The organism is Winogradskyella psychrotolerans RS-3, assembly GCF_000427335.1.
GTDB classification, from domain to species: Bacteria; Bacteroidota; Bacteroidia; order Flavobacteriales; family Flavobacteriaceae; genus Winogradskyella; species Winogradskyella psychrotolerans.
Genome location: NZ_ATMR01000164.1, coordinates 1 through 57,671 on the forward strand (window position 1 = coordinate 1; position 57,671 = coordinate 57,671).

The 57,671-nt window shown below is 33.8% G+C and carries 42 protein-coding genes and 2 pseudogenes (1 of these 44 running past the window's edge); 14 read left to right on the forward strand and 30 right to left on the reverse strand.

Annotation, left to right across the window (positions count from 1 at the left end; all coding sequences use genetic code 11):
• Positions 1-32: 32 nt before the first annotated feature.
• The gene (gene cysM, locus ADIWIN_RS15195) at positions 33-911 is read right to left on the reverse strand and encodes a cysteine synthase CysM (RefSeq protein ID WP_020895503.1); all 879 of its coding nucleotides are present in this window, start codon (positions 909-911) and stop codon (positions 33-35) included.
• Position 912: 1 nt separating this feature from the next.
• Positions 913-1,701: a serine O-acetyltransferase EpsC gene (epsC, locus tag ADIWIN_RS15200; protein WP_040757583.1), complete on the reverse strand. Its 789-nt coding sequence runs from the start codon at positions 1,699-1,701 to the stop codon at positions 913-915.
• A 240-nt stretch (positions 1,702-1,941) separates the two neighbouring features.
• Between epsC and ADIWIN_RS15205 the strand changes: the two genes are divergently transcribed.
• Both ADIWIN_RS15205 and ADIWIN_RS15210 read left to right on the forward strand, forming a co-directional pair.
• A complete protein-coding gene (locus ADIWIN_RS15205; protein WP_020895505.1) occupies positions 1,942-2,469 on the forward strand; it encodes an inorganic diphosphatase in 528 nt (175 codons plus the stop codon).
• A 145-nt stretch (positions 2,470-2,614) separates the two neighbouring features.
• Positions 2,615-5,014, forward strand: a complete 2,400-nt coding sequence (locus tag ADIWIN_RS15210; protein ID WP_051155482.1) for a sodium-translocating pyrophosphatase — start codon at positions 2,615-2,617, stop codon at positions 5,012-5,014.
• Between the two features lie 192 nt (positions 5,015-5,206).
• Here the strand turns inward: ADIWIN_RS15210 and ADIWIN_RS15215 are convergent, their stop codons facing one another.
• The 4 genes from ADIWIN_RS15215 to ADIWIN_RS15230 form a co-directional block, all read right to left on the reverse strand.
• Entirely contained in the window at positions 5,207-7,933 is a 2,727-nt protein-coding gene (locus ADIWIN_RS15215; RefSeq protein ID WP_020895507.1) for a TonB-dependent receptor, read from the reverse strand.
• Between the two features lie 75 nt (positions 7,934-8,008).
• Entirely contained in the window at positions 8,009-8,884 is an 876-nt protein-coding gene (locus tag ADIWIN_RS15220; protein WP_040757584.1) for a GLPGLI family protein, read from the reverse strand.
• Positions 8,885-9,059: 175 nt separating this feature from the next.
• Positions 9,060-9,842, reverse strand: coding sequence for a GLPGLI family protein (locus ADIWIN_RS15225; protein WP_020895509.1), 783 nt, complete (start codon positions 9,840-9,842; stop codon positions 9,060-9,062).
• Complete coding sequence (locus ADIWIN_RS15230; RefSeq protein ID WP_040757585.1) at positions 9,842-10,234, reverse strand: hypothetical protein; 393 nt, start codon at positions 10,232-10,234, stop codon at positions 9,842-9,844. The genes ADIWIN_RS15225 and ADIWIN_RS15230 overlap by 1 nt, the downstream gene beginning before the upstream one ends.
• 124 nt (positions 10,235-10,358) lie before the next feature.
• On the opposite strand from ADIWIN_RS15230, the gene ADIWIN_RS15235 reads away from it, so the two are divergent.
• The 6 genes and pseudogenes from ADIWIN_RS15235 to ADIWIN_RS22235 form a co-directional block, all read left to right on the forward strand.
• Positions 10,359-11,381: a sensor histidine kinase family protein gene (locus ADIWIN_RS15235; RefSeq protein WP_020895511.1), complete on the forward strand. Its 1,023-nt coding sequence runs from the start codon at positions 10,359-10,361 to the stop codon at positions 11,379-11,381.
• A complete protein-coding gene (locus tag ADIWIN_RS21500; RefSeq protein WP_020895512.1) occupies positions 11,363-11,899 on the forward strand; it encodes a sensor histidine kinase in 537 nt (178 codons plus the stop codon). The genes ADIWIN_RS15235 and ADIWIN_RS21500 overlap by 19 nt, the downstream gene beginning before the upstream one ends.
• Positions 11,889-12,571 (forward strand): annotated as a pseudogene (locus ADIWIN_RS15240) (response regulator transcription factor). The gene ADIWIN_RS21500 and the pseudogene ADIWIN_RS15240 overlap by 11 nt, the downstream one beginning before the upstream one ends.
• 439 nt (positions 12,572-13,010) lie before the next feature.
• A complete protein-coding gene (locus ADIWIN_RS21505; protein WP_020895515.1) occupies positions 13,011-13,493 on the forward strand; it encodes a hypothetical protein in 483 nt (160 codons plus the stop codon).
• A 3-nt stretch (positions 13,494-13,496) separates the two neighbouring features.
• Complete coding sequence (locus ADIWIN_RS15250; RefSeq protein WP_020895516.1) at positions 13,497-14,111, forward strand: deoxynucleoside kinase; 615 nt, start codon at positions 13,497-13,499, stop codon at positions 14,109-14,111.
• 241 nt (positions 14,112-14,352) lie between these two features.
• Positions 14,353-14,568, forward strand: a pseudogene (locus tag ADIWIN_RS22235) (glycosyl-4,4'-diaponeurosporenoate acyltransferase CrtO family protein); the annotation flags it as partial.
• Here the strand turns inward: ADIWIN_RS22235 and ADIWIN_RS15260 are convergent.
• A complete protein-coding gene (locus ADIWIN_RS15260; protein WP_020895518.1) occupies positions 14,561-15,565 on the reverse strand; it encodes an App1 family protein phosphatidate phosphatase in 1,005 nt (334 codons plus the stop codon). The pseudogene ADIWIN_RS22235 and the gene ADIWIN_RS15260 overlap by 8 nt on opposite strands.
• A gap of 163 nt (positions 15,566-15,728) precedes the next feature.
• On the opposite strand from ADIWIN_RS15260, the gene ADIWIN_RS15265 reads away from it, so the two are divergent.
• The 4 genes from ADIWIN_RS15265 to lspA all read left to right on the forward strand — a co-directional run bounded on the left by ADIWIN_RS15265 (position 15,729) and on the right by lspA (position 21,481).
• Complete coding sequence (locus tag ADIWIN_RS15265) at positions 15,729-18,293, forward strand: S9 family peptidase (protein ID WP_020895519.1); 2,565 nt, start codon at positions 15,729-15,731, stop codon at positions 18,291-18,293.
• A gap of 129 nt (positions 18,294-18,422) precedes the next feature.
• Positions 18,423-19,976 (forward strand): NAD(P)/FAD-dependent oxidoreductase, encoded by a 1,554-nt coding sequence (locus tag ADIWIN_RS15270; protein ID WP_020895520.1) that lies wholly within the window; start codon positions 18,423-18,425, stop codon positions 19,974-19,976.
• Between the two features lie 96 nt (positions 19,977-20,072).
• Entirely contained in the window at positions 20,073-20,966 is an 894-nt protein-coding gene (gene fabD, locus ADIWIN_RS15275; protein ID WP_020895521.1) for an ACP S-malonyltransferase, read from the forward strand.
• Positions 20,967-20,977: 11 nt separating this feature from the next.
• Positions 20,978-21,481, forward strand: a complete 504-nt coding sequence (lspA, locus tag ADIWIN_RS15280; RefSeq protein WP_020895522.1) for a signal peptidase II — start codon at positions 20,978-20,980, stop codon at positions 21,479-21,481.
• A 10-nt stretch (positions 21,482-21,491) separates the two neighbouring features.
• On the opposite strand, the gene ADIWIN_RS15285 is transcribed toward lspA, so the two are convergent.
• The 4 genes from ADIWIN_RS15285 to ADIWIN_RS15300 all read right to left on the reverse strand — a co-directional run bounded on the left by ADIWIN_RS15285 (position 21,492) and on the right by ADIWIN_RS15300 (position 25,438).
• Complete coding sequence (locus tag ADIWIN_RS15285; RefSeq protein WP_020895523.1) at positions 21,492-21,683, reverse strand: hypothetical protein; 192 nt, start codon at positions 21,681-21,683, stop codon at positions 21,492-21,494.
• Between the two features lie 189 nt (positions 21,684-21,872).
• The gene (locus ADIWIN_RS15290; protein ID WP_020895524.1) at positions 21,873-23,150 is read right to left on the reverse strand and encodes a metal-dependent hydrolase family protein; all 1,278 of its coding nucleotides are present in this window, start codon (positions 23,148-23,150) and stop codon (positions 21,873-21,875) included.
• A gap of 15 nt (positions 23,151-23,165) precedes the next feature.
• A complete protein-coding gene (galE, locus tag ADIWIN_RS15295; protein WP_040757586.1) occupies positions 23,166-24,185 on the reverse strand; it encodes a UDP-glucose 4-epimerase GalE in 1,020 nt (339 codons plus the stop codon).
• A 92-nt stretch (positions 24,186-24,277) separates the two neighbouring features.
• Positions 24,278-25,438, reverse strand: a complete 1,161-nt coding sequence (locus ADIWIN_RS15300; protein WP_040757587.1) for a DegT/DnrJ/EryC1/StrS family aminotransferase — start codon at positions 25,436-25,438, stop codon at positions 24,278-24,280.
• A gap of 124 nt (positions 25,439-25,562) precedes the next feature.
• Here ADIWIN_RS15300 and ADIWIN_RS15305 point away from each other — a divergent pair, with 124 nt between their 5' ends.
• On the forward strand, positions 25,563-26,801 hold the full coding sequence (locus ADIWIN_RS15305) for a 3-deoxy-D-manno-octulosonic acid transferase (protein WP_040757588.1): 1,239 nt from the start codon (positions 25,563-25,565) through the stop codon (positions 26,799-26,801).
• Here the strand turns inward: ADIWIN_RS15305 and ADIWIN_RS15310 are convergent, their stop codons facing one another.
• The 10 genes from ADIWIN_RS15310 to ADIWIN_RS15355 form a co-directional block, all read right to left on the reverse strand.
• Positions 26,802-27,404 (reverse strand): alpha-ketoglutarate-dependent dioxygenase AlkB family protein, encoded by a 603-nt coding sequence (locus tag ADIWIN_RS15310; protein ID WP_020895528.1) that lies wholly within the window; start codon positions 27,402-27,404, stop codon positions 26,802-26,804.
• 24 nt (positions 27,405-27,428) lie between these two features.
• On the reverse strand, positions 27,429-28,718 hold the full coding sequence (locus tag ADIWIN_RS15315) for a T9SS type A sorting domain-containing protein (RefSeq protein WP_020895529.1): 1,290 nt from the start codon (positions 28,716-28,718) through the stop codon (positions 27,429-27,431).
• A 63-nt stretch (positions 28,719-28,781) separates the two neighbouring features.
• A complete protein-coding gene (locus ADIWIN_RS15320; protein WP_020895530.1) occupies positions 28,782-30,098 on the reverse strand; it encodes a M20/M25/M40 family metallo-hydrolase in 1,317 nt (438 codons plus the stop codon).
• Positions 30,099-30,319: 221 nt separating this feature from the next.
• Complete coding sequence (locus ADIWIN_RS15325; RefSeq protein ID WP_020895531.1) at positions 30,320-31,165, reverse strand: cyanophycinase; 846 nt, start codon at positions 31,163-31,165, stop codon at positions 30,320-30,322.
• Position 31,166: 1 nt separating this feature from the next.
• On the reverse strand, positions 31,167-32,300 hold the full coding sequence (locus tag ADIWIN_RS15330) for a PKD domain-containing protein (RefSeq protein WP_020895532.1): 1,134 nt from the start codon (positions 32,298-32,300) through the stop codon (positions 31,167-31,169).
• A gap of 244 nt (positions 32,301-32,544) precedes the next feature.
• Positions 32,545-33,891, reverse strand: a complete 1,347-nt coding sequence (locus ADIWIN_RS15335; protein ID WP_020895533.1) for a PKD domain-containing protein — start codon at positions 33,889-33,891, stop codon at positions 32,545-32,547.
• A 30-nt stretch (positions 33,892-33,921) separates the two neighbouring features.
• Positions 33,922-35,250 carry a RagB/SusD family nutrient uptake outer membrane protein gene (locus ADIWIN_RS15340; protein ID WP_020895534.1) on the reverse strand — a complete coding sequence of 443 codons (1,329 nt, stop codon included), beginning with the start codon at positions 35,248-35,250 and terminating at the stop codon, positions 33,922-33,924.
• Between the two features lie 3 nt (positions 35,251-35,253).
• Positions 35,254-38,553: a TonB-dependent receptor gene (locus tag ADIWIN_RS15345; protein WP_020895535.1), complete on the reverse strand. Its 3,300-nt coding sequence runs from the start codon at positions 38,551-38,553 to the stop codon at positions 35,254-35,256.
• A gap of 121 nt (positions 38,554-38,674) precedes the next feature.
• The gene (locus ADIWIN_RS15350; RefSeq protein WP_020895536.1) at positions 38,675-39,736 is read right to left on the reverse strand and encodes a FecR family protein; all 1,062 of its coding nucleotides are present in this window, start codon (positions 39,734-39,736) and stop codon (positions 38,675-38,677) included.
• Positions 39,737-39,846: 110 nt separating this feature from the next.
• A complete protein-coding gene (locus ADIWIN_RS15355; RefSeq protein ID WP_020895537.1) occupies positions 39,847-40,434 on the reverse strand; it encodes an RNA polymerase sigma factor in 588 nt (195 codons plus the stop codon).
• Positions 40,435-40,801: 367 nt separating this feature from the next.
• Between ADIWIN_RS15355 and ADIWIN_RS15360 the strand changes: the two genes are divergently transcribed.
• Positions 40,802-41,218, forward strand: a complete 417-nt coding sequence (locus ADIWIN_RS15360; protein ID WP_020895538.1) for a hypothetical protein — start codon at positions 40,802-40,804, stop codon at positions 41,216-41,218.
• A 62-nt stretch (positions 41,219-41,280) separates the two neighbouring features.
• On the opposite strand, the gene ADIWIN_RS15365 is transcribed toward ADIWIN_RS15360, so the two are convergent.
• The 9 genes from ADIWIN_RS15365 to ADIWIN_RS15405 all read right to left on the reverse strand — a co-directional run.
• The gene (locus tag ADIWIN_RS15365) at positions 41,281-42,294 is read right to left on the reverse strand and encodes a LacI family DNA-binding transcriptional regulator (protein WP_020895539.1); all 1,014 of its coding nucleotides are present in this window, start codon (positions 42,292-42,294) and stop codon (positions 41,281-41,283) included.
• Positions 42,295-42,763: 469 nt separating this feature from the next.
• Positions 42,764-44,332 (reverse strand): T9SS type A sorting domain-containing protein, encoded by a 1,569-nt coding sequence (locus tag ADIWIN_RS15370; protein ID WP_020895541.1) that lies wholly within the window; start codon positions 44,330-44,332, stop codon positions 42,764-42,766.
• Positions 44,333-44,734: 402 nt separating this feature from the next.
• On the reverse strand, positions 44,735-47,089 hold the full coding sequence (locus tag ADIWIN_RS15375) for an MFS transporter (protein ID WP_020895542.1): 2,355 nt from the start codon (positions 47,087-47,089) through the stop codon (positions 44,735-44,737).
• Between the two features lie 38 nt (positions 47,090-47,127).
• Complete coding sequence (locus ADIWIN_RS15380; protein WP_020895543.1) at positions 47,128-48,630, reverse strand: glycoside hydrolase family 30 protein; 1,503 nt, start codon at positions 48,628-48,630, stop codon at positions 47,128-47,130.
• Between the two features lie 192 nt (positions 48,631-48,822).
• Complete coding sequence (locus tag ADIWIN_RS15385) at positions 48,823-50,103, reverse strand: glycosyl hydrolase family 17 protein (RefSeq protein WP_020895544.1); 1,281 nt, start codon at positions 50,101-50,103, stop codon at positions 48,823-48,825.
• A gap of 12 nt (positions 50,104-50,115) precedes the next feature.
• Positions 50,116-53,556: a 1,3-beta-D-glucan phosphorylase, GH149 family gene (locus ADIWIN_RS15390; RefSeq protein WP_020895545.1), complete on the reverse strand. Its 3,441-nt coding sequence runs from the start codon at positions 53,554-53,556 to the stop codon at positions 50,116-50,118.
• An 87-nt stretch (positions 53,557-53,643) separates the two neighbouring features.
• Entirely contained in the window at positions 53,644-54,477 is an 834-nt protein-coding gene (locus tag ADIWIN_RS15395) for a glycoside hydrolase family 16 protein (RefSeq protein ID WP_040757590.1), read from the reverse strand.
• Between the two features lie 35 nt (positions 54,478-54,512).
• Positions 54,513-56,402 (reverse strand): Ig-like domain-containing protein, encoded by a 1,890-nt coding sequence (locus ADIWIN_RS15400; RefSeq protein ID WP_020895547.1) that lies wholly within the window; start codon positions 56,400-56,402, stop codon positions 54,513-54,515.
• Between the two features lie 11 nt (positions 56,403-56,413).
• Positions 56,414-57,671, reverse strand: partial view of a hypothetical protein gene (locus ADIWIN_RS15405; protein ID WP_235047132.1) — the 3' portion only. 1,112 nt of this gene lie beyond the right edge of the window; 1,258 of the gene's 2,370 nt are visible here — the last part of the coding sequence; its start codon lies off the right edge, out of view; the stop codon is at positions 56,414-56,416.

Below are 57,671 nucleotides of genomic sequence, written 5' to 3' on the forward strand. Positions count from 1 at the left end.
CCTTTTGTTTTTTATAAAATGTATTCAAAAATTTACTCAAATAAATCAGAGGATAAATAACGATCTCCTCTATCGCAAATAATACAAACTACAATTCCGCTCTCTAATTCTTTTACCAATTTTAAAGCAGCAGCTGTTGCTCCACCACTACTCATTCCTGCGAGTATGCCTTCTTCTTTTGCTAATCGTCGTGTCATTGCTGTAGCTTCATCTTTGCTGACTTCAATAGTTTGATCTACCTTGGAAGCCTCAAATATTTTAGGTAAATATTCTATGGGCCATTTTCTAATCCCAGGTATTTTAGACCCATCTGTTGGTTGTACACCTACAATTTTCACCTCAGCATTTTGCTCTTTCAAAAACGTAGAGGTTCCCATTATAGTTCCTGTAGTTCCCATTGAAGACACAAAATGCGTAATTGTACCTTCAGTATCTCTCCAAATTTCAGGACCTGTGGTTTTGTAATGTGCTTTCCAGTTATCATCGTTAGCAAATTGATTGAATGAAAAATAACCTTCATTTTCAACTTTATCTATAGCGTAGTCTCTTGCTCCTTCTATGCCATCAGGATGTAATGTAACAGTTGCTCCATAAGCACGCATGGTTTGTACGCGTTCTTTAGTTGCTGTATCAGGCATTACAAGTTCAATATTCAACTTATAAATACTGGCAATCATCGCTAAGGCAATTCCTGTGTTTCCACTTGTAGCTTCAATTAATTTCGAAGACGTATTAATTTTATTCGAGTCTAGAGCACTTTTAATCATATTGTAAGCTGCTCTATCCTTTACGCTACCTCCAGGATTATTTCCTTCAAGTTTAAAATACAAACTCACATTCGGATTGGTATTCAATGCTATTGATTTAACAAGCGGTGTATTTCCTATTTGGTCTATTAATGTCTTGTTCATATTACTTTTTTAATTTAGAGAAAATTTCAACTTGATGATTATGCGTTACAACAGAGTTTTTAGGAACAGATTCTGTCAACCATGTATTACCTCCAATTACCGTGCTTTCTCCAATAATTGTTTGACCACCCAGAATTGTTGCATTCGCATATATGGTAACATTTTGTTCAATAGTAGGATGACGCTTGGTATTTTGATGTATTTTTTTCACCGTTAAAGCACCTAAAGTTACGCCTTGGTATACCTTAACATTGCTGTGTATGTCTGTAGTTTCTCCAATAACCACACCTGTTCCATGATCTATAAAAAAAGACTCACCGATAGTAGCGCCAGGGTGTATATCTATACCAGTAATAGAATGTGCATATTCCGTCATTAACCTTGGTATTAGCGGCAGATTCAATTTAAAAAAGACTCTTGCCATTCTATAAATTGAAATTGCAAAGAATCCTGGATAGGCTAGGTATACTTCTTCAATGGATTGCGATGCTGGGTCATTATTATAAATCGCTTCAGCATCCTTTTTTAAACTGGAATATAAATCAGGAATGTTTTCTTTAAAATCACTCCAAAGCTTACAAGTCTTATTCTTAATCTCTGGACATGCCCTATTTCTAATTGTGATAAACAATGTTTCCAATTGCTGTAATGCAAGTTCGGCATCCGTATCACAATCATAAAAAGCTTTAAAAAGCAATTTTGTGAACCGTTGCGACTCTTCTTTTAAAGTCATCGAAACCTTAATTATTTCCTTGTGGTCATTTATGACTTTTACTACGTTCAAATTCATACTTAGATAACTCTTTTAAAAGACGTATAATTATAGTATACATTACAGATTGAACGAATTTAGTGAAACAATTTGAACAAGAAAAGTAGTAAGTCTAAATTGATAACAATTCAATAAACCACTATATAGATAATTAATTGCCTAACTCGTACAATATATTATCTTTGCGGAACTTAAATTATAACAGAGAATATAACAATGGTTCTAAGCAAATTAGAACTCCCAAATACAAATTAAAACATGTCAGAATCAGAAGAATTAACTTTCGATGTACTAATTGAAATACCTAAAGGAAGTCGTAATAAATATGAATACGATTTCACATTACATAAAATAAGATTTGACCGCATGCTTTTTTCATCTATGATGTATCCAGGTGATTACGGCTTTATTCCAGAAACTTTAGCTTTAGATAGTGATCCTTTAGACGTTTTAGTATTAGGACACCAACCTACATACCCAATGGTAGTAATGGAAGTAAGACCAATTGGTGTTTTCCATATGACAGATGAAAAAGGACCAGATGAAAAAATTATCTGTGTACCAGTTTCAGATCCTATTTGGAGTAACAATAGAGATATAAGCGATTTAAATCCACATAGATTAAAAGAGATTGAGCATTTTTTCCGTGTTTATAAAGACTTAGAGAAGAAGAAAGTTGATGTTGGTGGATGGGGAGATGCTGAAGAAGCTGTAAAAATTTATCACGAATGTATTCAACGTTATGATGAAAGTGAGCATAAAAAGAAACGCACTTTTACGATTTAACATTCTTATTTAGGAATCCAAAGTTTTTAAGTAAAAAACTATTAAAAAAGCAATATCATTCAAATGATATTGCTTTTTTCGTAAAAATATGATTCATTTTACTACATTTACCTAGCTAATAACTAACTAAATTAAATATTATAATATGGAGTCAATGATGATTTATATGCCAATAGCTCTGGCGCTTTTGGGCTTAATTTACATGCTAATAAAGCAATCTTGGGTTATGAAACAAGATGCTGGAGATGGTAAAATGAAAGAAATTTCAGATCATATATACGAAGGAGCTCTCGCCTTCTTAAATGCAGAGTATAAATTATTAGCCATTTTTGTGGTAATCGTAAGTGTGTTACTTGCAATTGTTTCTTTCATTGTTCCAACAACGCATTGGCTTATCGTAATTGCTTTTATTTTCGGAGCTGTATTTTCTGCTTTCGCTGGAAACATTGGAATGAAAATAGCGACTAAAACAAATGTTAGAACAACACAAGCCGCTCGTACAAGTTTACCAAATGCACTAAAAGTATCTTTTGGTGGTGGAACTGTAATGGGTCTTGGTGTTGCTGGTTTAGCCGTTTTAGGATTAACCGCATTTTTCATATTCTTCTTTTGGTTCTTTATGGGAAGCGAATGGACAAACACCATGGACATGACCATCGTATTAGAGACACTTGCTGGTTTCTCTCTTGGTGCTGAATCTATCGCATTATTCGCTAGAGTTGGTGGAGGTATTTACACTAAAGCTGCCGATGTTGGTGCCGATTTAGTTGGTAAGGTTGAAGCTGGGATACCAGAAGATGATCCTCGGAACCCTGCTACAATTGCAGATAACGTAGGTGATAACGTAGGTGATGTTGCAGGTATGGGAGCCGATTTATTTGGTTCTTATGTAGCTACGGTTTTAGCTGCAATGGTTCTTGGTAACTACGTGATTAAAGATATGGGTGGCTCAATCTCTGATGCTTTTGGAGGTATTGGACCAATCTTATTACCAATGTCAATTGCTGGTGTAGGAATTATTATTTCTATCATCGGAACCATGTTGGTGAAAATAAAAAGTAATGACGCCAAAGAAGCTCAGGTTATGGGAGCTTTAAATATTGGAAACTGGACTTCAATTATTTTAGTTGCTGCAGCATGTTATGGATTAGTTACATGGATGTTACCTGAGACTATGCAAATGAATTTCTTCGGAGAAGGCTTACAAGACATTTCTTCGATGCGTGTGTTCTATGCCACCTTAGTTGGCTTAGTTGTAGGAGCTGTTATTTCTTCTGTAACTGAATACTATACAGGATTAGGTAAAAAACCAATTTTAAATATTGTACAACAGTCAAGTACTGGAGCAGGAACCAACATTATTGCAGGTTTAGCGACAGGTATGATTTCTACATTCCCATCCGTATTATTATTTGCTGGTGCTATTTGGGCATCGTATGCATTTGCAGGATTCTATGGAGTTGCTTTAGCGGCTTCTGCTATGATGGCAACTACAGCTATGCAATTAGCAATTGATGCTTTTGGGCCAATATCTGATAACGCAGGTGGTATTGCTGAAATGAGCGAACAAGAACCTATCGTTAGAGAACGTACAGATATATTAGATTCTGTTGGTAACACTACTGCTGCAACAGGAAAAGGCTTTGCCATCGCTTCTGCAGCATTAACATCATTAGCTTTATTTGCTGCCTATGTAACGTTTACAGGAATTGATGGGATTAACATCTTTAAAGCACCAGTATTAGCGATGCTATTTGTTGGTGGTATGGTGCCAGTAGTATTCTCGGCTTTAGCTATGAATGCTGTAGGAAAAGCAGCTATGGAAATGGTTGAGGAAGTACGTCGTCAGTTTAGAGAGATTCCAGGTATTATGGAAGGTACAGGAAAACCAGAATACGATAAGTGTGTGGCGATTTCTACGGAAGCGTCTTTAAAAGAAATGATGTTACCAGGTTTATTAACTATAGGTTTCCCATTAGCAATTGCTTTTATTCCGATGATTTTCGGAATGGATCCTTTAGCGATTGCTGAAATGTTAGGTGGTTATATGGCTGGTGTTACGGTTTCAGGAGTGCTTTGGGCGATCTTCCAAAACAATGCTGGCGGAGCTTGGGATAATGCTAAAAAATCTTTTGAAGCTGGAGTTGAAATTAATGGTGAAATGACATACAAAGGTTCTGAAGCTCACAAAGCAGCAGTAACTGGAGATACCGTTGGAGATCCTTTTAAAGATACATCTGGCCCTTCAATGAACATCTTAATTAAGTTAACCTGTTTAATCGGTTTAGTCATTGCGCCTATTTTAGGTGGTCATGCTGATGAAACTGGATTAGCTTTGACAAATAACAGCGTGGAAGTTACAAGAACAGTTTCTGTAGAAACTGAAAATGACGTTAACTTGCCTAATACAGCAAAAGCTACAGTAACAACAACCTCTGAAGAGGATGGACAAACTGTTGTAATTAACAAGACTTTTGAAGGTAACTTGGATGAAGTTGTAGAAAAATCTAGTGCATATGCCAAAACACAAAAAGAGAAGAATTAATTCTTAGTCCTTTTTAAAATCTTTTAAAAACCCTCAACATTATTCAAAATGTTGAAGGTTTTATTTTAGTAGATATAGACACTATAGTATGAATTTAAAGTTTTGAGAGACCACTTAAACCTCTATATATAAACAAGAAAAAGCCTCACATTTTAAAACAAAATGTGAGGCTTTTATCATTATAATTATATTCTATAAGGTATACGTCAACCTAAATGTAATAAATCTAGGTAAAATAAATGTTTCTGAGCTATATACAGAAATATTACTAGACCCATTATTAACTTCCGAATCTATATTCAATAAGTTGGTAGCTTTAAGTTGGTATTCCCATTTAGCATCCTCATCTTTTCTGTACGACAAACTCCCATTCCATGTTTGATATGATTGTGTATCACTAACATTACTGCTTTGACTTGTGTATGAATAATCTGTTCTAAAAGTTAAAGCTTTCCAGATGTAAGCATCAAATTCTACAGAAGGAGCATTCGTGATAAATTGTGTGTCATTCTCTCCTTGCTTTGTATCTGAGACACTATATCCATACTTTAAAGTTACGTTTGGCGCCTCTCTAAAGTTCGTACTTAATTCTGGTGAATACGTTTGAGAAAACGTCTCATTTACAGATCTAACATCTTGAACAAATTGATTACTCTTGCTATAATTAAGACCAACACGCATACTTGCTCTTAACTTACCATAAGTACGTTGTATACGACCGCTAGCCGACACACTCTCATCCGCAAAATTTGAATTGAAATATGTATTGGTTCTGATAACATTATCAAAATTAGTAAGTGATCTTATTTGATCGATATTCTTGTTATAATTAATAAACGCAAATATATTAGTGTAATTAAACAAGTTAAAACTAAAGTAACGTAAGTTTAAGTTATGCGATAATGAATTCTGTAAGTTAGGCTCACCATATTGCACACTGTTATAATTATTTAAAACCAAACCTTCAGCTAAACTTGTAACATCAGTAAATGAGTTTTGCATATTATAACGGAACGTTAAACTCTCACTCTTTTTAAATTGAATTTGCGTCTCAAAATCTGGTAATATTCTAAAGAAATTATCTTCATAGGTTTCTCCAAACTGTGTGTTTTTATTTCCATAAGCGTGTACAGAAAATCCAGGTGTAATTGTAAATTTCCCTGTTTTTAATCTGTAATGTAACCCAAGATAAACATCGCTGAAATTATATTCTGTATCATTTTCATTTCTTAATAAGTCACCTTCTGTATTAGTCAAGTTTGCTGTAGGGTCAAAAAATGATCCATCATCTAAGAACTGAAAAATATTAGAGTTAAATTTCTGATTACTTAAAATAGTACCTAAGGTTAAATTGATATTACTCTTTGAATTCAAGATATTATAATAATCTAATTTAGCATCTAACTGATTAGATTTAATACGACGTTCTTGATTTAGATCGTAATTACTCTGACTTGTATCTAAACCTAAACTGTTTGCTGTACTTTCAAAAGCACCTTCATCTTTTAATCCAATTACATTGTAAAAAGGATCTTCATCTTTAATTAAATGCTGCGCTTCGAAAGCAAAAATATTCTTCTCATTTAGCGTGTAATAATAATTCACATTTTGATTGATACTAAATGGCTTTGCTTCATTCAACTCATTGGTATTTCCAACTACAGAAGAAAATTCATTTTGCATTTCAGAATCGCTAGAAACACGACCCAAAACATCATAATTTAATTGATTATTAGCATTTGGCTTATAACTTAAGCTCAATTTGGCTAAACCTTGATTGGTAGCTTCTCTACCTGTTTGCACTGTTTCTTCATCAGGAATTCCTAATTCTGGATTTGTATAACGTACAAAACTTTCTTGTCTCGTTTTTAAACGATTCGCATTATAAATTAAAAATCCACTAAGGTCTAAGGCTTTATTCGGAGCATAACTGAAGTTCATTGCTCCTAATTTAGATTCTATACTTTGTGCATCTCCAAGATCCGTTAAACCGCGCAATCCATTATCTCCAAGATTAAGACTCGTTCCGCTATTAGAACTTGGACTTCTAAAGCCACCACCGAAATTTCTAATATCACGACCTGTTAATGCGACTTCACCGATATTGTTAATATCACCAATAACATTAATACTGTATTTAGGACTGTAGTAAAATAGTTTTGGTTGCACTAAATACAAGTTATCATTTGGTGATGGCGCAACACCTCCACCTGCAGTAACATCTCCAAACCAAAAGTTTTCTTTTCCTTCTTTCAATTTAATGTTAATGGCAACATTATCTTGGTTATTTTGAACACCACTTAATTGACCTACCTCAGCATAATTACGTAACACTTGAATTTTATCTACAGCATTTGAAGGGATATTTTTAGTCGCCAGTTTTGAATCTCCATCAAAGAAATCTTTACCATTGATCATAAGTTTCGTTACTTCCTTACCTTCAACTTCAATCTTTCCATCTGCTGTAATTTCTACACCTGGTAATTTCTTTAAGACGTCTTCTAACTTTCGTTCTGTACCATTTTTAAAAGAATCGGCATTATAAATTAAGGTATCTCCTTTTATAGTTACTGGCATATCATAAGTTAACTCTACAGCATCTAACATATTATCAGAAAGCATATTAAAGTCTTTTGTGATATCAACTTCTTTAGTTGTCACAGTTTCATCAACGGATTTTAAACCAATATAACTTACTTGAATACTGTAAGTTCCATTTTTACCCAATGAAATAACATATTTCCCATTGGCATCTGTAATAGCGTAAGATTCTAAGGTATTAGATTCTTTATTAATAGCAATAATATTGGCCAGTTCTAAAGGAGAGCCAATGCTATCCTTTACAATACCTGTCATTTTAATTTGAGCAAAAGAGCTCATAACTACTAAAGTAAATAGCAGTGCTAAAATATTTTTCATATAAATAATTCTTTGGTTGGTAATTGAGAGCGTGGTTTAGACTCTGCTCATCCGAGAGTTAGTTAAGTTATAATTTTAATTTCTACCGCGTCCACCGCCTCTACCGTTACGCCCACCATACATTTCACGCATTTCTTCCATCTTCTTGGTAGTGATTTCAGTGTACTCTGCTTGCGTCACTTCTTCTCCTTTTTTAGGCTTATCAATAGATTCTTTCTCTTTTGGATTTAATACAATCTTAGTACAAAGTATGGTTGTACGGTCTGCATTTATTTCTAATATTAATCCTGGTAAACCCCAATAATCATCAGGCCCTTGGTTTACAGGAATTTGTGGTGTATACCAAGCAACAACTTCTATTGTTTTTGGCGCTTTAGGTTCATTGGAATCTGTAGAATCTTTACCCTTTTCAACTTCACTTTTTTGATCTCTACCTCTTGATCCTCTAAAACTGCTAAAGTCAACTCCACTAGGAACCACAGTTGCGGTAGCTTTAAAACAGGTGTATTGACCAATTAATTTGGTTTCCGTACCCATTTCCCATTCTAAATCTTTTAATTCGTCTTTAACTAAAAACTGCTTCCCAAAAAATTCTTGATCTTGGATGACTTCTTTTGTTTGAACATTCTTATATTTTGGTCCTCCAGTTAAACTTGCACCAAAGCCTCCTCTTCCACCACCTCCACCAGGTGCTGCTAACTTTTCCTCTTCTTTATAAATAGACTCTGATTTAGAAAACGTTAAAGTATATTCCTTCTCCAAGAAACTCTTCATACGTTCTTGAATTTGCTTTTTTCGCTCCGCACTCATATCTTGTCCTCCAAATTGATCGAGATCCATAGTGGTTTTAGATATGTAGTACGCTTTTCCTTGAAAATCTTGAGCAAACAAATTAGAACTGGCGAAAAACACAGTTAAGAGGAATGCAATTTTTAATGGTAATTTCTTCATTTTTAATAGTCTAGTTAAATTTAATAACAAATTATGTTAATCTTACTTCCATAAGACTCTATAAATGAAGAAAAGTTAAGTCTCGACTTGTTAAATTTGTGTTAAGAGAATTAACCACCTATAGAAATATGAATCGCACCGTCTTTAGACCCTCTGCTTGGTGCATAACGCTCCATCATTTCTTTAGTTTTTTATCCATAATATCATCATATTCTTTCTGGGTCACTTCTTTTCCTTTCATTGGTTCTTCAATCTCAATTTTGTCTTCTGGATTAATTACAATTTTACTACAGATCACAGTTAGTTTCCCATCGTGTATTTCTAAAATTAAACCAGGAAGTCCTTGGTATTTTGCAGGACCATTACTAACAGGAATTTGAGGAGTGTACCAAGCCGTAATTGTACGCTCTGTCATTTCTGGTTCTTTTTCCTCTTCATTGTCATCATCTACACTTGAAAAGCTACTAAAATTCATATTAACTTTAGGCACTTGTTTAGTATACGTTGCTTTAAAACACATGTATTCTCCAATATGTTTGGTATCGGATTCTAGCTTCCATTCGATTGGGGAAATAGAATCTTTAATTAAGAATTTTTTACCCATTGTCTCTTTTTGGTCAACATACGTTCTAAGCTTTATATTTTTATAAAAGACATCTGACCCACTATTTCCAAAAGACATCTGAAAACCTCCGCCAACCTGTGGCTTATCTAATTCTGCTTCCTGTTTATATAAAGATGACGATTTATCAAAAGTTAGGGTATACGTTTTCTGAAACTGCTTTTTCATCATTTCCATCATTCGTTTTTGCATCGCATCATTCATTTTGGTACTATCCATTTTAATATCAAAATCGCGATGGGTTCTGTAAGTTCCTACACCTTGAAAATCTTGTGCGTTAACAGATGAAATAACTCCTATTAATATCAAAGTTAGAATTCTAGTAATTGTTGTCATTATGTTCTATTTTTTAAATTATAAAATTTCAATGCTGTAGCTTTCATTTTTTCAATATTCTTGAGAAGTTTTGCTTTTTCATTTGCCCTTCCTGCAACAGTATAAGTCATGCTACCTTTTAAACTATCCTTAACCTCTGAAAAGCTACAGTTTAAGGTAAAACTTAATTCTTCATTGCTATCCATCATTTTAAATAATTCATCTAAATCCTCCGCTTTAAAAGTAGACTCTAGTTCTTCAAGAGAATCAATTGTAACCTCAATACTAATCGCATCAACTTTTACTGATTTTTCTTCAACTTTAGACTGACTAAATCCAACAACAGAAATTAACATCATTAAACAAGTAAGCACTTTTTTTAGACTAAAACAGTCACGCATCTTTGATTTCATTTTTTATGGTTTTATGATTAATACCTTACAAATATCTCAACACCAATTGATTTTTTAGGTTAACTAGTGTTAACGTGTGTTAACCGATAACCTATACTTGATAATAACTTTATACATTTGAAACATGAATGATAAACGGTATCGCCTAATTTTATACACCATCATTGCCGTAATTATAGCTACGATTGGCATACAAGTCTATTGGAACTATAAAAACTATCAAACCAATAAACAGCAGCTGATTAACGATGTGCAAATTAGTTTAGATAAAGCGGTAGATGATTATTATACAGCTTTAGCAGAGCGCACCACTTTTGGTTTTATTCTTGAAGGCGACCAGCAAAAAAATGCTTTCGAAGATGGTGGTGAGCTGGAAAAATTTTTTAAAAACATTGATGAATCTAATAAAGAGTTTACAAACCTTGATTCTATAGATGCAAATACTATTGAAGGCATAACTATCTTTAGAGGATTTAAGGCAGATTCAATGTCGGAAGCACATAATAAAAAACAAAAATCCTTATCTACAGATCAATTTAAATTAAAAATAGATAATCTAAAAAGTAACAATAAAGATGTCAATTTAAAAAATGCCGAATTTCTGACCTCTAAAGTGATGATTTCGATAAAAAATGACACACTTGATGTAAAGGCTGTTGAAGAATTAATAGCGATAGAACTAGAACGCAAGAATATCAATGTCGATTTTTATCTAGACTACAAAGACATCGAACGTAACGTTGATTATTTTATGGTAAACGGATCCTTACCTGAATTGGACCCTAATCACATGTCTGATGATTATTTGCAAACGGACACAAAATCTAGATTCCTTCCAAAAGGCACTTTTTTAACCATTCTATTTACCAACACCACTAAAGCTATTTTATACCGCATTCTTGGAGGCGTCTTAATTTCAACACTTTTAGTTTTAGCCGTAATAAGCTGTCTATTCTATCTATTAAAAATCATAAAACATCAAAAGCAATTAGCCGAAGTAAAAAATGACCTTATCAGTAATATTACTCATGAGTTTAAAACACCAATCGCCACTATTAGCGCAGCATTAGAAAGCATTAATAATTTTAATGCTATTGATGATAAAGAAAAACCAAAAAGTATCTCAACATGTCTTCCACGCAGCTAGACAAATTAAATACTATGGTCGAAAAACTACTTGAAACCGCAACCTTAGATAGTAATAATTTAGAATTGAATAAAGAAAATTTTGATATTATCGCTTTGCTTCAATCTTTAATGAGCAATTATAAAATGCAATTTCAGAATAAAACATTCAACATTAATTTTCAGCTTGAAAGCTTAATTGTTAATGCCGATATCTTTCATATTGAAAACGCTTTAAATAACATATTAGACAATGCTGTAAAGTATGGAGGAGATCTAATTTCTATTGAATTAAAGACGAAAAAAACTAATTTTGAAGTTTTAATTTCAGATAATGGTAATAGTTTAACCCACGAAAACAAACATCAAATTTTCGATAAATTCTATCGTGTTCCAAAAGGGAATACCCACGATGTAAAAGGTTTTGGTATTGGCCTCTATTACACCAAAACCATAATTGACAAGCACAATGGTTCAATCACCTTAGAACTCAATAAAAATTTAACCACTTTTAAAATCACACTTCTAAATGGCTCATAAAATCAAATTGTTATTGGCTGAAGATGAAGCTGCTTTAGGACAAATACTAAAAGAAAGTCTTGAAACACGAGATTTTGAAGTCATTCTTTGCGAAAACGGAGACAAAGCTTTTGATAAGTATAAATCTGAAGCGCCAGAAATTTTAGTCTTAGATGTGATGATGCCCAAAAAAGACGGTTTCACCCTAGCTAAAGAGATCAGGGCTATTGACGACACTATTCCTATTATATTTTTAACAGCCAAGTCGCAAACCGCAGATGTTGTAGAAGGTTTCTCAATTGGTGGTAATGATTACCTCAAAAAACCATTTAGTATAGAAGAGTTGATTGTTAGAGTTCATAATTTGATAGACAGAACTAAAACTCAAAAGACCACTGAAATCATAACTATTGGGGAGTTCACCTTCGATTTAGCAAAACAGCAATTAAAATTTAAGGATGACGAATCGATTCAGCTGACTCATAGAGAATCACATTTATTATTTCATTTAATAAAAACAAAAACCAAGTTTTAGATCGTTCCTTAATTTTGAATAAACTTTGGGGCACAGACGACTTTTTTACTGCCAGAAGCATGGATGTTTTTATTAGTAAATTACGAAAGCAATTGAGTAAAGATGAAAACATTCAAATTATTAATGTCCGTGGTTTTGGATATAAGCTAACGGATTAGTTTTAAAAGCATCACGAATAATTATTTAAAATCTATGACTGAGATCTTTAAGGTTTTAAGACCTAGAAAAATCTGTGAAGCGTAATTGAAGTAATTGTTGTATTTTTCAAGCTTATTCGCCCTGAATTATGCAAAAGCTCATTTTTTTATTCTTTTTTATCAGTTTGTTCTGCTTTTCACAAGAAAAGTCACCACAGAAAATTTCCGCGACTTTAACAGATTCAATACCTCTTGATGTTACGCACATTTTTGGAATTGATAATTTTGGAACACTATATTTCACTTCTGAAAATAATTCCTTTAATAAAAAACAAAAGATACCATTATAACTTATGCCAATTTTCAACTTGGCGAAATCACCTCTGTAAACACATTTAATCCTTTAAAAATAAATCTGTTTTACAAAGATTTTAATACAGTTATAATTTTAGATAATCGTTTGGCAGAAATTTCAAAAGTGGATTTTAATATTATTCAGCCTTATAAAAATGTCTCTTTTGTGTCTTCTGGCTTTGATAATTCGTTATGGTTAGTTAATCAAGATTATCAGTATTTAGAATTATATGATTATAAAACCCATAAGGTAAAACTTAAAACTGTTCCTATTCAATCTGAAGTTTTAGATTTAAAAAGCGATTATAATTATTGCTATTTGCTTACTGAGAATTATCTCTACATTTATAATTACTTCGGCAGTTTAATTCAAAAAATAGAAAATACAGGTTATGAAAGTTTAGCGTTCAGTAAAGCACATTTGCTTTTAAAGAAAAATGAGAAACTTTATTATTTAGAGAAAAATGAATCTATAATTCAACCTATAGAACATCCAAAAATGTTAATAAATCAGTTTTTGGTAACCAATGAAACCTTGTATATTTACCACGAAAAACTACTACGGTATTACCAATTAAAAATAGAATAGATTATGCATGTTGCTGTTGCAGGAAATATAGGCGCTGGAAAAACAACGCTCACAAAATTACTAGCTAAACACTTTAAATGGGAGGCACAATTGGAAGACGTAGTTGACAATCCGTATTTAGATGATTTTTACAATCAAATGGAACGTTGGAGTTTTAACTTACAGGTTTATTTCTTAAACAGCAGATTTCGCCAGGTGAATCAAATTCATGATAGCGGAAAAGACATCATACAAGATAGAACCATCTATGAGGATGCTCATATTTTTGCTCCCAATTTGCATGCTATGGGTTTAATGACCAATCGTGATTTTGAAAATTACTCGTCATTATTTCAACTTATGGAATCATTTGTAAAGGGTCCTGACTTATTAATTTACTTACGCAGTTCTATTCCTAATTTGGTTGCTCAAATTCATAAAAGAGGTCGCGATTACGAAAACACCATTAGTATCGATTATTTAAGTCGTTTAAATGAACGCTACGAAGCATGGATTTCTAAATACGACAAAGGTAATTTACTTATAATTGATGTTGACAACCTCGATTTTGTTGCAAACCCTGAGGATTTAGGAGATATCATTAATAGAATTGATGCTCAAATAAATGGGTTATTTTAATTGACAATTCTACTCTACTTTCTTCAGGCCATCACATTCACTTTTATATCTTGGACTATTGGCTTATTGCTTAATAATGCAATAAAGCACAGAACGTTCTATGGCAAAATATCACACCTTAACTTTACAAAAAATGAGGTTTTAAGTAAGTCTATTGGATTAAGTAAAGTTGGCTGGGTCATTAAAAACAGTTTCTTTAGAGTCTTTAATACAAATTTAAACCTCAAAAAGCAGAACAAACAGAGAAGACTTGCAACGAATTAGAACTGAAATGGTTTATGCAGAAATAGGACACCTAATTGGCTTTATTTTTATACTTATTGTTATAGTCATAAAACTATGGAATGGATTGTTTTTGTCCGCATTTATTTTATTTCTATTTAATATTATCTTTAACCTTTACCCTATTTTATTACAACAACAGAATAAAAACCGTATAGACCATATCCTTAGATAATAAACCCACTTTGTCTAGCATGCTCAATAGCTTCTTGACTATTTTCAACTAATAACATTGGTGTTACTTTATAACCATCTACAATACCTTTAACACGTAGCATTTTCTTTTTGTGCTTTACACTACGTAAATAAATAGCTAAAATTCGACCCGGAAATTCTTCTACAATTTCCATATAAATATCAGGATCGTGCTCTCCACTATCCCCAATTAATATAAACGGCAAATGAGGATATGTTTTTAAAATATTAATAATTTCCTTTTGTTTTTGCGGTTTTTCATCTTGAGATTTCTTTCTAAGAAGATTACTAAGACTGCGCAATAAAATGGGACCTTTTGGGAAATTATTTTGTCTTAAAAAAAGTTCTAAATAGCGGTATAAATTCCAAGGACTATGACTCACATAAAATATGGGATTGGCACTTTTACCTGAAATTCCACGATGTAATTTATGATAAAATTCTGCAGAACCTTCTAAAGGAATTCTGTTTTTAGCATGTTTAAAAATGGAGTTATAAATTACTTTCCATTTTAAAACAGACACCACACCTGTGTGTAATATCGTATCATCTATATCACTAGCAACACCAAATTCTGCTTTACTAGACGGAATTAATAGTTCACCAGGAAATCTATTTTTGTTCTGTATAGAACGTTTAATGTTAACGTCGTTATAAGAAAGTTCAAAAGAAAGCCAACCTTCAGCATTCGTTAGCTCTTTTAAGTTTTCTATGTTTTCTTCAGCAAGAAAATAACCATTTTCGTCCGTGTTGACTTTTATAATTTTATTGTTAGGTAACTTTAAATCTAAACCAACATGTTTAATTTCATCAGTTTCAAATCGTTTCCAAGTATTAACAATGAGGTGCCAAATATGCTGATCGTCCAAGTCAATGGACTCATCTTCCAAAGCTCTACCTCTAGCATAAAAATGGGAATTTGTTCCATAACTCTGAAACGCAATAATCTGTAAAGGGTCTTTTTTTAACCAGCTCAATTATGATTTATTTTGAGGTTTCAAGATAGTAAAATCAGTTCATAAGAAAAATGTTAACTCAATTAATTCGTTAGCCTAATGTTAAATATTTACCAATTTTATAATATTACGAGTATTTTAGTCAAATCGAGCAACTAACCCATCTTAATCCAACTCAATAAGCATGCAAAAATTAATATTTCTAGTCCTTTTAAGCTTATCCTTTAGTTTAGTAAATGCACAAAACAGTGAAAAGAAAAGTCAAACACCAACACCTAATTATAGAGCAGCGGCTAAATATTCTCCAACTAATTTAGGAAAATTAGTTCATTCTACTTCGGTAAGACCAAATTGGTTAAAAAATGGAAATAAATTTTGGTATCAATACAAAACAACCGAGGGTTCTAATTACTATATTGTTGATGCAGACAACCGTAGCAAAAAAGCACTTTTTGACAATGAAAAAATGGCAAAATGGCTTACCGAAATCACTAAAGATCCATATGATGCTCAGCATTTACCAAAATTTGATTTTGAGTTTGTAAAAAATGAAACTGCAATACGTTTCTATGTAACATCAACCGAGAAAGTTGATGAAGAAAAAAAGGACGATGACGTAGATGACGTAGATGACGAAAAAGAAAACACAAAAGAAACTGACTCTACCAAAACAGATAAAAAGAAAAAAGGCAAAGCTAAAAAGGCAAAAAAAGTTAATAAAGTATATTATTTTGAATACCAACTTGGAGGCAATGGCTTAACCGTTTTAGATAACAAGAAGAAAGAAAAAGAAAGCTGGAAAAAGTGGGCTAATATAGCGCCGGATAGTTCTATAGTTTTATTTTCTAAACACTATAATATGTACTGGATGGATAAGGAAAACTTCTTGAAGGCTGTAAAAAATGAAAAAGATTCAACTATTGTAGAAAACCAATGGACCACTGATGGAGAAGAAAATTATGATTTTGGAGGCAGTAGTCGTGGTGAAAACAATGAAACCAAATTAAAGAATAAAGACGATCGTAAATCTGTTCGTGGTATTTGGTCTCACGATTCTAAAAAGTTTGTATTTCAAAGAACAGATTCTAGACACATTAGCGACCTTTGGGTAATTAATACCACTTCCGGAAAACGTCCAACTTTAGAGTCTTATAAATACCACATGCCAGGTGAAGATGAGTATTACAAAACAGAATTGCATGTTTTTGATATTCCTTCAAAGTCAAATATTCAAGTACAAATAGATACGGTAAAACAACAAAGTATTCAAGTTTATCGTGAGCCTAGAAAAAAATCGAGTTATAATGATGACTTTAATCCGTCATTACTTTTATCAAAAAAAGGCAAAATTTATTACAACACCATTAGTAGAGATCGCAAAAAACTAGATATATGTGTTGCAGATATTAATACAGGAGAAACAAGAGTATTAATTGAAGAACGCTTTAATACATACATAGAATCGCGTCCATTAGTATTGTTTAATAACGAAAGTGAAATGTTGCATTGGGCAGAACGTTCGGGTTGGGCACACTATTATTTATATGATACCGAAGGGAATTTAAAAAATGAAGTCACCTCTGGCTCATACCACGTACAAAGTGCTGTTGGTGTAGATGAAAAAAGCAGAACCCTTTACTTCACAGCAAACGGTATCGCAAAAGACCAGGACCCGTATTACGAACATCTTTATAAGATTAATCTAAATGGTTCTAGCTTACAAGCTTTAAATCCTGGCGATTATGATTCAAGTACAGATATGGCAGATTCCAATGCCTATTTTGTGAGCAACTATTCTAAAGTGAACACGGTTCCTAAATCAGAATTAAGATCCAATACTGGAAAACTTATATTGGACTTAGAAGAAGCCGATTTATCGCAATTAATGGCAACAGGTTATCAGTTTCCTGAGACTTTTAAAATGAAAGCAGATGACGGCATTACAGACATTTATGGAGTAATGTATAAGCCTTACGATTTTGATGACACTAAAAAATATCCCTTATTAGAATATGTCTATCCTGGTCCACAAACTGAAGCTGTAAACAAATCCTTCTCTGTTAGAATGGATCGCTTAGATCGTATGGCTCAAGTTGGATTTATTGTAGTGACTATGGGTAATCGTGGTGGCCATCCAGACCGTTCAAAATGGTACCATAATTATGGTTATGGCAACCTTAGAGACTACGGTTTAGCAGATAAAAAACATGTCGCAGAACAACTTGCAGATCAACATCCTTTTATTGATATAGAAAAAGTGGGTATTTATGGTCATTCAGGAGGTGGATTTATGTCTACTGCTGCCATGTTAGTCTACCCAGATTTCTTTAAAGCGGCTGTGTCGTCTGCAGGAAATCATGATAATAGCATCTATAACAGTTGGTGGAGTGAAACACATCATGGTGTGCAAGAAGAAATGGATGACGATGGTAATGTAAAATACAAATACCTAATTGACAACAACCAATCTTTAGCGCAAAATCTAAAAGGAAATCTAATGCTTATTACAGGTGATGTAGATAATAATGTACATCCTGGCGGAACTATTAGAATGGCAAATGCATTAATAAAAGCTAACAAACGTTTCGATTTTATGCTTATGCCAGGGCAACGTCATAGTTTTGGAAACATGACTGAATATTCATTTTGGCTACGAGCCGATCATTTTAGCAAGCACTTTCTTGGTGTAGAAGCTACGGAAATTGATATTACAGAAATAAATAGAGATCAACCTAAAACGAAATCATAATACCGTTAAAGTAAAAAGGAAACCACGTTAATTAACGTGGTTTTTTTATGCTTATACTGAAACGTAATCATTACAACTTATTGCTATTTAAAAAGTTTTGATAACATTTCTTTTCTTTAATTTTGCAACATGATAAAAGCCTTACAACTACGCATTAATTTGCAGCAAGAAAGACAACCCGATGGTTTGCTTAATAAAGCCGCCTATGATTTGGGAATGAAATCTTCCGAAATTTCAGGAATAAAAGTTCTAAGGAAATCGATTGATGCACGTAAGCGCAATATTATGTTCAACTATAAAGTTGAAGTTTACATCAATGAACCTGTACCCGAAACTTCAGATTATCATTTTGATTATAAAGATGTATCTAACGCTAAACCTGTACACATTATTGGTTTTGGACCTGCAGGCATGTATGCCGCATTGCGTTGTATAGAACTTGGTTTTAAACCTATTGTTTTAGAACGCGGTAAAAATGTACAAGATCGTCGAAGAGATTTAAAAGCCATCAACCAAGATCATTTTGTAAACGAAGATTCTAATTATTGCTTTGGTGAAGGAGGAGCTGGTACGTATTCTGATGGTAAATTATATACCAGAAGTTTAAAACGAGGAGATGTTAGAAGAATCTTTGAAAACTTAGTATATCACGGAGCAACAGATCAGATTTTAGTAGATGCGCATCCACATATCGGAACCAATAAATTACCAAGAGTGGTTCAGAATATAAGAGAAAATATCATCAAATTTGGTGGTGAAGTTCATTTTGAAACTCGAGTTACTGACTTCACTATTAAGAATAATAAAATAGTTGCTATTCAGCTTAACAATGATAATGAACTCGATGTTGAAAAAGTCATTCTAGCGACTGGCCATTCGGCAAGAGATATTTTTTACTTATTAAATGATAAGAAGATTAAGCTTGAAGCAAAATCATTCGCCATGGGAGTCAGAGTTGAGCATCCACAAGAAATAATTGATGGCATTCAATACCATTGTAAAGGTGAGCAACGCGACGAGCTACTACCGGCAGCTTCATATAGCTTAGTGCAACAAGTAAATGACCGAGGTGTATATTCATTTTGTATGTGTCCTGGTGGATTCATAGTTCCTGCAGCCACAGCCAATGGTGAAGTTGTAGTCAATGGGATGTCGCCTTCTAAACGCAATAATAAATTCGCGAATTCTGGCATCGTAACGGAAATTAATGCCGACAAAGATCTTTACAGATACGAACATTTTGGCCCTTTAAAAGCACTCGAATATCAAAAAGATTTAGAACGTTTAGCCTTCACCGCAGGGGGACGTAGACAATCTGCTCCTGCTCAAAGATTGACGGATTTTGTTGAAGGAAAATTATCTTCAAGTTTAAATGAAACCTCTTATCAACCTGGTTTAAATTCAGCACCATTACATTCATTACTACCAAAAATCATTGGAGGATCCTTACGTAAAGGCTTTAAAGCTTTTGGCGAAAAAATGAAGGGCTATTATACCGAAGAAGCTAATGTTATAGGAGTAGAATCTCGTACCTCATCACCTGTAAATATTCCAAGAACGGAAACTTTAGAACATCCTGAAATCACTAATTTGTTTCCTTGTGGAGAAGGTGGAGGTTATGCTGGTGGTATTGTATCTGCGGCAATGGATGGAGAACGTTGTGCGGAAGCGGCTTGTTCTTAGAGTTTTCAATTAATTACGCACTAACTGAAAACTGCGACTGAATACTGTAAACTGAAAATATTAATTCCTATTTTTGCAACTTAAATTAAAACACAAATGAACGCATATATATTTCCAGGTCAAGGTGCTCAATTCTCAGGAATGGGACTAGACCTTTACGAAAATTCTCCTTTAGCACAAGAACTATTTGAAAAAGCTAATGATATTTTAGGTTTTCATATTACAGACATTATGTTTGAGGGTTCTAAGGAAGATTTAATGCAAACTAAAGTCACTCAACCTGCTATCTTTTTACATTCTGTAATTTTGGCAAAAACACTTGGAGATAGCTTTAAGCCAGATATGGTTGCTGGTCATTCTCTTGGAGAATTCTCTGCGTTGGTTGCTGCAGGAGCATTAACGTTTGAAGACGGACTTAAATTAGTGTCTCAACGTGCCCAAGCCATGCAAAAAGCCTGTGAATTGCAACCAAGTACAATGGCTGCAGTTTTGGGTTTAGAAGATAATGTTGTTGAAGACATCTGTAAAACTATAGATGGAGTTGTTGTTCCTGCAAATTATAATTGCCCAGGTCAATTAGTTATTTCTGGAGACGTAGAAGCTATTAATAAAGCTTGTGAAGCTATGAAAGACGCTGGTGCAAGACGCGCTCTAGTATTACCGGTTGGTGGAGCATTTCATTCTCCTTTAATGGAACCTGCTCGTGAAGAATTAGCAGCTGCCATAGAAAACACAACATTTAGCAAACCTAATTGCCCAATATACCAAAACGTAACAGCGTCTGCTATTACCGATGAAAACGAAATTAAAGCTAATTTAATCTCACAATTAACAGCACCTGTACGTTGGACACAATCTGTGCAACAAATGGTTGCTGATGGTGCAGTACATTTTACCGAAGTTGGTCCTGGAAAAGTATTACAAGGCTTAGTGAAAAAAATACACCGTGAAGCGGAAACGGCTTCAGCTACTTTTGAAATTAATGCCTAAAACTCACTGATTTGAACAGAACACTATTTATCATAATACTCATCGCATTTAATATTGCTATTGACCAAATTTCTAAAGTAATTGTTAGAACCACAATGATTAAAGGTGGGAGAGGGCAAATCAATGTAATACAAGATTATTTCCAACTCATTTGGGTCGAAAACAAAGGAGCTTTTTTAGGTATGGGAAGTGATATGAATCCAACTCTTAGATTAATCTTTTTATTAATTTTACCAACCCTTGTTTTAGCTTACGTGATCTATTATATCATAAAAACTAAAGAATTAGACCGAATGAGCCTTATTGCTTTTTGCTGTATTGCAGGAGGAGGTATAGCCAATGTCTTTGACCGTATTGTATTTGGCCAAGTCACTGACTTTTTCTATATTAATTTAGGTGGTGTATTTAAAACAGGCATCTTTAATGTTGCTGATATGTCTGTTACCATAGGAATGGTAATTTTACTTTTCAGTGGAATATTTAACAGCAAGAAGAAAGAAAACGTTTCTGTTTAGAGTTTTAAAACTAACGCGCTAATTTACAGTCTTCGCAATCTTTAACTTCACCATAATACGTTTCTCTGTATTTATGAAGTGTTTTGTAAGGAATACTTAAGAATTGCTTTTTAATGTAGGTAACATTAGTTAACATTACACCCATTTTTTTCGTGAAGCGACCTTCTGTTTTGGTCTCTCTTTTAATACTAATCAATTTCATGTTGTTCAATTATCATTCACTACAAAGCAACGAAGATTGATGACCAACTCCAAGGAATCAGTGTTAAAACCTAGCTAACGGCTTTTGATATTATCATATTGAAAATCAGACACTAAAAGAATTAACATATTCGCAACGTTGTAGCTTGTCATTTACATATTCAATAAACGAAAAAGCACCTAAATTTGGCTATTTTTTGTAAATAACACCGTTTTTCATAACAAAAATGACGTTTTCCATTGTAGAAATGGTTGTTATTGGATCGTCATTTACAGCAATAATATCGGCAATATAATTAGGTTTTATTTGCCCAATTTGGTCTTCCATACTTAGTAACATGGCATTGGTAATTGTCGCAGATTGAAGCGCTTCAATTGCTGGCATACCAGCTTCAACCATATAACCAAATTCTTTTGCATTGTCACCATGATAAAACACTGCTGCATCTGTTCCGAAAGCAATTTTAACTCCTGCCTTGTAGGCTCTACCAAACATATCCTGAATTTTAGGTCCAATGTCTAAAGCTTTAGGCACTATGATTTCCGGATAATACCCTTCAATTTTTGCTTTGTCTGACACAAATTTTCCTGCTGTAATGGTTGGCACTAAATACACATCGTGCTTTTTCATTAATTCCATAGTCTTAGCACTCATTAAAGTGCCATGCTCAATCGTTTTAACACCACCTAAAATGGCACGTTGCATGCCTTCATCTCCATGTGCATGTGCTGCCACATGAAAACCGTAATCCTTAGCGGTCTCACAAATTGCTTTAATTTCTTCTGTTGAAAATTGTGGATTCTGACCGCTTTTAGCCACACTTAAAACTCCGCCTGTTGCTGTTATTTTAATTAAATCAGCACCATTCTTATAACGCTGTCTTACGGCTTTTTTGGCGTCCTCTACTCCATTCACTACGCCTTCCTTTGGTCCAGGATCACCCATTAGATTTTTACTAGAACCATTTGTTGGATCGGCATGCCCTCCTGTCGTTGCCAATGATTTACCTGCAGTAAAAATTCTTGGACCAACAATTTTTCCTGAGTTTATAGCATTTCGTAAGGCGATATTTACTCCAGAGCCTCCTAAATCTCTAACGGTTGTAAATCCACTCATTAAGGTGACTTTCGCATAATTTGTTGAATTAAAAGCGACATCTGCATCATTCAACGTGTATTTATTGAGATAAGATTTTGGACTCGTTTCGCCTTCAATATGCACATGCATGTCTATTAATCCTGGCATTACGGTTTTAGATTTTAAATCAATTGTTACATCTTCATAATTTGTTGGATTGATATAACCATTTTCTACTGAAATAATCTTATCACCAGTAACAACTATCGTTTTCTCTATGAGTACTTTTCCAGATTTTGTATCAATTAATTTACCACAATGTAAATATGTACTTTGCGCTGTAAGCGTAACACCACAAAGCAATACAAAAATTCTAAGAAAAGTTTTCATATGATATGATTTAGTTTATTTCGTTCTAATTTTCTGTTCCCACTTCCAAGCGGAATCCATGGCATCATCTAAGGTTAATTCTGTTTTCCAACCTAAAACGTTGTTTGCTTTGGACGTTTCGGCATAAGCCGCAATGACATCTCCCTCTCTTCGATCTACGATTTTATAATTTAAAGATGTTCCTGAAACACGTTCAAATGACTGAACAGCTTCTAAAACAGTACTTCCTGTTCCAGTTCCAAGATTAAAAAACTCAAAATTAGAATCATTTTTAACATCTAATAAACGCTGTAAAGCTATGACATGGGCTTTTGCTAAATCCACCACATGGATATAATCTCTTACACAAGTACCGTCTGACGTTGGATAATCCCCTCCAAACACAGACAATTGCTCTCGCATACCGATTGCAGTTTGTGTTATAAAAGGTACTAAATTTTGTGGAACTCCAATGGGTAGTTCACCTATTTCTGTTGAATCATGCGCTCCAATTGGATTAAAATAACGTAAAGCAATTGCTTTTATATCTCCATTTACACGACAGGTATCTCTTATAATTTCTTCACCAATCTGCTTTGTATTTCCATAAGGAGATTCTGCTGGTTTCACAGGTGCATTTTCCGTAATTGGTAATTCATCTGCTTGTCCATAAACAGTGCAAGACGAACTAAAGATAAAATTCTTCTTACTCAAACCTTTTAATTCTTGAAGCAAATAAACCAATGTGGCGATATTGTTTTCATAATACATTAAAGGTTCGGCAACACTTTCTCCAACCGCTTTATTGGCTGCAAAATGAATAACTCCAACAATATCGTTATGACGTTTAAAAAAATCTTGAACGTCTGGTTTTACTTTTAAATCTAATTTCTCAAAAAGTGGTTTTTTGCCTGTAATAGTTGTGATGCCATCTAAAACTTCAATTGAAGAATTGGATAAATTATCTATAATGACAACGTCATAGCCTTCATGTTGTAATTCTACTACGGTATGCGATCCTATAAACCCTAAACCACCTGTTACTAAAATTTTCATGTGTTTTTTATATATTTTGCTTTCAAATGTCACATGCTGTTCACTATTCATCAGCCATTGGTTGACAAAGCTCTTAACATGCTCGTTTTATATTATTTATTTGAATCGATAAAACTTAAAACTGTACTTGTAATACATTCAATTTGTTCATCATCTAACTCTGTATGCATTGGAAGCGAAATCACAGATTTGATTAATGCATTTGTAACTGGAAAATCTGATTCATTATAGCGATCATCCATATACGCTTTTTGTCTGTGCAATGGAATTGGATAATACACTCCACAAGGGATATTTTTTGATTGTAAGTGTACCACTAAAGCATCTCTATCCACTCCTTTTAAATTAAGTGTATATTGATGAAACACATGGCAGTCACAAGTATCACAAATCCCTTCACACTCAGTTAAACCAGAAGGAATGATAATATTTGGATGATTATTAAAAGCCTCATTATATTTTCTTGCCGTATCTCGTCTTGCATTATTGTAGGCATCTAAATGTGGTAATTTAGCATCTAAAACAGCCGCTTGAATAGAATCTAAACGTGAATTTACACCAACAACATCATGATGATAACGCTCGTACATACCGTGATTAACGATACCTCTAATTGCATGTGCTAACTCATCATCATTGGTAAAAATTGCTCCACCATCTCCGTAACAACCTAAGTTTTTTGATGGAAAAAATGATGTTGAAGCCACATCTCCTATAACTCCAGCTTTGGTTTTACTACCATCTTTATGTGTATAACTTGCGCCAATAGCTTGCGCATTATCTTCAATTACGTATAAATTATGTGCTTTTGCTAAAGCCATAATAGCATCCATTTCTGCCGGAAGCCCAAATAAATGAACAGGAACAATAGCCTTAGTTTTTGGCGTAATTGCTTTTTCAATCGCAGCGACATCTATATTAAACGTTACCGGATCAACATCAACTAAAACCGGAGTTAATTGCAGTAATGCAATAACCTCAACAGTGGCTGCGAACGTAAAATCTGCGGTAATGACCTCATCTCCTGGCTGCAAACCTAAACCCATCATTGCAATTTGTAATGCATCCGTTCCGTTAGCACAAGGTATAACGTGTTTAACTCCTAAATAATTCTCAAGATTTTTTTGAAACTCATGTACTTTAGGTCCATTGATAAAAGTGGCATTATCCATTACGTCTTGAATCGAAGGATCTACTATATCTTTAATTTTGGCATATTGACTTTGAAGGTCAACCATCTGTATTTTTTTCATTGTGAAGACTACATTTTAGTGTAAATATAAAAAAGCGTAAAGCTATTAGCGAAAATACAAAATTGTAAGCGCTATGACAACGCAATTAATTGAAAGAAATGTATTTTAGCACAAATCTTTGTTTTTGAAAGGACTCTATTCTATAGGAATTTACTTAGCTAGTTTTGTTGTTAAAATTGCGGCTTTATTCAATTCTAAATTGAAGCAAGGTGTCATTGGCAGAAAAAACACCTTTTCAAAGCTTCAATATATTATCAAATCAAAAGATAAAACCTTTTGGTTTCATTGTGCTTCTTTGGGAGAATACGAACAAGGCTTGCCCGTTTTTGAAGCTTTAAAAGCTAAACACCCTAATTATAAAGTGGTGTTATCCTTTTTTTCACCTTCTGGTTATGAGGTTAGAAAGAATACAAAAATTGCAGATGTCGTGGTTTACCTTCCTCTAGATACTACAGCAAATGCTAAACGGTTTTTAGATTTAGTGAATCCAGATTATATCCTATTTGTGAAATATGAAATCTGGCCTAATTTTCTACATGAAATCAAAAAGCGTGACTTAAAAGCGATTTTAATTTCTGCTGCGTTTCGGAAAGACCAAGCCTTTTTTAAATGGTATGGAAGCTATGCAAAGTCCGCTCTGTTTGGATTCAAGCATATTTTCACACAGAATGAAAATTCTAAATCGCTCCTTGAAGGTATTAATTATAATTCCGTTTCGGTTTCTGGAGACACCAGATTTGATCGTGTTTCGAATCAACTAAAAATTGATAATACCGTTACATTTATTGAAGACTTTAAAGATGACAAATTATGTGTGGTCTTTGGAAGTTCTTGGCCAGATGATGACAAATTATATATGGATTTTATAAATTCTAATGAAAATTTAGATGTCAAATTTGTGATTGCTCCACATAATATAAAACCGAGTTATGTGGCTTCTTTAAAATCCCAATTAAACGTAAAAACGATTTGTTATTCAGAATTAACTGAACATCAAAATTTAGCCGATTACAAGGTCTTTATTTTAGACACTATTGGCTATTTAAGTAAAGCTTATAGCTATGCAGATATTGCTTACGTTGGTGGAGGTGCAGGAACAACTGGTTTGCATAATATACTAGAGCCTGCAGTATTTGGAATCCCAATTCTTATAGGAAAAAATTATGAGAAGTTTCCAGAAGCTAAAACGCTTATTGATTTAGGAGGAGTTACTAGTTTAGGTAGTTCTTCAGCCTTCAATGCTTCTTTAAACGCTTTAATTACTGACGATGTATTGAGAAAAAGACAAGGTGATATTACTAAATCTTATATTCATTCTAATATTGGTGCTGTTGTAAAAATCATGGACTATTTAGAATCCTAATTAAGATTCTATAGTACGAAACGTTAAGTTTATTCTCGGTGTTTTCACTTTTTTAGTTGGTGGCAAGCGGTGTAACCAATGGGTTTGAGTTGATCCTTTCATCACTAACAAACTGCCTTTTTCCAATAGAATAGAAACATTTTGCTTAGTCTCTTTATGTTTAAATAAGAATTTACGTTCTGCACCAAAACTTAAAGACGCAATGGCTCCGTTCTTTTTTAAATCCTTTTCGCCATCACTATGCCAAGCCATACCTTCTTCTCCACTATGGTATAAATTAAGTAAGCATGAGTTAAAAGTTTCTCCTGTTTTGGCTTCTACCATTTTCTTGAGTTCTAAGAGCTCTTTATTCCATGGTAATGCCGATTTTGTAGTTTTGGAATAGGTATAATTAAATGGTTGATCTCCATACCAAGCTACTTTTCGTTTAGTGATAATTAGTTTTCCAAAAATGATCGCTTTATCATTTTTCCAATCAATATGTTGAAGTAATTTTTTGTAATATTCTTGTGCTTTTTCAATAGTCATTATGGAGCCATAATAATTGACTTCGCCATCAAATGGTAAAAGATTAGCATCTATTTCAGAATTAAATAAGTCCATTGTTTTAAATTCAATACAACCGTTCTATTTCTTCACAAGTCTTAAAACTTGAGTAGCTGCATCACTTTTCAATTTCATAAAATAAATTCCTGAACTTAAAGATGCCGTATTAATAGTGTTATTTGATTGTAATTTTACAGGAATCGTATTTCCTAAAATATCTATAAGTTGAACTGAATTTAATACCACATCAGATTCTATTTGAATACTATCTACAAACGGATTCGGATACACTTTGATGTTAGCAATTTCAAATCCTGAAACGGATAACGTACATTGTGGATTAGTTCCAGCTACTGAAGTAAAAACACCATTATTAACGGACCAATCTCTCCATTCTCCTCCACTTCCTGTTTCCCAATCGGATAAATCGAAATAATTTACACCTAATTCTGTTCCTGGTACTTTGTAAACTTTAATGGCTTCACCATTTCTATTCCATGTTAAAGGAACGCCTGCCGTACAATTTTCAGGTTCAAAATCAGTTACACAATTGGCTTGCAAGAAGTACACAAATTCATCATAAGCAGGATACTCGCCATACACGTAAGCTTTACCATCTGTACCAATACACACTGCTGTGTATTCATTACATCCTATTCCGAAAGCACGTGTGCTATTATCTGTTGCAATTCTAGCTAACATTACACTATGTCTTGCTCTACGGTCCGGATTGTCATAATGTGAATCTGTAATTAAATTGTTCAAATAGGGCACATTTAAAAAGTCATTTTCTCCAATCGCCACTCTTGGGTGATAGGGATTACTTAATGCAACAGCACTCGTTAATGTTCCATATTGTGCTGAAAAATAATTACCTCCTAATATAGCCAAACCTGCGCTAGTGCCACCAATAACTCCTTGTTTAGTATTCACAAACGTGTTAAGTGCATCCTCCATCGCGTTATCTTTAAAATAACTCACATAATCATATTGATCACCACCTGCAAACCAAATGGCTTCAGCGTCTGCCACTTTTTGAAGCACATAAGGATCAATTGCTCCTGCTACATTATTGATAGCAAATGTGGTTACAGAATTAATTGGTGTCGTTAAATCTGACGCTAAATCCGTATAAAAATAATCATTGTATCCATCGCTTCCAGATGCTCTAAGGACTACAACATCTCCTCCATCTGCTTTATTTAAAAACCAAATCATGGCGTCTTCTTGTTCTGTAGCACCACCCATTAAACAAACTCCTGCTTCATGATTAGTAATAGCATTTGTATTACTTCCTGTATGATATTCTGTATAATTTTGAGCAAATCCAATTTGTAAACCCAACAAACATAATAGGGTAATTTTTTTCATGTGTTCTTATTTAATATTCTTCTTAAAATGAATGTTTTAAACCTAATCCCTAATACCTCATACCTATTTCATTTTTGAATTTACTAACCTGTACATCAAAACTGCCGTTATTTTGGCTTGTGTTGCCACCGTATTTAAATCGCCGGTTTCATTAATTGTATGGTCGTCTCCACCTCCTGTGAGTCCTAAACCATCAATTGCCATCTCTACATATTCTGATGTAAATGAAATATCCGCAGCACCTGCATTTCTTGGATTTACAGCCGTAACAGGGCCAAAGCCTAAATCTTCACTTACGGTATTATAATACCCTAATAACTTTACATTTCCATCGGTTTTTGTTAATGGAGGATACGCTCCTGCTGAAAAGGTAAGTTCTGCTTTCGTTTTTGGGTAATTTTCTGAAACTATTCTTTCCATAGTCGCTTTAGCTTTTACTAATTGATCTAAAGACACCGCTCTTAAATCTCCTCTAACAATAACGTCTTGAGATACCACATTCGATTTCCCAAAGGCATGTCCTCCCGTTCCGTCTTCATCGGGTTGCAACGTTGTACCTCCAATAATGAAACCTGGATTAAAAGTTAAATCTTTTTCTTTGGCTAACTGAACGTAGAATTCATTTAAAATTCTAGACGTTTCATATATGGCTCCTGCTCCAATTGCTTCTGTAAAAATTTGTGAAGAATGTGCTGGATTTCCATTTACTTTAAGTTGCCAATCTGCAGAACCTCTTCTAGATACTACAATAGTTTTTGGATTGTTATCTCCATTTTCGAAGCCTAAAGCAATATCTGCACGTTTTGCGGCATCGATTAAAGCTTTTTTAGACAACTCTAAAGGATCTCCACTTTTTTCTTCGTCACCCGTCATTACGATTTCTATAGACATATCATCTAAAAGTCCGGCTTCATGTAGCGCTTGCATGGCTAAAATGATGATAACGTCACCACCTTTCATGTCGGCAACTCCTGGTCCTTTCATGATAGAATCGTTAAGCATGGTGTACTCTTGAAAAGGACTATCCAATTCGAAAACAGTATCTAAATGACCAATCATTAAAAATTTCGGCCCTTTCTTCCCCTTTCTTATTGCTATTAAATGTCCGGCTCTTCCATAAGCATCACCATTTGTTAATTCGGTTTTAAAGCCTAATTTATCTAATTCCTTTTGAAATAAACGTCCTACGGTTTTTACACCTTCGAAATTCATAGTGCCGCTATTAATATTGACTGATTCTTTAATCAAGTCAATAGCGTTTTCCGTATGCTTATCTACCGCTTTTATAATGCTTTTTTCTTTTCTGTTATTTTGAGAAAAACTTAAAAGCGAAACGCATAAGACGGCAATGAAAAGTGAATTTTTAATATTTGAAATCATTTTTAATTTGTTTTAAATAGTCTTTAATTTTTCTTAATCAAGATCCTAAAAAGAAACACCCCTAAAGTCCCCTCAAGGGGACAATCTGAACGGTGAAGATTATAGAACACAAACAATATTCTATACTTCGCTTATTCTCAAAAAGACAATTCTTTCTAAGAAATCTTAAGGTTGTTAATATGTCTTGTACGTACTAATCGAACTATTAGGAAACCCTTACTTTAATCTATTTTGAAAGTTTCTCCTGGTAAATATATGTTCAAAATAATGCCGTGAGCACCAATTTTGTCGTTAAATGTGGTTTTAGATGTATCTGGATTTTTAAAAACGACAACCTGAGATTCGCCAACGACTTCTACTGTCTTACCAGATACTAAAATTGCTGTGGATTCATCAATACCAACTCCTGTAAGTTCAGGATATTCAATAATCGCCGTTAATAAACGATTATATCGGCTTCGATAAACAAAATGCTGATCGACAATAATAGTTGTTATAAGTCCTAAGCCGGTTTTAGTTTCTATATTTTCGGATTCTAAATGGCGATATGTTGCGTTATATTTAGGATGTTTCATTTCAGTACCTGTAATCATCATTTCACTCATTACGGCTGCGCCTGCACTTGTGCCAGCAATTAGAGATCCGTTTTCATAGGCTTCGTGAATTAAAACTTCGATTTCTGTACCTTGAACAATATCCATAAATTTATTTTGATCGCCCCCTGAAATGTATATCAATTTTGCGTTTCGGATTGAATCTAATTTTGAAACGGTTAACACTTCGTCTTTAACAAAATTTAAACCATAAACATTATTAACTCCTAACTTATAAAATTGATTGGTTGCATAATAAGCTGAAGAGTCGGGTTCTGAACTGGACATTGGCAATACAATACCATAGCCTCCTTTATCAATACCGGATTCTTTAACAATACGATCTACCATAGATGCTGGTCTTGAACCACCACCTATGATAAAAAGTTTTCCTTTGATGTCCATTTCTTGGGCGCTACTCTGAAGCGCATACCCAAGACATAAACCTGCTATTAATAATCTTTTTAAATTCATTTTATTCTAATTCTCCAATAACAATCCCTCTTGTATCAGCAGAATGGGTAAACCATGCTTCTGGACTAGAACCATCTAAATTAGCACGCATCATAACATCTGTACTACGATCTCCCCAATAAATTTTATTCTCATTAGCATCGTAACCTATCCCGTAAACAACGCGACCAATATTCACGGCTAATGTTGAAATCCCAGTACCATCTAAATTTGCTGATTTTAATCTAATATCACCAGAAGCAACATACTCATCATAATAGATTTTATCATCTACGACTAAAATACTTCCACCTTCAATAGCTGGAATTAATTCTGCCTCACCTGTACCATCGAGATTCTTCACCCAAACACCACCATTATAATTAATCCAATAGAGTTTTCTATTTACAACGTCTACTGAAAGTCCGTCTGGATCATTAGATTGTCCTGTTGCAAAATCTTCAACTTGATTAACATCAGAATCATCAATACTCCCTCTTTGAATGCCAGAACTGGTATCCCAATACAATTGGTTGTCTTGGTAATCAATAGACATTCCATTAGGGGAATCAAGGCCAACTCTAAAATCCTCAAAATCACTACCATCTAAATTAGATCGGTAAATTTTGTTCGTCCCCAAATCACTGATGTAAAGCTTATTATTAACCTTATCCATAACCATTCCGTAAGACGATTGCACAGCAACTCCACCTAAAGGTGTAAAAATTGGTGCTTCCGAATTAATTAAACCCTCATAAACTTGGGCTCCATCTGTAAAAAACACTGGAACTCCCGTTGCACCTGGATCTCTAATGACAATCGTTTTAGTGGTTTCGTTGATTTCTAACGAACCAGAAGTTGTGACGACTAAATTCACGCTATAAGCTCCGGCTTCCGTATATAAATGTGTTGGATTTTCTTCTGAAGTAGATTGTCCATCCCCAAAATTCCAATAATAAGTTACCGAACCTACGGTTTCTGGTACAATAGAATTATTAGTAAATGTTACCGTTGCAGGTGCAAACTCGTCATTATCTATGGTATAACTATAATCTGGTACTGTACTTGCTGGTGGCACAGGATAATCGTCGTCGGAACACGACTGAAACATCCCAACTGTAAGCAGTAGAGCGACTATATAAATTAAATTTTTCATGTGTCTTTATTTATCTTTTTTTAATGTCACATGCTGTTCACTATTAATCATTTGATGATAGGTTGAACATGCTCGTTTCATTTTATATTTTTTATTTTGTCCAAGTATATTTTTTATTTTAACACAATAATTTTAAAAAGTTTTAAGTTTATTCCGTTAAAATAGACACTTCACAGCTTATCAGTTAGGCCAAATCAAGTCTTGATTCTTTGTTCTAAAAGCAAAGCGGTCTATTATCTTTTATCTATTTTATTAATGCTATTCCTCTAGGACTTGAAATTCCTGTTCTTAAAACGACCTTATCTGTACCGTCTAAATTAGCAGAGTACAATTCTCCTGAATCACGACCAGACCAATATAATTTACCCGCTTCATTGTCAATTTGCATTCCGTAAATTCTAGTACCATTGTCATCAATAGTTTGAATATTTGTTCCATCTAAGTTTGCTACTTTTAGTAATTCTTCATTTTGATCATCAAAATAAATTTTATCATTTACCGTATCTACTAAAATAGCGTAGCCATAATTCCCGGTGATAATAACATTTGGATTTGTGCCATCTAAATTCACTTCATAAATCTCTTCGATATTAGCATCATAAACATACATTTTGCCATTCTCTACATCTAATGAAAGTGCTCTCCAAGAAACTCCTGTCATTGCGAAAAATCCGATTTCTGCACTAGAACCATCTAAGTTTGCTCTTGATACATTACCAGCATCATCTACCCAATAAATTTTATTTCCAGGAACATCTAAAGCAATAGCATAAGGATCATCAATATTAGATGCGATAGCTTCGATACCTGATCCATCAAGATTCATTCTCCAAATATTACCGAAAGGTGTGGTATCAAAATCGCTGAAGTATAATTTTTCATTAACGGCATCATAAGCCATACCAACACCACCTTTTCCGACTGCATTGTACACATCTTCAACCGTCCCTTGACCATCTAAAACTAGTTTTCTTATATACTCGTCACCAATTGCCATATAATATAATTCGGCTGGATCTTCTGGTGCTTCACCAATCACAACGTCTTTAGTTACCGTTTGAGAACCAAAAGCTGTACTGGCCGTTAAACTCACTGTAAATGTACCTGAAGAAGGAAACGCAAACAATGGACTCTCTTCTGTTGACGTTGAATTGTCAGCATCTCCAAAAGACCAAGAGTAACTATCTGCACTTACAGACGTATTTGTGAATTGCACAGGAATCGTCGCTATAAGATTTTCTTCATCTTCTACTGTAAACGACGCAGCAGGTGTTACTGTAATTTCCATATTAGAAATTGTAGATCCACCAGAACCTGTAGAAACCAAACTCACTAAAAAGATATTACTTGTCTCATAAGATTTTCTTGGTGATACTTGATTAGATGTTGTACCATCTCCAAAACTCCAAGCATAGGCTGTGGCATTTTCTGAGTTGTTTACAAATTGTATTTCTTCACCAACAGCAACTTCCATTGCACTTGCTGTAAATTCGGCTTGTGATTGTGGAGGTAATGGATCATCTTCTTCGCATGTAAAAAATGTGAACGACAAAAAGGCTATAAAAATGTAGCTTAAGAAATTAGTTTTCATATAATTTGTTTTAATCATGATCGTTAGTTTTTAGTATCCTGGATTTTGAACCATTCCTGGATCATTATTGGTTTGTATTTCGTCTGAAGGAATTGGAAAAAGTGTTTGATTTGTACCATTTACATTTGGCAAAACAGCAATAGCACGATCGGTTCTTACCAAATCGAACCAACGTTGCCCTTCAAAAGCAAATTCTATACGTCTTTCTTTTTCAATTAGTCTTTGTAACTGTGTGATTCCAGATTCTGATGTTGGCTGTAAATTTGCTCGTAATCGGATGTCGTTGAGATCAGATTGTACCGCTGAGACATCTGGGTTGGGTAAATTGGCTTCTGCTTCTGCCCTCACCAAATACATATCTGCAACTCGCAAAACAATAAAGTTATCCGCTCCTAAACTTAAATCATCGTATTTTATAGCATACGCTTTATCACCTTCAAAAGCTATACTGGCTTCAAATCTTTCGTCATTTGCTTCGTAAGCATCTAATAAGTTTTGAGATGGTTCTACTTCTCGTCTTCCATTAAGCGAGGTAGGAAAATTATATTCTGAAATACGATTTCTTTCCAATTGTGAAAATGAAATTTCGAAAATAGATTCTGCTGATGCATCATCTGCGAAGATGTCGTTGTAATTAGGTAAAAGCGTATAACCACCTTCTGTAATAACTTCTGAAGCTAAAGTTTTAGCCTGAGGATAATCCTTTTTATACAAATACACTTTTGCCAATAAGGCTTTTGCAGCATATTTAGAGGTTCTCACTTTATTACTAGAAGCTGGCAAATAATCTGATGCAAACATAAGATCATTGATAATCTGGCTGTAGACTTCTTCTTCGGAATTTCTAGGCACATCTAAGGCACCAGCTCCAACTGTTGGTGTAATTTTAACAGGCACTCCACCAAAATAATTCAACAAATTAAAATGATTTAAGGCTCTAATAAAATATAATTCCGCTAAGGCAACATTCTTTTCTTGTTCTGACATGTCTGCAATTGATGGTACTTTAACAATGACATTATTTGCAACATTAATACCATCGTAAGCCAAACTCCAAATACCATCTACAGAACCGTTTTCTGGTAAAATGCTATTATTATCAACTTCCGCATATTCTGTTGCTGTAGCATCAACTGGATGTGATAAATTATCTGAAGCTAAGTCTGAAAATATTCCGAAAGTTCTTCCATAATAACTTAAACTCTGAAACGACGCATAAGCACCTAAAATACCTTTATCAATATCGTCCTTTGTTTTAAACGCATCTTCTGCTGGAACAGAATTTTGTGGCTTTACCTCTAATACTTCACACGATAAAGCTGTAACTAAAATTAAGGTTATATAAATTATCTTCTTCATCTTTTAAAATTTTAAATTAACACCTAATGTGAACACTTGCGCTTGTGGATAGGTAAAGAAATCTGTACCAATAACAGAGTTATCATCACCTCTATAATTCACTTCTGGATCTAAACCAGAATAATTAGTAAACGTGAATAAGTTTTGCGCACTTAAATACACACGGAAACTTGAAAACATCGTTTTTTCCATGACACTTTTATCTAGTGTATAACCTATCGTTACGTTTTTAACTCTTAAATATGAACCATCTTCTATAAAGCGAGATGATACACGTTTGTTTTGTGCTGAAGCAACAGGATCTGTTGTAGCTCTAGGAATATCAGTAATATCTCCGGGTTGTTGCCAACGCCTTGTAATATCTGCCACTTGATTATCTCCACCTTGCAATGATTCTAAGAATAATCTAGAACCATTAAACACATCGTTTCCGTACGATCCTTGTAAAAATATGGTCGCATCAAAACCTTTATAGGTGAAGTTATTAGTTATACCATAAATAAAATCTGGATGTGGGTTACCAACAATGGTTCTGTCTGCCGAAGTAATCTCACCATCAAAATTAGTATCTGCATAAACGATATCTCCAGTTGAAGGGTCTACTCCTAAAGATTTGTAACTATAGAAAATACCGATTGGTTGTCCTTCCATAATTCTATTACCACCACGACCGATATCATCGATTGGCTGATCGTTATAAAGTTCTAATACTTTATTTCTATTACCCGAAATATTGAATTGTGTACTCCATGTAAAATTCTCTTTAATAAAGTTTCGAGTTTCAATAGACAGTTCGATACCTTTATTTTCAACTTTACCAACATTTTCTGTTATTGAAGAAAATCCTGAGCTTGAAGGCAATGGTCTACTTAATAATAAATCATTAGTCTGTTTGTTGTAGTAATCGGCTGTTAATGTAATTCTGTCTTCAAACAAACCTACATTAATACCAATATTTAACTGTGCTGTACTTTCCCATTTTAAATCTGGATTAGGAATATTGCTTGGGTAAATTGCTGGCTGACCATCATAAGACGTATTTCCATAAAGTTCTGAAAACAAAAATGGACTAATATCATCGTTTCCTGTTAAACCATAACTCACTCTAAACTTCAAATCTGAAACAATGTCTTGATCTTGGAAAAAATCTTCTTGAATAGCTCTCCATGCCACAGAAGCTGCTGGAAAAAATCCGGTTCTATTATTCTCACCAAATTTTGTAGAGGTATCAAAACGGCCTGTAACCGAGGCTATATATTTATCATCGAAGTTATAATTAAGTCGTCCTAAATACGATCTTATACCTTCGTCTGAAGCATTAGCCGAAGCAGAAACAATAGTTGCAGCAGAACTGATATACTCTAAATTATCATCTGCAAAATCTTGACCTCTTATAAAAGATGATCTGTATTGATATTTTTCAAATGTGTAACCTACTAAAGCTTCAACTTTATGTTTATTAAATTTCTTTTTATACTTTAAAAGATTATTCGATACAATGTTTGAGACATTAGAATAGGCTTCAAAACCTAAACCATTATATCTTGCTCCTTGAACGGTTTGTGTGGATTCATAAGAATGTTCTCTAAAATTTAAGAAATCAACTCCCCATTTTGTACTAAAGCTTAAATCTTCAATAATTTGCCAATCTAAATAGGCATTAGAATTGGTTCGGTATGAAAAATTTTCACTGATAGCTTCGTTAGCAATTGATAGCGCATTAGAATAAGGTCCACTCTGATTGTAAGAACCATCTTCGTTATAAACCGAAAAAATAGCAGGTGTAGAAATACCGTTAGGTAATGGACCATGTAAGGTCTGATCACTTTCAACACGATTTGTTTTAGCATGAGTTAAACCTATACTTGTTCCTATTTTAACTTTATCAGATAATTGATGATCTACGTTAACACGCGCATTCATTCTTTGGTAATCTGTTCCTATTAAAATCCCTTCTTGCTCTAAAAATGTACCACTAATAAAGAACTGTGTTTTTTCTGAACCTCCTCTTGCAGAAGCTTCATAACTGTTTATAGAAGCCGTTCTAAAAATAACGTCTTGCCAATCTGTATCAACCGTATTATTTGCTATATCCTCTGGTGTAAAAACAGTTGTACCCGCCAAATCGTTTCTGTATTCCATCCATTCTTTAGCGTTCAACATGTCTAATTTATTCCAAGCTTGTTGCACACCAGAATAGACATTAACACTCACTACCGATTTTTGTTCCTTACCACGTTTTGTTGTAATTAACACAATTCCGTTAGACCCTCTTGCTCCATAAATAGCTGTTGCAGAAGCATCTTTTAATACACTTATAGACTCAATATCACTTGGATTTAAATCTGAAAGCGCACTAGCTCCTTGACCAGAAAAACTTAATTGACCAAAATCACCCGAAGTTACCGGAATGCCATCAATAATATAAAGTGGTTGATTAGAGCCGCTAATAGAACTCAATCCTCTAATTCTCACTGACATTTCGCCACCAGGTGTTCCCGAATTTTGTTGTACTTGTACACCTGCAGCCTGACCTTGAAGAAGTCCATCTACAGAAGGCACTGGTAAATCGCTAACCTGACTCGATTTAATGGACGTTACCGCATCACTTAATAATGATTTTTGCTCTGTTCCGTAACCGATAATTACAATTTCCTCTAAGGCAGAACTATCTGCTAACATCTTAACTTCTATATTAAAAGTACTAGTAACATCAATTTCTTGTGTTGCAAAACCGATATATGAAATCAAAATAAATTTAGTATCGTCTGCAACCGTTATACTAAAATTACCATCAAAATCTGTAGCCACACCAACATTTGTCCCTTTCGCTTGAACTGTTGCTCCAACTAACGGACCTCCTATATCATCTAAAACTGTACCTGTAATAGTTTTAGTTTGTTGGTTGGTTTTTAAGTTATTTTCCTGATTTTGATTATTAGGACTTTCTTTAATAATTACTTGCCTATCGTTTACTTTATAAGTAAGATTGGTACCTTTTAATGCAGAATCTAAAATGGCAGTGACAGATGCGTTCTTCACATTTAAAGTGACGTTATATTTTAGAACATTGTCTTTGTAAAAAAATATAAATTCACTTTTACTCTGTATGTCTTTAAATAATTCCTCTAGCGTAACGTTGTTGACGTTTACATCTATTTTTGTCTGTGCAGTTGTTGTATTCGCAAAAGCAGAACTCAGACCAATGGTTATTAATAGTAGAAAGACTCTCATAATATTTACCAGATAATAGCTTAAAGATTTTACACTTCGTGAAGCGTAAAGGTTCTCGTTTTTATTCATAATTTTGTTTTAGTGGTTAATATTGCTGTTTAATGCGGTTGTATTAATTTGTTAGCTAGAGGATGTTGGCGCATCTTCTAGTTTTTTTGGTTCGGTTTTTATTTCAAATGATTCGTTTTAGTTAGTTAATAATTAGTTTTTTGTTGGTGGTTAATTCATAATCGAATTGAGAAGATTCTGCTTCTTTTATAATTTGCATTACATGTTCTAAATCTTGACTCACATCTAAATGGCCTGAAAAAGAATGATCTGCTAAATCGTTATCAGTGATAGAAATTTCAACATTGTAATAGCGCGATAATTTTTTCATTATCGTTTTTAAAGCATCATTTTTAAAGATAAAAACACCATCTCTCCAAGAAAAATAAGATTCTACGTCTACTGTTTTGGTATTGATTTCTTTGTCTTCTTTATGGTATGTCGCTAATGTATTTGGTGTGATTTTTAATTCACTTTGAGAAGACATCAAATTGTTATTCTTATAATGAAGATTTATACTTCCACTTTGAAGCACCGTAAAAACGGCATCGTCATCTGCGTAGTTACTCACGTTGAAAATCGTTCCTAAAACTTCAACATCTTGGTCTTTTGATTTTACAATAAACGGTTGATTCTTGTTATGCGTTACATCAAAAATAGCTTCACCTTCGAGATACACTTCTCTATTGCCTGTTAAAAATGTGGCAGGAAATATTAATTTTGAACCCGAATTTATCCAAACCTTGGTACCATCAGATAAGACAATTTCTGAGCGTTTTCCGTAAGGCACAATTAACGTATTGAAGACTATCTCTTTTGATTCTTCAAGATTTTGGTTTACAGATTTTGAATTTCCGATAGCAACACTTTCACCATTATTAGAATAGGTGATTCCTGAATTTTCTTCTGTAATTTCAATGTTTTTAGTAGCGCTTAATATGAGTTTTACTTCATTGGTTTGATAATCCGCTTTTGAAGAATTTACAAAAGTTTCTATTGGCGAATCATTTTGATTTTTATAATTAAAGAATCCAACAGAAAGCAACAGTACTACTGATGCTGCTGCAAATCCAAGTGCATATTTCTTAATACGTTTTTTTTGAGCGTAGGCATATACAGAATTTTCTATTCTACGTTTTAATTTTGATCTTTCTTTAGTTGAAAGTTCATTGAAATTAATGTTATTCGACTTCTCTTCTTTCATTAGTTTATTTAACTTTATTTGAGGCAGATGTCGTTTTAGCGTAATCACATAGACACCCTTACCTTAATAAGAAAGGAACAGACGTTTTATAGACAAAAAAATAAAGTTTTTTAATAAAAAATGGACAGCAACATAAAGAATACCGCCACCATACTCTTTCTCAGAGCTTTAATGGCTCTATAAATAATAGTTCTAGACGTTTGAATTGAGACATTCATAATCTCAGCAATTTCTTCATATTCTCGTTCTTCTGTAAATCTTAAAAATAAACCGCGTCGTTGTTTTTTGCTTAATGAATTTATAGCCATAGTTAAAACATAGGTACGTTCGGTATTGAACTCGGTAGTGATTATGTCGTGTTCAATAGAGTTTGAATATGTATTGGTTTGCACATCCTCGTTTAAAACATAAGTTTGGGTTGAGCGTGTTTTTTTAGCTGTATTTAGAATTTGATTTTTTAGAGACCGAAACAAATAATACTTAACTTGATCTGTATTTGCTAAGCTTTTTCTGTATTTATATAGATTCAAAAACACATCGTGGATATGATCCATAACCGTTGTTTTATCTACACAAAACTGCATACCATAACTAAACAGTTCTTCGATGTGTACATCATACAATTTTCCTAAAGCCTCAATATTGCCATCTTTGAGCTTGGCCCATAAAACAAGATCAGTATTCGTTTTTGACTTCAAGATTGTGTAAACTACTTTAAGTTAGAAATGTGTATGCTCTTCAAAATTATTAAGTCTTTGTTGTAAAGCAAGATTTTAATTAAAATTCTGAAAAGCCAATATATACTTATTAAAAAACAAATTGACATGATTAACCATTAAAGCTATTTAGTTTTAAATAAACACTGCTCAATAAAACCATTCCAATATGTGAATTAGATAATTATAAAAGTAATTAAAATTAAAAAAATCCATAAAAAAAATCCAAATGCATTACTACAAACGTATATAGCAACGATGTACGAAGATTAATCAATAAAAGATATTGATAATTCAGCTAAATTACTATTTTCGTATATTAACATAAATTAACACTAAAACCAATAAAATGAAAAAAGTTGTATTAAGTTTAGCACTAGTTGCTGTATTAGGATTATCATTTACATCTTGTAGAGAAACTAAAGCAGAAAATACTGAAGACGCAATTGAAGACGCAATGGATGATGCTGGTGATGCATTGGATGATGCTGGTGACGCGATAGAAGACACTATGGATGACGCTGGTGACGCAATGGAAGATACTATTGATGATGCTGGTGAAGCTATGGACGACGCTGAAACTACTGCAGGTGACGCAATGGATGATGCTAAAGAAGGTGCAAATGACATGGCTAATGATGTAAAAGATGCTGCTAACAATACAGTTGAAGGCGCAAAAAAAGCAGGTACTGATGCAGTAGATTCAGCTAAAAAAGCTGGTAACGATGCTGCAACCAAAGCGGCAGATAAAGTTAAAGGTTTATAAGACCTTACTCCCTAAAAATAAAAAGAGCTTGATTTTTATCAAGCTTTTTTTTATGCCTTATTTTAAAATTTAGTTTGAGATGACTCACTTAATTTTAACTCGCTCGGCACGACAATAGTTTGCATTTTTAAAGATTCATCTTTAATATTATCAATCAATAATTTTGTAGACATCTCGCCAATTTTATGCGCTTTTTGATGAATGATTGAGATTTTTGGACTCGATAATAATTGGGTATGTTCGTAACCAAAACCAACAACTGATAAATCTTTAGGGATTTCTTTACCTAACTTCTTAGCCATATTAATCGCGACAATTCCTGTGACGTGATCGATGGATAGAATAGCATCAATTGATGTATTCTGTTTTAAGTAATCATATATTTTATTTTCAACATCTGTATCAATTGCATTATCTAATTTTAAAATATGAAGTTCTAAATTATGATCTTCTAAAGCCTTTGTATAGCCACTTATTCTAAGCTGACCAACACTAAGCTCTTCAATATTACTTACCAGAAGAATATTTTTACGTTGTTCGTTGACGATTAAATGCTCAGTAGCTTCGTAAACAGATTGAAAATCATCTACTATTACTTTATTACATTCAATATCATCAACTACTCTATCAAACATTAATACAGGTAATTTGCTTTTTATAGCAGACTTTATATGATCTGTTTGTTCTTTTACTTGACTCTCTCTTGCTACTGCTATTATAAATCCATCAACACTACCATTTGCTAAAAGATCTAAACTTCGTTTTTCTTTATGTAGAGTTTCGTTAGATAAACAGACAATAATATCGTAATCATTATTAGTTGCTGTTTTTTCAATACCGTGTAATACTTCGGCAAAGAATGGATTGGTAACCGTCGGAAGAATGACACCAATAATTTTAGTTTTATTAGTTTTTAGCTGCTGTGCTATTCTATTGGGTCTATAGTTTAGTTTAGTGGCAAGCTCTTTAACTCGTATTCTTGTGTTTTCACTAATTTCATGACTATCATTTAACGCTTTTGAAACGGTTGAGACTGAAATATTTAAAAGGGCAGCTAATTCTTTGAGTGTCGTCATTATTTTAATCTTTTATATAATCGAGAAAGAGCGTATAATATACGCTCTTTATAATTCTTATTAAAAAATATTTAAACTAGTTTTTAACAAGTTTTATTTATTTGAGAGCCATTTTTAGTAGATTTTAGAGCTAAACAAATAGCCTTATTGCCATCACTAGTATTAATTATCTTTTTATCTGAATTAGGGGGTGTTGCCATATGCTTATTCAAAATGATAATTACGTCTGCAGTATTACTGATTTATAGTTTATTTTTAAATTCTAACTTGAGTTAATAGAATTAAAATATACATTAACAAACATAGTATCTGATTGAATTAAAACTTTAACTCTTGTTAAAAAAAAATCCTAAGCTTAATGTTTAAAATAAGAAGCGATTAAATGAATTTTAACTCATCTAATCGCTCCTAAATTAAGCGTTAATTTAATGAAAGTTATCTATCAGCAACCTTCCTAAAAATAATGAGATTATTTTTTAATTAACTTAATTGTTTTAATTCCATTGTTAGAAATAATCTTAGCAATATAAATTCCTTTGATTAAACCAGAAGCATCAATTGACACATTAGTTGAATTTGGAGTCATAGAAACAACTTGCTTTCCTAATACATCAAACACCTGCACTGAACTAATGCTCTGATTAGTAGTTTGAATATTCCAAACTGAATTTGTTGGATTTGGATATACACTCACATTTTCTAATTCAAATTCGTTAGTACTTAACGTTGGTGCTCTATAAACATATAAGTTGTCATACCATACCTTACTTGGAAGATTAGAGGTGATACCAAATTCCTTAAAACCAGTAAAAGTGGTTAAATCTAAAGGGATATCAATTGACATCCAGCTACCAGCCACTAAAGCAGGAGAAGAACCAGCATTTAAATTAATTTCGAATGCTGCACCACCTGGCTGATTTACTAATTTCAAATTAAAAACAGAAGAAACTAAATCAGTACCAGCTTCTATGTAAACATCAACATGTAAATTAGTCCCAGCAGCAGCATTAAAAGTACTAGCATCAACAGCTGTATCTAATACTATTCCTTGACAAGCATTATTTAAGTATTTTTGAGTTGGATTACCAAAAATCATAACTTCTTCAACAGAAGAAAATCCACACCAACCTGCATCAAAAGTACTAGCAACGTCAGTGTAAGCGTCGCTATACAAAGAAATAACATCCCACGGATTTCTAGCTATTGGATCTGTTGCCGCTGAAGGAGGACCTTCAAAAGTAAATGAAACTGTATAGGTTTCTGTAATCAATCCATTTTGTGAAACAACTACAACACTCGCATTACCTGGAAGTGCAGTAGCTTGATTTATAGTTACAGATGTCGCTGTTGCATCTGTTGAAGTCGCCGCAGTAATTTGAGGAATATCTGTTATACCTGGAGATAAACCATAATTGTAATTAAAAACACCCGAACTAAAACCATTAATTGTTGAAGCATCAATTTGTAAATCGCTTAAAGTAGCATCTGATCCAGGTATTGTTGGATTTTTCCAAAAATATAAGTTATCTACATAAATACCATCAGAAGACCCATTACCATTATCAAATTTAAACTGAATAGCGTTTGATAAGTCTCCAGTGATTCCTGAGACAGGAATATCTACACTTGTCCACGTACCTGATCCTGCATTTGTTATTCCATGAGCAATTTCTGCTCCCGAACTAATTACAAACACATTAGGATTAAAGGTACCATCTATCCAAATATCAACATGCAAAAACTCCATAGATGAGATATTTTGAACGCTTCCGAACTGAACTCCTTGATAATTAAAATTTGGATAACCTAAAACTAAGTTTCCAGTACCTGGGTCAAAAGCAGTATTTGCTACACCAAAACCAGATTGACTCCAGTTTGGATTAAAATCCGTACCCATTACATTAGCATATTCATCACTAAAGATTGAAATCACATCGACTGCGTCTCTCGTTGATGGTGTTGCCGCATTATCTGCCGGCCCTTGCGAGTAACCTAATACTACTGATAGCATCAAGAAAAGAAAAGTAACTTTTTTCATAATTGTTGTTTTTATTTAGTTAATTGTTATTTATAAATATAGAGTTTGATAAATTTAGTTAAGATTTAATACATTATAGGTAATTCTACCACAACAAAAAACATACACTTAAAACATTGATGGCTACCAATACATTAAAACTAATTGAGCTCAATGGCATAAAGGGTTTTCAAAGTTTTTACAAATTACTGCAACAGCATAAGATCTTCCTTAGTAGCGGTAATGTTGTGTTGGTAAAATGCTGAATATCTGACTTTAATCTTTTATTTTTTATTTTTATTCCAAATCCTCCGAAAAGCTCCTACATCTCCTTCTCCTCAAACTTTCCGTGACTCATCAAAAGATGCTGACGCTAAAAAATTTTCTTCTCTTTTAGACATAATACTATATGGTTAAAATACGTTACCTGTACTTTAATTTTTCGTCCTTACTCCATATTCCCCAACGTGCTCCCAATTCTCCTTCAACCCGCACTTTCCAAGATTCATCAAACGATGAAAAATGAAACAATTCTACTCCTTCTTTATGGGACCAATCTTGAGTTTGTATGAAATATTTCATGGCATTAATTTGAGAGGGGTGAGCATCGTCATTTGCTGCTCCTTGACTCGGCCAACCTGTTTCTGTTATAATTATGCGTTTCCCTTTGGCGAAATGTTTTGTAATCGCATGCATTTCTCGTAAATACTGTAAAGAATCATCAATACTAAAACCTTCCCAAAACGGATAACAATTAGCAAGTATAACATCCGTTGCAGCGACTAAATTTGGACGCTTATGATATTCGAAATAGGTATCTACATATCCAACAGGAATATCCATGTCCGATAAAGCTTGTTTCACTCTATTAATGTAAACGATTAAGGCGTCTTCAGAAACATCTCCACGTAACAATACTTCGTTCCCAACAGCTGCGATATCAACAAAACCAGCTTTAGCCAATTTTATCAAGGTTTCAATTTCTCTCTCATTTCTAACTTCATCGTCACTTATCCATGCACCAACAATAGATTTCAATCCTTTTTCGTGAGCTATTTCCGGTATCAGTTCATTTCCTTCTGTACAAGAAAATGAACGAATCCATTTTGTATAAGGTGAAATAATATTCATACGTCTACGAATTTGAGACTCTGTTAGTATATCATCTATATCTTGACCTTCAGCATAAGGACTAAAACATAAACCGTGAAGTTTCGCATTTAATTTTTCTCGAAAAAGCATTTGTGCTTGCTCAACACTTTTATTAGTAAAGTCAATTTCTTTGTAATCCTCTAATTTAATATCGCTATTAATTACTGAAAGTAGATTACCTACCCCATATGCCGAAGACTGTTGTCTTGATTTCTTTTTGGCTTTACGATTTTGTAATTCAGCACTAATTTCCATAGCGCGTGCTTCCGTAAGATCATAGCCTCTCATTACATACATCGCAATTGCAGTTCCTAATATTGGAAAAGCCGAAAAGAAAAACCTAAGTCCTGTAACGGCTCCTTCTGGTTGAGTTGCTGCATCTGGAGTAAAATCTACAGCCCACATAATTAGAGCACTTAAACCTCCTGCAATGGCAAAACCAAATTTTACCATCCACCAATAAATGGCTCCAAAAATGCCTTCGCGACGCTGACCAAAGTTTAATTCATCTAAATCACAAACATCAGCAGTCATAGACATCATAAGTGTAAAAAGACCCCCGATACCAAATGAGAAAAATGGTAATGCGAATAAAAACATATAGGGTTTCCCTGGAATGAACAAAAACCACAACATTATGTAACCTATTATTGAGATTCCTTGAGACACCAAGAACGCTTGTTTCTTGCCTATTTTTTTAGACATTCGTTCTACAATAGGGATTACAACGAACGTTGTAACCAAAGCACCTACACTTCCAAATAAGGTCGGCCAAATCCAAGCTGCACCGGCATCACCATTAAAGAGGTAATAAACAATTATAAAAAATGAAAATGCAGCAACAGTATTAAAGGCATTAAAAACTAAAAACGTAGCAATACATAACTTTCTAAATGGTTCTAATTTAAAAGCTTCTTGAAATCCTTTGAGTATTTTCTTTAAACTTCCTCCTACACCTCTTAGATTTAGTGGTTCTAGATTATCATCATTTAAAGTAGATTTATCTTTTATAAAAATCGCAGGAACCATAGCTAAAATAGAACAAACTATAGCAACCCAAATGGCTAATGTTCTTGTAGCGACATCACCAGACTCAAACCAAGATGGATCGTACATAATGACCCATAACCATGGCGCTAAAACCCAAGCCCATTGTCCAATCCATTGTGCAACAGCCATAATATTGGTACGCTCATGGAAATCATCACTCATCTCGTAACCCATAGCTACATAGGGTACGCTAAAAATTGTTAAGCCTAAATAAAATACTAAAGACCAAATTAAGTAATACCAAAAGTTATAATCTAATGTATCCTCTCTATGAAGTTGCCACATTAAGGCAAATGAAATTCCCATGATTATGGCTCCAAGAAATACATAATGACGTCTTCTTCCCCATTTAGACCTTGTATTATCAGAAATATACCCCATAATTGGATCTGTAATAGAATCAAAAATACGAGGTAGAAAATATAAAATTCCCCACATCCACGTCGGAAATCCTAGATCTTTCACTAGTACCACCATAAATATTCCTAAAGCAGCAGGAAACATTTGATTTGCTAACATACCTAATCCAAAGGCAATTTTTTTTCCCATTGGTACTTTACTTGCTGTTTTAGACATAGTAGCGGTTTTAAATTAGTTAAGTAATTATATAGTTTTTAAAATTGTGGTATTAGAACAGTTTGAATGGCTTGGGCATTAATTTTAATAGTTACAAGCTTATCATTAAGGTTTAAAGCGAAGTTCTTTTCGGTACTACCTTCGTTGAAAAGCACTACAGCTATTGACCCATCAGGGTTTTGCGCCGCAGTAATCATTAATTCTGTATCAGGATTTTCTACTCCGATTACTTGTGCTTCTGGTCTAATATATTTGCTAAAATGTGCCATAGTATAATATAAGGGTGTAAAATAAACCTCATCGTTATCTGGGTCTACAATTACTGGTGCAACACACCAATTTTCAAACCAATTTGGTCCGCCTTGTTTATCGAGTACCATATTCCAATCTATCCAACCGTCAACCCAATTATTAAGACAACCTATGATATCTCTTGCATATCTATGTACAGGCGCATATTTAGTATGTAAATGTTTATCCTCTGCAGATGCCCAATCCCAACCCCAATCAGTTGCTTCTTTTCTCCAATACCAAGCGTCATCTTGCCATTTAGGAATTTCAGAATCTACACAGCCCTCAGTTTCAATTAAATATTTATTGGGTGCTTTATTATGTGCATATTGTAATTCTTCTGGAAAATAATCATAAGTGCTCTCATACCAATGCACAGCTAATCCTGCAAAATATTTTGAAGAAGCCTCGTCTTTATACATTTCATCAACCCATTCTTTTATGCCTTTTCTGTTCTGATCATATCCCAAAATATTGATGCTACCGTATCCATTAGCTTCTAATTTTGGTCCTAAATGGTTTTGAACAAAATCGGTTTCTTCTTCTGGCGTAAAGTGCATACTTTCCCAGTTAGTACCATTGCCATGAGGTTCATTAACGGGCGTTAATCCCCAAATATCAATACCTTCAGCTTTATAAGCATCTAGATATTTTGAAAAATATAGAGCGAATACATCGTAATATTTTGGCAATAATTTCCCTCCAACGTAGTCCTGATTGTCTTTCATCCAAGGTGGTGACGACCAAGGCGAAGAAATTATTTTAAATCCATCTTTTGAAATTGCTTGGGCATCTTTAATCAGCGGTATCAAGTCATCTCTATCATCATCAATATTGAAACTCTTTAATTCCATATCATCTGCCTCAGGTGCATAGGTGTAATTACTTAAAGAAAAGTCACAAGACGCAATATGAGTTCTTGTCAGTGAGTACCGCGCTCCATCTTCACCGAAATAAGCTTCAATAATAGTATCTCTATTTTTTTTACTCAATCTATTAAGTAAATAAGCCGTGGACTCCGTAAAAGAGCCTCCAAAACCTGTTATGGTCTGAAACTTTTTCTCAGGTAAGATCTTTATAACTGAAGCTGTATCAATTGAAGATAACTCAGTAATCTTGGTTAATGAATTTCCACTTGCCGAAGTTTCATAAATTTCAACTTTCAAATCTTTATTTTCCTTTTTCTCAGAAGTACAACTCATTACTGTAAGTATTAAGACTGCCAATATTGAATATTTTGGTATTTTCATATCGTATACTTTTTTGATTGTATCATTATTCTATGGTGTTTATATTGTCTTAAATATTTTATAAAAATATCACCTAGATAGTGTTAATTAAACAGTCCTCACTTAGACTCGTCTATTTCTTTAAGAATTTGTTAGGCAAAAAACTTTTAAAAATAAAGCAAGTAAAATAACTTTTACATGGTTAGGATATTTCTATTTTGGATATTCTGTATTTGGCACTAAAACATCTTTCATCAAGGTTTCAATATTACCATCATATGTTTTCGTAATCGGTTTTCCGTCTCTCGTTAAATCTTTGAACGCTTCTTTATCTACCAAATTCCATAGAGGATATTTAGCTTCACTTTTTAAGTTAATTAATCCAAAATGATTTTCAGAACCTAAGGGATTTTGACCATCTTTCCATTGCTCATCAAAAGCTTCGAAATAGAAACATGCAATTTTATTAGTATTAGTCCACTCTCGTAAATGGTTGTAATAAAGTCCTTGTTTATACTCGTCTGTTGCTCTTGATCCTGCTTTTCCATAATGACCATCTGAGATAGAAGCCCAACCTGTTTCTCCAATATGAATGGGTTTATTAACCCCAATACTTTTCATATAATTTGCTACACTATCATATTGTCTTTTAGCGAAATCTACAGCTCGTAACATGGCTGCATCAACTTTTTCTTTATCTGATAAATTTTCTTCTTGCTCTGGCACCTTCCAAAAATCCGAATTGTAATGCGATTGGTGATATGGATAGGTATGCATAGAGATAAAATCGACCGCATTTGCTATTTTTTCTAAATCTTCTGTATGATAAATTGGATCACCTCCTCCCCAAGATGAAAAATCATCTGAACTTGTGATCCATAAATCTGCTGGTAAATCTTCTGTTTTTTTCAAATCTTGCAGATGGGTTACCCATTTTAAAATAATACATGGTTGCACATAATAACTTGTTGCCCATTTTACCATCGCTTCATTTCCAACCGCTAAAATCTTTACGATGTCTGGATATTGTTTTGCGAGTGCAACAGCCGTATCTACTTCTAAAGAATTTCGTTCACTTTCTTGGCTATGATCTGGTTCACCCGCTTCCCAATTAAAAGCGTTTTTACAATCAATCCAAATACCAAGCATAACATACATCTCAAAAGTAGCATCTTCCTTTTTTAGTTCGTCTATTGCTTTTAGCAGATTTGCAGCTTGATCGAAATGAACATTATACGTTCTAAGCACTTTTACTCCCATAACATTGAGGATTTTCATATCCTCTTTTAGCTCTAGAATTGTAGGCTGAACATCTCTATTCGTTTCCCTATAGCCACCGTAAGAAATTGCTAAATAGTCTGGATTACCTAATATATCTTTAGCAGTCATTTCTTTCATCATTTGATTTACAACACTTTTATCTTTTTTATTTTCATTGCAAGACATTATAAATACGGCTACAAATACACCAAGCACGATTAATTTTAATTTCATTGTCTTACATTTTTATTTTAAATAACCTGAACTAATATGTGCTATAATTTTAGTCACCTCACCTGTTCGCATAAAAATTTTAGCGCTCGTTGCGGGATCAATTTTTAAACTCTCAAATATTTTGATACTTCCATCTTTTAAAGAAATTTCTAGACTATCTTTTTCCGAAATCTGATAAACAATAGGTACTTGGCAATACGTAAATCCTAATGATCCTTTGACCATTTCAATCGTTTTCTTCTCTTTAAAAACATCGGTATAGTTGAAGCTAGTGGCTTCATTAAAGAATTCTCTTTTTCTTAACAGACATGGATTAAAAATCAACTTTCCTTCAGAAACAAAAATTCCTAACTCTCCAAAGCGACTTAAAACATCTTCTTTTACTTGGCCTGTCATCCCTGGTTGTTGTGCTCCTTTACCACCTGGTGTATGTGAGTAAGGATCGGTTGGGAATGCACCATATAATTCTGGTGATTTATGTACCCCTATACCTGCATTTATTTCGTAAAAATGCTCTAATAACCTACTTACTAAAACATCACTTTCACCATCATTAACAGCCTTAATACACGATTCTTGCACTGCTAATAACAATTTAGAAACCATATGCCAATATATAGACCCTAATCCTTCGTACCCATAAAATGTACCTGATCTACCTGTAAATGCTTTGTGATTAAATACAGCTTCAAAAGCTTGTAACACTTTTGATGTATCTGATTGTACAAGTGACTTATATTTTGTTTCAGAAAGTTTTTCTAATGCTGAAGTAACATCACTAGCATTTTTAAAGTTGCCATTAAAATGATACTCACCATTTACATCCTTTTCGAGGATTTGAACATTACCATCCTTTACTAATGCTTGCATTAATTGAGAGGAATGTACGTGGTCTTTAGAAATTGTATTTCGATCTAAAAACCCTTTGAGTTCTTTATTTGGGTATAGTATATAACTGTACTGATCTTCTCTAAAAAGTTTACTTTGTTTTAGGCCATCTAAGACCTCTAATGTTTCTTTAGTATTTAAATATCCTGAACTTAAAACAGCAACCTGACCTTCTAGCATTTCGCTTAAATATGAAATAGAAACAGAATCATCATTTACAGTGACTAAATTGTAGGCGTGATATAAGTTATCTGAGCGTTTGTTAGCTCTGATAGAATGCTCTAAAAAAGATTTACTAATGCTAACAAAATCTTTTAATCTACTAATTGAAAGTGTTGATTTTCTACCCGAAAATGCGTGTTCGTAGATACGTGTTCTAAACTCACTACCTGCTTTTCCTAGGTTATCTAATATTATTTTTTTATCTGAATCATTAATTGATGCAGACAATAAATTTTTATTGTTTTCAAAAGTTTCTAACACACTATTAAAGAAATCAAAGATCTCATTTGAGATTTCTACCTCATCAATAGTAGTTGAACCTAACAATTCCTCAAAGAAATTGAAAAAACGTCTCAAATAATAAAGCGTAACCATGGATACTCCATTACCAACTAAGGCATTGTTTGCATCATTCCATTCTGGACGTTGTGTATTCATCCAAATACCACCTTCAGGAATGAAATTAGACAATTTTGCTAATGAAGTTGCTAAGATTTTTTCGACAAAATTTGCCTTTATAATAAATCTATTCTCATCTCTAAGTAAGGCACCATCTGCTCCTAATTGCTCGCGTTCTTCGTTAATTTTATGATCTAATACGTCATCGAAAACAATGGTGTCTTTAGGGTTTTTTAGTAAGTCTTTATACGGCTTTATTTTATAAGGCACATTTGCGTAAACAAATAAGTCTTTTTTAAAGAAACTGTCTAATTTCCCTGGTTGATGATTTTGGATAAACTCTAAGAACTTAAGCAAGTAAATAATTTGATGATCTCCCCAATAGCCAATATAAGACCATGGATCATCTGGTTCTATTGTTTCCCAATCAAATCCGCCTTTTGTTACTCTGTAAGGATTGTAGCCATCAAAGGTTGTTGCGTTTAAGAATTTATGAATCATACTTTCAATAAACTGAGGATAAGAATGCGCCAAGGCTTCCCAATTTTGAAATATATCTCTCCAGTTTCCTTCGTAATCTAAAATCTTAGAACCATCAATTTCGCTTTTAGTGTTAATAGAGAATTTATTCCAAGGTCGACTTGGATCTCCATGACGACGACTAAATTTTAACGGCATATATTCTAAACAAAGACGTCTAAAGTTTTTATCGTCACTATTATATGCTATTTTTTTTATTTCTTCTAATGAAAATACCTCTGGAAGTTTTGCCAAAATAGACTCTGATGTTCGTGCTACTTTCTTATTGGCATTTTCTAGATAATTACTAAAATCCCACTTTTCGATTTTATAATTATCGTCAAAAATACCACCACGCATTATATTAAATAACGTATTGGCAAAATGACGTGTATCTCTTAAGCTATCTCCTGTTACTTGAATGGCATCTGAAGCTGCACTTAACTCAATAAGGTTTTCAGTTCCTTTATTTATATCTTCATTAACCTTTATGGCTAATGATTTATCATCTCTTATTTGTTTAGATAATAAAGCGATATCTGAATGATTTTTATTGACATCTGTAATAAACATCCATTCCTTTGATGCTTCTGAAGTCAACTCAATTTGTGTAGAAATAAAATAAGCTCCTTTTTCTGCTTTTACGTCAACTTCTTCATTTACAGCTTTACCTAATCTAAAGTTATTCAGTTGTAAAGATGACACTAAATGTTTTGGATGCTCTAGACCTAAAGACCAAACAACATTTGCTTTTAATGCTTCACTGGCTTCAGCCTTATCAACCAAAATTGCACTAAGTGCATAGATTCCAAGCCCTGAAGATTTCTCTAATTCATTTCGCTTGTAAGCATCAACTAAATTACTCGATTGATTTTGAATAAAACTACCTATACCAGCAGGCACAATATTCTGAATACCATCTATAAGAGTAACATTCACAGATTCTTTTGAAGAATTAATTAATGTAGACTTCTTTACAAAACCATATGTATTACTAGAATTCCATTGATATCTAAATGTTAATTCTAAATCGTGATTAATTTCTTCGAAAATCACCGTATTCCCAAATCTATTTTTATAAAGATTTTGAGTTATTTTATAGCCTCCTAATGGTCTTATAGATAATGGTTCCCAAATAAATTCTTCGTTATTTTTACGAACTTGAAAAATTGATTTGTTGCCGGTAATATCAGCAGATTCTGTTATTTTATCGTCTGTATAGTATGGAAATAAGGCAAACTCAGAATTTTTACGTCCTGCTGATAATCCGCCGTTACTAGAAATAAACATCCAATGGTTAGAATCGCTTACAATACTCATAAAAAACGGACGCATTTGGTTACTATTTCTAATTTTGAAATAGGTCTCGTTCTCTATTGTAACTTGTTCTAATTTTACGTCTCTATTTAGTACTGTGTTCTTCAAAGTATAAGTCTAGTTAATTTTAGTAATTTTCTTCGGTTATGTAAAAGACCGAGATGAACTCTCGGTCCTCAATAAAATTTGTATTAATTATTCTGCTGAATAAACTCTTACGTAGTCTACTAACATTTCTTGAGGGAATACTGTAGATGCATTTGGTGACCCTACATAAGATCCTCCTACAGCAACATTCATAATGATATAAAAGTCATCATTGAATACCCATTCTCCTGGAACATCTGCTGGTGTAATTTGATTATAAAGCACATCATCTACATAATAATTGATATAATTCTCTCCCCATTCAACACCAAAAACATGAAAACCAGTATCAAAACGATCATTCTCTAATTCATAGGGCTTAGATATTGCTGTCCCACCAGAATACCCTGGTCCATGCACCGCACCACCAACTATAGTTGGTTCTTGTCCGCGATTTTCCATAATATCAATTTCACCAATTTGTGGCCAAACCTCTGTACCATTACTATCATCACCTAACAACCAAAACGCTGGCCAAATGCCTTGTCCCCAAGGTAATTGTATTCTAGCTTCAAAACGTCCGTGTTTCTGTTCGAATTTACCTCTAGTTAATACTCTAGCCGAAGTATAGTTAGAGCCTTCAAAAGATTCTTGACGCACTGTAAATTTAAGCATGCCATCTTCTACTATAATATTCTCTGAACGATCTGTGTAATATTGTAATTCATTATTTCCCCAACCATTTTGACCTGTACCAATATCGTAACCCCAAACTGCTGGGTCTGGTGTACCTGGCAAATCAAATTCGTCTGCCATAGTTAAATTAGTAAAATTTGTTACCGTCTGAGTTTCATCTGTTGAACAACTCAAAAACGTAACTAGTATAACAGCTGTAAATAAACTTACGGCTACTGATATTTTATTCTTTATTGATGATTCCATGTTAATTCTTTTTTGAATATTTTTAATTTCTAATTTTAATTATGGAAATAGATATTATCTATATAAATGTCACCATTTCCATCAAATTTTAATTGAATAATATCTGCAAGATCTACAGGATTGAAATCCGCTAATGGAATTTCTAAACTTGTCCAACCCGTAGCACTTGGCACAGTTAGTGCCTTAGCTTTTTCTATAGGACCTGAACTAATTAAAAAAGCATTAAGTGCTGTAGAATTTGCTGTGAAATAATCGATATGTAGATGCGTCATACCAGATACATCTTGAGCCGAACCTAATAGAATTCCTTGGTAATCTAAACCTGAGTATTTTAACGCATTATTACCTTCAATAGCTTCTTCTGTAACTGCTGTTCCCTGGCCCCAGTCTGGATTTAAATTTGTACCTGCTACATTAGCATAGGCATCACTAAAAATTGAAATCACATTTGCCGCAGGAACAGTTGGAGTTGGAGCAGCGTCAGTTGGTTCTGCTGATATTTCATAGAAATAAATATTATCTACATAGACATCTGTAATTGTTGCATCAGAAATGAACACTACTTGAGCCAAATTAGATCTACTCGTTAACCCTGGAAAGTCTGAAATTGGAACATCAATACTCACCCAGCTATTAGAAACCAAAGTGGTGTTAGTTAAGGTTAATTCGTCATCAGAATCATCAGTACCTCCAAACGCATTGTCAGCTCCAATATCCTGAAGTTTAACCTGTAAAAAGTCGCCTGGATCGATATCGCCTTGTACCTGAATATCTATGTGGAAATGTGTCATTTGAGAAACATCAATAGTGGGTACATCTACGGCAAATTGAATTCCAACAAAGTTCAGTTCAGAATATTTGATAATGTTATCTCCATTAATTTGAATATCATTCTGACCTTGAGTCGTTTGAAACGGCGCCCAATACCCATTATAGTAATCTACAGGTTCATTTGTATAAGCATCACTAAAAATTGAAATTACAGAGCTAGCCTCTACTGTAGGTACAGGAGCCGGATTAAAATCGCCCAATGATGTAATATTTAATGAGCCCTCTGCATCTATTCCGTCTAACGTAGCCGTAATTACTGCTTCTCCACCACCTACAATGTCAACGATACCTAATTCACTAACTGTTGCAACACTTGTATTTGAAGATGTAAAAGCAAAATAATTTGGAGATATCGTAACCTCTTGATTAACCCCAGAAGCCAAATTTAATGTTTGAGTAAGACCCGTTAATGCAATTGTAGCGCCACTAAAGGTTTCTTCTATCACATTGCTTCCGTTTAAAATAGCAGGTCTTGGATGTGCGATGTTTCCTAAGTTTTCAAACTTAATTTCATCTAACCAAATGACATAACCAGAACCTCCTGTGGCCTGCGTACCTGCAGCATACCAAAACAGACCTCGCTCTTCTGTTAATTTAGAAGCATCTGGGATAGGAATAGTAAATTTTGACCAATTAGTACCAACACTTAGATTACTAGCATTGACTTGAAATTTATTATCTAAGAAATCTTGACCAAAACCAACGGCATCTATACTAACGCCACGCGATGCTTTTGCCCAAAATGTCAAGGCATCATAACCCGATAAATCTCTACCTGATCCATCAACTCTTAATATAGCACCAGCATAATTACCCGCTGGATCATCTGAATTTGGCACATCGATACGATAAGAAGCTGAACTTTCATAACCTACTTCTGTATCGACAGAGAAAGCATCTAATTTTGACCCACCAAAAGGAAAGTAAAAATCACTTCCCATAGATACGAAGTCATCTGTAAATATGTCTCCTACTTTTGCGAAAGTTGCTGGTATTGCATCATCCGTAAGATCTCTTTCACATCCTAAAGCTAGGACTAAAACCATCCCTAAAACGAATGTTCTCTTAATTTGAATTAAACTTGTATTTTTCATTTTTCGCTTTTTTATTTTCCAATATTAATATGTACATAGGTTCTAATCTCCCATTCAGATCCATCAGGAAATCCAACAGCACTTATAGGTGCTACTTCAAATTCGGATGCTGCTAAAGGAGAGTACCTTGGTGAGTTAGCATCAAGTGAACGCCATGTTCCTCTTATCCCAATCACTGTGCTTGGTAATATAAACCAATCTGGTTTTCCTAAAGAGGTTGACACATCTAACATCAACTGTACTGGATACGTTAAGTTGAAATCTCTATGATAGTCAAAAGGTCCCCAATCATTTATTTTAACATGTGTCTCAACTTTCATTTTGTTGTAAATCAGTCTTACATCACCACCAAATCTTTTTATTAATCTATCACTATCACCGTTTGCCTGGCCATTACCATAATAGAAATTTCCAATAACCCCTAAGTCTGGATTTAACTTGGATACCATTCTTGTGCTTACCTCCCACAAATCTTCTGCTGGTGCAGATGTAGGGAAAGCAAAGAATTGGCGATTGGCTAGGAAACCAATATGCGCATCTTGCTGTGTAGGAAGATGACGGTAAACAAAACCAAGGTTCATCGCAAATTTGGCGTCTTCAGTGCGGTCGTTATCCCATTCATACATCCAAGTTCCAGGAGTTGGATCGAACGTAATTAACATTTCTCCTGCTGTTGTCTCCCTATTATTTCTAACCGCAAATGGGTCTTCAATTACATTTCTTAATCTACCAGGCGCATCCACATCACTTGGCATTGCGTCTACTAAAGGCTTTTGCCACAAGAAGTTTGGTGCAATTTGAAAATCACCAACAGTATATGTAAATCCTGCAAGAACATTAGATTGGTTTCCGCTTCCATTATCTTTTAATTTCCAACCTGTAAATGTTTGCGTTTGATCTGCTCCGGCATTAGCAACTAATCCCATAACGGCAGCTTGAGCATAGGCATTTATTTTACCTTCTTGATATGTGATTTTGGCTTTTCCTCCCCAATTATCTTTACTTGTAACTTTATCTTCATAAACGGTGTAATTTCCAGGACCACCCGTTACATCTTGGAATGAACTTCCGTTAAGTGGACTACCTGCCCAAATAGCTCCTGCGGTAAGTCCAAATTTTCCTAATTTTCTTTCTACAGCAATGGTTGCTCTTTCCGTTGGCCATGCTGGGATAATACCACTACGAACTTGATTTGCATCTAATATACGTTGGCCATTTTCATCAAACCTAAGCTCTGTTTGAAGATCTCTATGGTAAACACCTGTCATA

Bases quoted from the DNA above. Each gene is read 5' to 3' on its own strand.
- ADIWIN_RS15235 (WP_020895511.1), top strand. From the start codon at position 10,359: ATGAATGATAAACGGTATCGCCTAATTTTATACACCATCATTGCCGTA.
- epsC (WP_040757583.1), bottom strand. From the start codon at position 1,701: ATGAATTTGAACGTAGTAAAAGTCATAAATGACCACAAGGAAATAATT.
- ADIWIN_RS15340 (WP_020895534.1), bottom strand. From the start codon at position 35,250: ATGAAGAAGATAATTTATATAACCTTAATTTTAGTTACAGCTTTATCG.
- cysM (WP_020895503.1), bottom strand. From the start codon at position 911: ATGAACAAGACATTAATAGACCAAATAGGAAATACACCGCTTGTTAAA.
- ADIWIN_RS15350 (WP_020895536.1), bottom strand. From the start codon at position 39,736: ATGAAAGAAGAGAAGTCGAATAACATTAATTTCAATGAACTTTCAACT.
- ADIWIN_RS15370 (WP_020895541.1), bottom strand. From the start codon at position 44,332: ATGAAAAAAGTTACTTTTCTTTTCTTGATGCTATCAGTAGTATTAGGT.
- ADIWIN_RS15270 (WP_020895520.1), top strand. From the start codon at position 18,423: ATGATAAAAGCCTTACAACTACGCATTAATTTGCAGCAAGAAAGACAA.
- ADIWIN_RS15220 (WP_040757584.1), bottom strand. From the start codon at position 8,884: ATGAAGAAATTACCATTAAAAATTGCATTCCTCTTAACTGTGTTTTTC.
- ADIWIN_RS15300 (WP_040757587.1), bottom strand. From the start codon at position 25,438: ATGAAAAAAATACAGATGGTTGACCTTCAAAGTCAATATGCCAAAATT.
- ADIWIN_RS15290 (WP_020895524.1), bottom strand. From the start codon at position 23,150: ATGAAAACTTTTCTTAGAATTTTTGTATTGCTTTGTGGTGTTACGCTT.
- ADIWIN_RS15315 (WP_020895529.1), bottom strand. From the start codon at position 28,718: ATGAAAAAAATTACCCTATTATGTTTGTTGGGTTTACAAATTGGATTT.
- ADIWIN_RS15310 (WP_020895528.1), bottom strand. From the start codon at position 27,404: ATGGACTTATTTAATTCTGAAATAGATGCTAATCTTTTACCATTTGAT.
- ADIWIN_RS15215 (WP_020895507.1), bottom strand. From the start codon at position 7,933: ATGAAAAATATTTTAGCACTGCTATTTACTTTAGTAGTTATGAGCTCT.
- ADIWIN_RS15250 (WP_020895516.1), top strand. From the start codon at position 13,497: ATGCATGTTGCTGTTGCAGGAAATATAGGCGCTGGAAAAACAACGCTC.
- fabD (WP_020895521.1), top strand. From the start codon at position 20,073: ATGAACGCATATATATTTCCAGGTCAAGGTGCTCAATTCTCAGGAATG.
- ADIWIN_RS15360 (WP_020895538.1), top strand. From the start codon at position 40,802: ATGAAAAAAGTTGTATTAAGTTTAGCACTAGTTGCTGTATTAGGATTA.
- ADIWIN_RS15380 (WP_020895543.1), bottom strand. From the start codon at position 48,630: ATGAAAATACCAAAATATTCAATATTGGCAGTCTTAATACTTACAGTA.
- ADIWIN_RS15265 (WP_020895519.1), top strand. From the start codon at position 15,729: ATGCAAAAATTAATATTTCTAGTCCTTTTAAGCTTATCCTTTAGTTTA.
- ADIWIN_RS15385 (WP_020895544.1), bottom strand. From the start codon at position 50,103: ATGAAATTAAAATTAATCGTGCTTGGTGTATTTGTAGCCGTATTTATA.
- ADIWIN_RS15345 (WP_020895535.1), bottom strand. From the start codon at position 38,553: ATGAATAAAAACGAGAACCTTTACGCTTCACGAAGTGTAAAATCTTTA.
- ADIWIN_RS15330 (WP_020895532.1), bottom strand. From the start codon at position 32,300: ATGAAAAATTTAATTTATATAGTCGCTCTACTGCTTACAGTTGGGATG.
- ADIWIN_RS21500 (WP_020895512.1), top strand. From the start codon at position 11,363: ATGTCTTCCACGCAGCTAGACAAATTAAATACTATGGTCGAAAAACTA.
- ADIWIN_RS15210 (WP_051155482.1), top strand. From the start codon at position 2,615: ATGGAGTCAATGATGATTTATATGCCAATAGCTCTGGCGCTTTTGGGC.
- ADIWIN_RS15285 (WP_020895523.1), bottom strand. From the start codon at position 21,683: ATGAAATTGATTAGTATTAAAAGAGAGACCAAAACAGAAGGTCGCTTC.
- ADIWIN_RS15325 (WP_020895531.1), bottom strand. From the start codon at position 31,165: ATGAATTTAAAAAGATTATTAATAGCAGGTTTATGTCTTGGGTATGCG.
- ADIWIN_RS15225 (WP_020895509.1), bottom strand. From the start codon at position 9,842: ATGACAACAATTACTAGAATTCTAACTTTGATATTAATAGGAGTTATT.
- ADIWIN_RS15400 (WP_020895547.1), bottom strand. From the start codon at position 56,402: ATGAAAAATACAAGTTTAATTCAAATTAAGAGAACATTCGTTTTAGGG.
- ADIWIN_RS15230 (WP_040757585.1), bottom strand. From the start codon at position 10,234: ATGAAATCAAAGATGCGTGACTGTTTTAGTCTAAAAAAAGTGCTTACT.
- ADIWIN_RS15320 (WP_020895530.1), bottom strand. From the start codon at position 30,098: ATGATTTCAAATATTAAAAATTCACTTTTCATTGCCGTCTTATGCGTT.
- ADIWIN_RS15395 (WP_040757590.1), bottom strand. From the start codon at position 54,477: ATGGAATCATCAATAAAGAATAAAATATCAGTAGCCGTAAGTTTATTT.
- ADIWIN_RS15335 (WP_020895533.1), bottom strand. From the start codon at position 33,891: ATGAAAACTAATTTCTTAAGCTACATTTTTATAGCCTTTTTGTCGTTC.
- ADIWIN_RS15365 (WP_020895539.1), bottom strand. From the start codon at position 42,294: ATGACGACACTCAAAGAATTAGCTGCCCTTTTAAATATTTCAGTCTCA.
- ADIWIN_RS15375 (WP_020895542.1), bottom strand. From the start codon at position 47,089: ATGTCTAAAACAGCAAGTAAAGTACCAATGGGAAAAAAAATTGCCTTT.
- galE (WP_040757586.1), bottom strand. From the start codon at position 24,185: ATGAAAATTTTAGTAACAGGTGGTTTAGGGTTTATAGGATCGCATACC.
- ADIWIN_RS15205 (WP_020895505.1), top strand. From the start codon at position 1,942: ATGTCAGAATCAGAAGAATTAACTTTCGATGTACTAATTGAAATACCT.